Origin of the sequence: Micromonospora sp. NPDC048842 (assembly GCF_040649935.1) — a bacterium.
Taxonomy (GTDB): domain Bacteria; phylum Actinomycetota; class Actinomycetes; order Mycobacteriales; family Micromonosporaceae; genus Micromonospora; species Micromonospora hortensis.
The window spans coordinates 1-57,273 of sequence record NZ_JBEZGK010000027.1 but is presented as its reverse complement, the minus strand read 5'-3'; the positions used below and the strand labels follow the sequence as shown (position 1 = coordinate 57,273).

Below are 57,273 nucleotides of genomic sequence, written 5' to 3'. Positions count from 1 at the left end.
TGCTGCTCGCCGGTGACGTGGTCTTCTCATCCCTCGCCATCGGCTCGATCCTCGTGGTGGCCGTCGCGGTGACCGGTTCACTGACCGTCCTGCCCGCCCTGCTGGCCCGGCTCGGCCGGTGGGTGGACCGGCCCCGGGTGCCGCTGCTCTGGCGACTGACCGCGCCGCGTACCGGCCGGCACGGCGAGCCCCGCACGCCCCGGCTGTGGCCGGCGGTGCTCCGGCCCGCGCTGCGCGCGCCGGTGGCGACGCTTGTCATCTCGGTCGGACTGCTGCTCGCGCTGGCCGCGCCGGCGCTCGGCATGAAGCTGAAGTTCCCCGGCATGGAGGACCTGCCCCGCACGACTCCGGCGATGCAGGCGTACGACCGGCTCACCGCCGCCTTCCCGAGCGCCGGCACCAATCACGTGGTGGCCGTTCAGGCGCCCGCCGACCAGGCCGACCGGGTACGCGCCGCACTCACCGGCCTCTCCACCCGGGCGGCCGGCGATCCGCTGTTCGCCCCGGCCGAGGCGGACGGCCCGAAGATCGAGGTGTCGGCCGACCGGCGGGTCTCGGTGCTGGACGTCCCCACCCCGTACGCCAGTCGGGACGACCGGTCGGTGCAGTCGTTGGAGAAGCTGCGCGGGGACCTGGTCCCGGCCGAACTGCGGGGCATCCCCGGAATCGAGTACGCGGTGGGCGGGAGCGTTGCCGACAGCGAGGACTACGCCCAGCACGTCCGGGACAAGTTGCCGCTGGTCATGGGCTTCGTGCTGGTGCTGACCTTCCTGGTCATGACGTTCACCTTCCGGTCGGTGGTGATCGCGGCCAGCTCGATCGCGCTGAACCTGCTCTCCGCCGGTGCCGCGTACGGCCTGCTGGTGCTGATCTTCCAGGGCGAGTGGGCGCAGGGACTGCTCGGCTTCACGTCGATGGGCGCGATCGTGTCGTGGCTGCCGCTGTTCCTGTTCGTGGTCCTCTTCGGACTCTCGATGGACTACCACGTCTTCGTGGTCAGTCGGATCCGCGAGGGCGTCCGGTCCGGCCTGCCCAACCGCGACGCCGTGTCGTACGGGATCACCTCGTCGGCCGGCGTGGTGACCAGCGCGGCCATCGTGATGGTCGGGGTCTTCTCGATCTTCGCCACGCTGAGCACCATCGACATGAAGCAGCTCGGCATCGGTCTGGCGGCGGCGATCCTGCTGGACGCCACCATCATCAGGGGAGTGGTGCTGCCGGCGTTGATGACCATGCTCGGCGACGCCAACTGGTGGGCCCCCCGCTTCCTGCGCCCACGCCCGGCACCCGCGCCCACCAACCCGCCCGCTCCCGCCCCGGAGCTGGTCCCGGTCCCCTAATCGCCGCTCCCTCACCCCGCCCTGCCTCGCCCTGCCCCGCCTTGCCCTCGCCCCGCCCTCGGCGATCTTGCAGATTCTGTCGCGACAAAGGGGGGCCAACCCGGCAATTCGACGACCGAAAGTGCAAGATCGCAGGGCAGGGCAGGGCAGGGCAGGGCAGGGCAGGGCAGGGCAGGGCAGGGCAGGGCAGGGCAGGGCAGGGCAGGGCAGGGCAGGGCAGGGCAGGGCGAGGGTGGGGAGGGTGTGGTGGGTCAGGGGAGTGGGCAGGGTTCGCGGGACGCGTCCAGCGTGCGGTCCTTGCGGATCGACGCGAAGCCGTAGCCGACGGTGGTGACACAGAAGTCGTCGGTCGAGCCGGTGTACTCGACGTGGAAGACCGGCTTGCCGGCGTCGCTGAACGGCAGCAGTTTGGCGCACTGGGCCAGCCGGACGCACTCCTCGTTGACAGCGAAGTCGAAGTCCGGGGCCAGCGCCGCGAGTTGCGGCACGTCGTTGACCAGCCCCGGGGAGAGGCTCAGCGAGCGGGCCAGTTCGGCCAGCCGGCGGTTGAACAGCAGTTGGTCGTCGAAGTCGAGCGGAAAGCCGGTGCGCGCCGCGTACCCGTCGGCGTCGAAGAGCGCCACCGCGCCGAAGCCCTTGCCCCGGCAGAGCCGGAACCGGTCGGCCAGCACCGGCCGGAGCGCGTCCCAACTCCGGATGTCCAGCCACCGGCTGTCGGGTCGACGCCCGGCCGCCCCTCGGACGACCTCCGGAAACCGGCTGGCGTCCGGGTCGTCGGAGCGGGCCGATCCCACGTTGACCTGGCAGATCAACCGGCGGTCCCGGGAGCGCAGTTCGGCGGTCTGTGCGGCGGTGGTGGCCACCGGGTCGAGCAGGAAGACGTGCGCGTCCACCGCCGGGTCGAGCGGGCCGCTGAGCTGCCACTGCCACTGCCAGTGGCGGGCCTGCGCCGCCGGCCACGCGGTGGGCGCGCCGGGCGGGGTCAGCGCGGGCCGACACCCGTACGCCGGCACCACCAGCACGAGAGCCAGGCTGGCGGACAGGACGCGGCGCACTGGGCGTACGGCGACGTGTCGCCGCGGCCGGATCCGCATCGGCAGCTCCCGGGTCCCGGGCGGCCGGTCGCCGCCCGCACCGGTACGCGGCCCCCACGCTCCGGCCGGACGTACCTCACCGGGTCAACGAGCGCGGGGGCGGGAACGACGCGCGGTCAGCGCGGCGCCGCGAAGACCTGCGTCCAGTACGGTCCGTTGCTGCTGGCGATGCCGACGCCGATCTCGGTGAACGCGCAGTTCAGGATGTTGGCCCGGTGGCCGGAGCTGTTCATCCAGGCGTCCATCACCGCTGCCGGGGTCTTCTGGTTCCAGGCCACGTTCTCGCCGTACGTGCGCCAGGTGTAGCCGACCCGGTCCAGTCGGGTGCCGGCGTTGCTGCCGTCGCTGCCGGTGTGCGACATGTTCTGGTTGTCGGCCTGGTCCTGACTGTGCCGCTGGGCGGCCGTCATCAGCTTGTCGTCGATGCTCAGCGCCTTGCAGCCGGCCTTGGCCCGCTCGGTGTTGACGAGGTCCACCACCTCGCGGGCCTGAGCGCTGACGGAGCCGCTGGAGCCGCTGGATCCGGTGGAGCCGCCGGTCCTGCTGGGCGCGCTGCTGCGCTCGACGCTGCGGCGTGACGCGGCGGTGCTCCGCGACGTCGCCGGCGTGGGCTTGACGACCTTGCTCGGCGACGGGCTCGGAGACGCCGGGCTGGGGATGGTTGACGGGGAGGGCGCGGCGAGGGCGTCCAGCGCCGGCTCGTCGGTCGGCGCGGCCGACGTGGCGAAGGAGTCGTCGACGGCCGTCGGCTGGGCGGCCCCGTCGTCACCGCCGGGCAGGGTGAGCGCGCCGACGCCGAAGCTCACGACGAGGGTGGCGGCCGCGGCGGCGCCCCCGATCATCAGCGGCCGGCGCCAGCGGCGTGGGGAGCGGTGACGTCCCTCGCTGGGCCGGTCGGTCTCGGCGGCGCCGCGCCAGCCGTCGGTGGTCTCCGGGTCGGTGTCGGTGTGCCAGCCGCCGGGCGCCTCGGAACGCCGTCCGCCTGTGGTGTCCTGGGTCGGGCGGCTGTCGCCCCAGTCGCCGGTCTCGCCCTCCGGCTGGTAGGCCCCCCAGGCGGCGGTGTGGGCGTCGGCCGCCTCGGCGGGGATCGCCGGGTCCGGCTGCCGGCCGTCGGTGGGCTGCTCCCGGTGCCATTCGTCGCCCGGCTGACCGGGCTCGTCGCCGAAGAGGTAGGCCGAGCGGGGCTCCGGGCGGTCGTGCAGCCAGGCCGGCTCGTCGGTCGGCCCTCCGGCGCGCCGGGGGGCGCCATTCGGGTCCATCGGATCGGTCCAGCCGTACACGCCTATGCCTCCAGGGGTCGGTTGCGGGCCGGGGTGACGCTACGGCGCGCCTACGACCTGCGGCAACGTGGCTAAGAAAGAGTTAAGGGGAAGTCGGACGCCAGGGTGCGGACTTCCGTGAATCCGGGCGTACAGTAAAGGCGTCCGGACAGAGAGTGTCCGTGCCTTGCGGCAGCCCCCCGACAAGTGGACAGGTCGACGTGGAGATGATCTACGGCCTGCGAGAACTTGACGAAGGAGGGGTTTGCGGCTCAATATATAGGTGTCGCCAGTCGCGCCCGGTCATGCCCAGATACAGCCTGGAATGACAGCCGCGTACAAATGGGCGCGCGTTGGCCGGCCTTTCCGGCAGCGCATATCAAGGAGTCAGCATGGCGAAGGCCCTCTACGGCCACGTAGGTGCAGCGCCCGACCGGCGTCTGCTCGACGAGGTCACCCGACTGCGTGCCAGGGTCCAGGCCCTGGAGTTCGAGATCACGCGTCTGCGTGCCGACAATGATCGGCTCGCGGCGGCTGCGGCGGAGGCGGACGATCTTCTCCGTCTGGCCGAGCCGGCACTGACCTGATCTTCACGCTCAAAGAAAACTGAATCGCACCACCGCAAAAATGCGCGCCGACACCTTCTGTGCCGGCGCGCAACACTGTCCGGCATCTTTCGGCGCCGACGATTCATGATCTTGTAGCGAGGCGTACCCGGTAACCGCGCTCACAGTTTCCGGAAAGGCATGCCGACGAATAAGCGATCATGAAAGGGCCTTGCCTTTCTCGCAGCCCGGCGAACAACAGCGCACCCACTGTCGACGCGACGCGGGGCGGGTCGCGTGCCAGGCCGCTCCCACCGCCGGGTTAGTCTGCGGGTTCACCCAGGTCCCCGCAGCCGGCGACGGTACGGCGGCCACCGGACGAGGATCGAGTAGGTGTATCTCAAGAGCCTGACGGTGAAGGGGTTCAAGTCCTTCGCCTCCGCGACGACGTTGAAGCTGGAGCCCGGGATCACCTGTGTGGTGGGCCCGAACGGCTCGGGCAAGTCCAACGTCGTCGACGCCATCGCCTGGGTCCTCGGCGAGCAGGGCGCCAAGGCCCTCCGTGGCGGCAAGATGGAGGACGTCATCTTCGCCGGCACCGCCGGCCGGGCGCCGCTGGGTCGCGCCGAGGTCACCCTCACCATCGACAACACCGACGGCGCGCTGCCGATCGAGTACACCGAGGTCTCCATCACCCGCCGGATGTTCCGTTCCGGCGAGAGCGAGTACGAGATCAACGGCAACTCGTGCCGGCTGCTCGACATCCAGGAGCTGCTCTCCGACTCCGGCATCGGCCGGGAGATGCACATCATCGTCGGGCAGGGCCGCCTCGACGGCATGTTGCACGCCAAGCCGGAGGACCGCCGGGCGTTCATCGAGGAGGCGGCCGGCGTCCTCAAGCACCGCAAGCGCAAGGAAAAGGCGCTGCGCAAGCTCGACGCGATGCAGGTGAATCTCAATCGCCTGACCGACCTCACTGCCGAGCTGCGTCGTCAGCTCAAGCCGTTGGGCCGGCAGGCCGAGGTGGCCCGGCGCGCCGCCGCCATCCAGGCCAACCTGCGCGACGCCCGGCTGCGGCTGCTCGCCGACGACCTGGCCACCCTGCGGACCACCCTCGATCGGGAGATCGCCGACGAGACCGCGCTGCGCGAGCGGCGTGAGCAGATCGAGGGTGAGCACACCGAGGTGCAGGGCCGGCTCGGCGAGTTGGAGGCCGCCCTCGCGGAGGACGCGCCGCTGCTCGCCGCCGCCCAGGACACCTGGTACAAGCTCTCCGCCCTCCAGGAACGCTTCCGCTCGATCGAGCAGTTGGCCCGGGAGCGGCTGCGGCACCTCAGTGCCACCGGCGACGACGAGCGGCCCGGCCGCGACCCGGACCAGCTGGAGGCTGAGGCGGAACGCGTCCGCGAGCAGGAGGAGGAGCTGCGCGGAGCGCTCACCGACGACCAGATCCGACTGGCCGAGGCGGTCGAGCACCGCCAGGAGTTGGAGCGGCAGTTGGCCGCCGCCGAGCGCGAGCTGGTCGCCGCGGCCAAGGCCATCGCCGACCGGCGCGAGGGGATGGCCCGGCTCACCGGCCAGGTCAACTCCGCCCGGGCCCGGACCACAAGCGCCGGCGAGGAGATCGAACGCCTCGCGATCGCGCACGCCGACGCGCTGGGCCGCGCCGAGCAGGCGCAGGCCGACCTGGACGCGGTCGCCGCCCAGTCCACCGAGGCCGACCGGGACAACGCTGACCTGGACGCCCGGCACGCCGAGGCGGTCACCGTGCAGGAACGGGCCCAGGCCACCGTCCGATCGCTGTCCGACGCCGAGCGGGCCGCGGAGAAGGACGCCGCCACCTGGAAGGCCCGCGAGGAGGCCCTCGCCCTGGGGCTGCGGCGCAAGGACGGCGCGGGGGCGCTGCTCGCCCGCGCCGGGGACGTGCCCGGCCTGCTCGGCAGCCTCGCCGGGTTGCTCACCGTCGCGCCGGGTCACGAGGCCGCGCTGGCCGCCGCGCTCGGCGGCCTCGCCGACGCGGTCGCCGTCAGCGGGGTGGACGAGGCCGTCGAGGCGATGCGGCTGTTGAAGATCTCCGACGCCGGCCGGGCCGGCCTGCTGGTCGGCAGCCCGGCGGGGCCCGGTATGACCGGCTCCGCCGACGCGTTACGCCCGAAGCTGCCGGACGACGCCCGGTGGGCGCCCGACCTGGTGGAGTGCAGCGCCGAGCTGCGTCCGGCGGTGCACAGGGCCCTGCGGGACGTGGCGCTCGTCGACGATCTCGCTGCCGCCGCCGAGCTGGTCGCCAGCAACCCCGAGCTGCGGGCGGTCACGCCCGACGGTGACGTGGTCGGGGCGTACGCGGCGGCGGGCGGGTCGGCCAAGGCCCCCAGCTACATCGAGGTGCAGGCCGCCGTCGAGGAGGCCCGCGCCAACCGGGTCACCGCCGAACGCGCTGGCCTGGAGCTGCGCGATCAGTTGGTCGAGGCGCGCGCCGAGGTGACGGCCGCCAAGGAGGCCGTGCAACACGCAGCCGCCGAGAAGCGCGAGGCGGAGAGCCACCGCAACGCCGCCGCTCGCCGGCTGGCCGAGCTGGGCGCTGCGGCCCGCTCCGCGAAGGCTGAGACCGACCGGCTCGGCGACTCCCGGTCGCGCGCCGAGGCCGCCCGGCAACGGGACCTCACCGCGCTCGCCGAGCTGGAGGAGCGGCTACGGCTGGCCGAGGAGACCCCGGTCGACGCCGAGCCCTCCAGCGAGGACCGGGATCAACTGGCGGCCATGGTGCCGCAGGCCCGGCAGAACGAGATGGAGGTCCGGCTCGCCGTGCGTACCGCCGAGGAGCGGGTCTCTTCGATCGCCGGTCGGGCCGACTCGCTCACGCGGCAGGCCACAGCGGAGCGGGCCGCCCGGGAACGCGCGGCGGCCCGGCGGGCCGCCCGCGCCCGAGGCGCGGGCATCGCCCGGTCCGTCGCCGCTGGCGCCCGAGAGGCGTTGACCCGGCTGACCACCTCGATCGCGACCGCCGAGGAGCACCGCGACGCGGTCGCCCTGGAGCGCGCCGCGCGGGAGGCAGAGCTTCAGGAGGTACGCGGTGCCGCCAAGCGGCTCGGCGCGGAGTTGGAGCGGCTGACCAGCCAGGTGCACCGCGACGAGGTGGCCCGGGCGGAGCAGCGGCTGCGCATCGAGCAGTTGGAGGCGAAGGCCGCCGAGGACTTCGGGCTGGACGTGGAGACGCTGGTCGCCGAATACGGTCCGACTCAGCCCGTTCCGCCGACCCAGGTGGACGTCGCGGCGGCCGAACGTGACGGTCTGCCGGTGCCCGAGCCGGTGCGCTACGAGCGGCCGGTGCAGGAGAAGCGGGCCGCGAAGGCGGAACGCGAACTCGCCCTGCTCGGCAAGGTCAATCCACTCGCGCTGGAGGAGTTCGCCGCGCTGGAGGAGCGTTTCAAGTTCCTCTCCGAGCAGTTGGAGGACCTCAAGGCCACCCGTCGGGACCTGCTCACAGTGGTCAAGGACGTGGACGAGCGGATCCTGGAGGTCTTCGCCAGCGCCTTCGAGGACACCGCCCGGGAGTTCGAGCAGGTGTTCACAGTGCTCTTCCCCGGTGGCGAGGGACGGCTGATCCTCACCGAACCGGATGACCTGCTCACCACCGGCGTCGAGGTCGAGGCCCGACCGCCGGGCAAGAAGATCAAGCGGCTGTCGCTGCTCTCCGGTGGCGAGCGGTCGCTGACCGCGGTGGCCATGTTGGTGGCGATCTTCCGCGCCCGGCCCAGCCCGTTCTACATCATGGACGAGGTGGAAGCGGCCCTGGACGACGTCAACCTGGGCCGGCTGATCCTGTTGCTGGCACAGTTGCGCGAGAAGAGTCAGCTGATCGTCATCACGCACCAGAAGCGGACGATGGAGATCGCCGACGCGCTCTATGGCGTGACCATGCGCAGTGGGGTCACTCAGGTGATCAGCCAACGGCTCAACCGGGCCGACGAGGACGACCAGCGGCACGGCCGCGGCGAGGAGAACGGGTAGTGGCTCGGGAACGCGCGACGGCGCTCCTGCTGGACTTCGACGGCGTACTGCGCCGGTGGGACCCGGCGGTGGCCGCCGTTGTCGAGCGGGAGTACGGCCTCTCCGAGGGGGTGCTCGGTGAGATCGCCATGCAGTGGGGGCGGCTCCAGCCGGTGCTCACCGGCCAGGTCAACCACGCCGACTGGATGAACAGCGTGGCGGACGCCCTTGCCGAATCGGTGGGCAGCCCGGAACGGGCCCGCGCCGCTGTGGAACAGTGGCAGAGCTACCGGGGAGAGGTCGACCAGGAGGTGCTGGCGTTCGTCCGGGAGGTCCGCGCGGCGGGCGTCCGGGTCGGGCTGGGCACCAACGCCACCGATCTGCTCGACGCCGATCTGGCCGCACTCGGCCTGGTCGGCGAGCTGGACGTGGTGGTCAACTCCTCGGTGATCGGCGTGCACAAGCCCGCCCCGGAATACTTCAAGGCCGCCTGCGTGGCCCTGGCCACCCCGCCGGCCCGGGTCCTCTGCGTCGACGACGAGGACTGGGCCGTGCGGGGTGCCCGGTCCGCCGGGCTGTCGGCGCACCGCTGGGGCGGCCACGCCGACCTGCGCTACCTGCGGGCGGCCCTGGACTACTGAGCGCTCATTACTCGCCGGTGACGCCGTCGATGCGTTCCCGGATCAGGTCGGCGTGGCCGTTGTGCCGGGCGTACTCCTCGATCATGTGCACGTACACCCAGCGCAGGTTGAAGGTGCGCTTCTTCGCGCCGACCTCGGTGAACGTCTCGTCGAGGGAGTGGTCGGCGGCGGCCTCGCGGGCCAGCGCCACCTCGCGGTGGAAGATGGCGAAGTCGGCAGCGGCGTCGGCGGCGCTGACGTCGTGGTCGGCGTCCGGGTTCTCCGGGGTGAAGTACGGGTAGTCGACAGGCTCACCGGCGAAGCTCTCCCGGAACCACCAGGCCTCCACCTCGGCCAGGTGCCGGACGAGGCCGAGCAGGGTCAGCCCGGACGGTTCCACGCTCGGCGTCCGCAACTGCTCCTCGGTCAGGCCGGCGCACTTGAGCAGCAGTGTCTGTCGGTGGTAGTCGAGCCAGCCGTCGAGCATGGTGCGCTCGTCGCCGACGTACGGTTCGGGGGTCCGGGTGATCTCCGGCGCGATCCAGGTCATGCCGCGCATCCTGCCCGGCACGTCGGACATGCCGCGACGGGTTATCAGGGCACCACGACGACCGGCCAGCGGCCGGCGCGGACCAGCCGGGTGGCGACCGAGCCGACCAGCCGGTGTCCGGCCTGCTCGGAGGCACCGACCACCACCATGTCGGCCTGGAACTCGTCGGCCGCCGCGCACAGCTCGCCGTACGCGTCGCCGCGCCGAGCCAGGAAGGTCACCGGAATGCCCCACTGCTCGGCCCCACGGCGGCACTCGCGGCGCAGCTCGTCGGCCACCTCGTCCTGGGAGCGCTGGACCGCGCCGGCGTCCATGCCGGGCACCAGGGCGGTGAACCCGCTCGCCGCGCTGACGAATACCACCACCAGGGCGGCGCCCTGCCGGCGGGCCAGGCCGGCCGCGTAGGCACCGGCCCGCTCGGAGGTGCGGGTGCCGTCGACGCCCACCATGATCACCCGAGGCCCGTCCGTGCCGCGCTCGAAGGGCAGCGGTCGGGTGCGGGGGCCGTACTCCTCGCGGTCCGGTGCTCCCACGCCCATGCCTCTACCTCACCTCTGCTCGCCGGTACGGATCACTGGTGCGCCAGCGCCGGCGGCGACTGTCGATTCCCGCTCGACCTCGTCGGAAACCGGGTTGCCGTTGTGCTGGCGCAGCGGCACCTCCTTGATGAAGGCCACCGCGATCAGCGCGATCAGCGCGAACGGGGCGGCGGCCAGGAAGATGTCACCGGCACCGTGGCCGTACGCGCTCTCCACCACCGCCCGCAGCGGGCCGGGCAGGGTGTGCACGTCGGGCAGGGCGCCGCCGCTGCCGGAGCTGGAGGCGGGGATGCCGAGCTGGGCCAGCCCGTCGGCGGTGTAGTCCTTGACCTTGTGGGCGAGTACCGCGCCGAGGGCGGACACGCCGATCGCGCCACCCAGGCTGCGGAAGAACGCCACCACCGAGCTGGCCGCGCCGAGTTCGTGCGGGCCGACGGTGTTCTGCACGGCGAGGACCAGGTTCTGCATCGTCATACCCAGGCCGACGCCGATCAGCAGCATGTAGACGCTGAGCAGTGTGAAGCTGGTGTCGGCGCGAAGGGTGCCCATCAGCGCGAAGCCGATGGTGAGCAGCGCCGAGCCGATCACCAGGTACCGCTTCCAGCGGCCGGTCTTGCTGATGACCCGCCCGATGACAGTGGAGGCGACCAGCAGGCCGAGGATCATCGGCAGGGTCATCAGGCCGGACATGGTCGGGCTCTGACCGCGGCTGATCTGGAAGTACTGGCCCAGGAAGATCGACGCGCCGAACATGCCCACGCCGACCGCGATGCTGGCGACGACGGCGAGGGTGATGGTGCGGTTGCGGAACAGCCGTGGCGGGATCATCGGCTCGGCGGCCCGGGTCTCGACCCGGATGGCCAGCGCGCCGAGGACCAGCGCGCCGACGACCATGACGGCGGTCTGCCAGGAGGCCCAGGCGAACTGGTCGCCGGCGAGCGAGACCCAGATCAGCAGCACCGAGACGGCCGCGGTGATCAGTGTGGCGCCCCACCAGTCGATCTCGGCCTTTCGCTTGACCACCGGCAGGTGCAGGGTCTTCTGGAGCACGATCAGCGCGAGGATGGCGAACGGCACGCCGACGTAGAAGCACCAGCGCCAGCCGAGCCAGGAGGTGTCCACGATCACGCCGCCGATCAGCGGGCCGCCGATGGTGCCGACGGCCATCACGGCGCCGAGGTAGCCGCTGTAGCGGCCGCGCTCGCGGGGCGCGATCATCGTGGCCATGATCACCTGGGCCAGCGCGGTGAGGCCGCCGGCGCCGACGCCCTGGAGCACCCGGCAGGCGATCAGCTCACCGGTGCCCTGGGCGAGGCCGGCCAGCACCGAGCCCAGCACGTAGATCCCCAGGGCGAGCTGGACCAGGGTCTTCTTGCTGGTCAGATCGGCCATCTTGCCCCAGATGGGGGTGGTCGCGGTGGTCGCGAGCAGGGCCGAGGTCACCACCCAGGTGTACGCGGACTGGCCGCCGTGCAGTTCGGTGATGATCCGCGGCAGCGCGTTCGAGATGACCGTGGAGGAGAGGATCGCGACGAACAGACCCAGCAGCAGGCCGGAGAGTGCTTCCAGGATCTGCCGGTGGGTCATGGTCACGGCGGTCGCCTGGGGAGGCGCTGTCGCCTGGCTCATCGTTTGTTGCCTCCGAGCGGAGTCGATGTGGAACGGCGGGGCTGGTACGCACGGGCCGCCTGTGAGTTGCCTGAGGCAACCGTATGCCTTGGTTGCCTGAAGCAACAACTTGTCGGACCGGTGCCCTATTCCCCGGTGCTGGGCGGGCTGCTGCCAGGAGTTTCTGGCACGGGGCGGCTACTGCCAGGAGTCGTTGAACCGGCCGAGCAGCCGGGCGAACTCCTCGACGTCCCGTTCCGGCCAGCCGTCCAGAGCGCGCAGGAACTCACCCAGCCGGGCCGCGCGGGCCACGTCGAACCGACGCTGCCCCTCGTCGGTGAGGCTGATCTGCGCGGCCCGACGGTCACTCGGATCGGGGTCGCGGTGCACCAGGCCGAGGACTTCCAGGGCGTTGATCTGCCGGCTCAGCGTCCCCTTGCCCACGCCCAGCCGGGCCGCCAACTCGGTCAACCGGATCGACCCGCTACGCCGCAACCAGAGCAGCAACCCGTAGGTGTTCGGCTCCAGGTTCGGGTGTACCTCCCGGGCGATCTCCCAGGAGACCGCCCGGCCACGGCGCAGCAGAGCGGTCAACTCGTGCTCAACCGCCCGGATCGGCTCCGGCAGGTGCTCGTCCACGGCGTAGAGACTACGGCGCGGCCGGCTCGCCGTCGCCGGAGAGTCGACGCCGCATCACCGGGCGTAGGTGCCCGTCCTTGGTGGTGCCCTCGATGACCACGTCGGCCCCGCGCCCGCTGTGGGTCAGGGTGGCGACCGCGTTACCGAAGTACGGGCCGGCCAGCTTGCGCCAGCGCACCCCCGGCCGGCGTACGCCCGCCGAACGGGCCAGCGCCCGGGTGGCCCCGGCCGGGCCGGGCGACCAGCCGAGCCGCATCAGCGGACGGATACCCGCCGGCACCTGGTTGTGGATCGGCGAGCAGGTGAGCTGGTGCACCGGAGTGACCACCGCAGGGTCCCCGAACCGGGCCCGCGCCACGTACGAGTGGTGCACGTCACCGGAGAGCACGCTGATCGACGCCGGTGGGGCGTACGCCGGGCCGGCCCCGATGCGCGCGCCGGACTGCCGTGGCGTGCCGGTGCCGATGCGGGCGAACGTCTCGGCGAGCGCTTCGAAGGAGCGCCGGAACGCCGCCCAGTGCTCCAGGTCCAGGGCGCGGCGCAGCTTCTCCGCCCCGCGCGCCACCCACGGTCGGCGTGAGTCCGCCAGTTTCTCGTTCCACGCCTCGATGTGGTGGATGCCCTGCGGCAGCAGCCAGGGCAGCGAGGCGCCCACCACCAGGTGGTCGTAGACCCCGTGCGCCTGGTCGAGGAACCAGGCCCACTCGCCAGGCGGCAGCATCGCCCGGCTGTTGGGCTCGAGCACCCGGCTGCACCTGTTGTCCAGCATGACCAGCCGGGTCCGGCCCAGATCCAGTGCGTAGCTCCACTGGTACTGCACCGCGCGCCAGCGCTCGGTGTCGTGCGCCAGGTCGGACTCCTGGTCGACCCGGTGGCCGAACTCGCGCAGCACGCTTGTGGCGTCCTCGGCGGCGGCGACCTTCGCGAAGACCGGATCGGCGACGATCTCGTCGGGGGAGAGGTTGCCCAGGTGCTGGTAGACCCAGTAGGAGGCGAGCCCACTGCCGATCCGCTCCTGCCACCACGGCTGTTCGCGCACCTCGGCTCGCCACGCCGCCGAGGTGTTCCAGTCGTCGATGATCTCGTGATCGTCGAAGATCATCACGCTGGGCACCGTGGAGAGCAGCCAGCGGATCTCCGGATCACGCCAGGACTCCAGGTAGAGCTTGGTGTACTCGTCGAAGCTCACCACCTGGTCGGCCGGAGCGCCCTTCGGCCGCCGCCGCCGTCGACGCAGCAGCCGGCGCACGGTCGGCGAGGTGACGTCGGCGTAGACCTGGTCACCGAGCAGCACCAGCAGGTCGGGCAGCGGGTTCGACTCCGGGTCGGCCATCAACCGCCGGGCGTACGCGTCCAACGCGTCCGGCGGCAGCTTGCGGGTGGTGGCGTGCTGGGTGGTCTCGCGACACGAGCCGAAGATCAGATTGACCGGCTGGTCCCGGTCGTCGGCGGCCCGGGTGCGGATCACGCTCGGCGGGAACCCGCTGCTCGGTACCGGCCAGACGATCTCGTCGTCGACCAGTACCTCGTAGGTGGTCTCGCTGTCCGGCGCAAGGCCTTCCACCACCACGAGGGCGTAGTGGTGGTCGTACGCCGAGAAGGTGGGCGCGGTGCCGGTGGCGCCGCTGGCGGTGCGGACGGTGACCACGGCGGGCGCCGCCGTCTCCACCCAGATCGTCGCCCGGGTGTCCACCACTCGCCGCAGGAGTGGGCCGATGAGGAGGTGTGCGGCGGGCATGCGGCCGAGCCTACCGCCGGTCTCCGGCACCGGCCGGGTGCGGTGGCTGAGACTCCGGGCACCGCTCGGAGTGCGGTGGCTGAGACTCCGGGCACCGCTCGGAGTGCGGTGGCTGAGACTCCGGGCACGGCTCGGGGTGCGGTGGCTGGGACGCCGCCGCCGGCATCTGACAGGATTCCGGCATGGCCGAATATCTCGTCCTCGCTCTGGTCCTGCTCGGTGTGCTGATCGCCGGCACAGTCGGGCTGGTCGTGCCGCGATTGCGGCGGCGGCCCGAGCCTCCGCTGCCACGCACGGAGGTCGACACCAGGGCTGAGGAGGATCTCGCCGGCCCGCCGGTCGAGGCACCGGAGTCCGATCTGTCCACCGGCGTCCTGGTCGAGCCGCCGCCGGTGCTCGAACCGCAGGTCGAGGTCCCCGAGCCGACCGCCGGTCGGCTGGTCCGGCTCCGGTCGCGGCTATCCCGCTCACAGAACGTGTTCGGCAAGAGCCTGCTTGGTCTGCTCGCCCGTGACCACCTCGACGAGGACGTCTGGGAGGAGATCGAGGACAGCCTGATCACCGCCGACGTCGGGGTCGACGCCACCCGCGACATCGTCGACCGGCTCCGCGAGCGCACCCGGGTGCTCGGCACCCGCTCGGCCTCCGAGCTGCGGGCACTACTCGCCGCCGAGCTGGTCAACGCGCTCGACCCCAGCCTGGACCGCTCGTTGCGGACCGCCCCCAAGGACGGCGTGCCGGCGGTGGTTCTTGTCGTCGGCGTCAACGGCGCCGGCAAGACCACCACCTGCGGCAAGATCGCCCGGGTGCTGGTGGCCGACGGTCGCAGCGTGCTGCTCGGCGCGGCGGACACCTTCCGGGCCGCCGCGGCCGACCAACTGGAGACCTGGGGCTCGCGCGTCGGAGCGGAGACAGTGCGAGGGCCCGAGGCCGCCGACCCGGCCAGCGTCGCGTTCGACGCCGTCAAGCGCGGCATCGACACCGGCGTGGACACAGTGCTCATCGACACCGCCGGCCGCCTGCAGAACAAGGTCGGCCTGATGGACGAGCTGGGCAAGGTCAAGCGCGTGGTGGAGAAGCAGGGCCCGATCGACGAGACACTGCTCATCCTGGACGCCACCACCGGGCAGAACGGCCTGGAGCAGGCGCGGGTCTTCACCGAGGTGGTCAACGTGACCGGGGTGGTGCTGACCAAGCTCGACGGCACCGCCAAGGGCGGCATCGTGATCGCCGTGCAGCGCAAGCTCGGCATCCCCGTGAAGCTGGTCGGCCTCGGCGAAGGCAAGGACGACCTGGCTCCGTTCGACCCGGCGCAGTTCGTCGACGCGTTGCTGGGGACCGAGGCCACCGGCCGGGACGCGTAGTCTCGGGTGACCACTGACGATCGCGCGTACGCGGGCTGGCGTGACCCTGGCCATCCTTCGCAGCGCCTCGGGAGACCGTACGTGACTTCGCAGGAGATCCCGCTGCACGGCGGCAACGTGAGCACAGTTGTCCGCGTGGGTGACACGGTCCGGCGCAACGCTGGGCCGTGGACCCCGTCCGTGCACGCGCTGCTGCGCCACCTGGAGTACGTGGGGTTCACCGGCGCCCCCCGGGCGCTCGGGATGGACGAGCGCAACCGTGAGGTGCTGTCGTACCTGGAGGGGGAGTGCGGAGAATATCCGCTCGCCCCGCACTGGGTGACCGACGAGGCCCTGGTCACCGTCGCCACCATGCTGCGGATGTTCCACGACGCGCAGTACGGCTTCACTCCTCCGCAGGCGGCGGTCTGGCGCTCGTTCGGGCCCCCACCGCCGGACACCGAGGTGATCTGCCACCACGACGCCGCGCCGCACAACGTGATCTGGCGTCCGGACGGCACCCTCGGGCTGATCGACTTCGACCTCGCCTCGCCCGGAGCGCGGATCTACGACGTGGCGTACGCGGCCTGGACCTGGGTGCCGATCTTCGCGGACCGGGACTCGATCACGCTGGGCTGGAAGCACCCGGACCGGCCGCGCCGCCTCCGGCTCTTCGCCGACGCGTACGGGCTGATCCCCCGGGACCGGCACCGGCTGATCCGGACCATCCGTAAACGGATCGTGGACCACGTCGAGGGGATCCGGCGGATGGCCGCCGCCGGCGAGCCGGCGTTCGTCCGGATCGTGCACAAGGGCCACCTGCGTCGGCCGATGCGCGATCTGCGGCTGCTCGACTACGAGCGGCACACCCTGGAGAACGCCCTCCGCTGAGCGCCGGTCGGGCGATGCTCGGCCGGGTCCGTCAAGCGCACCGGTCGATGCCGTTGACCGGTCAGTCATCGACGATCGCCGTCCGGTCGATCCACAATCGTCCATGCCGATGACTGTGCGGAGTTCGTGACACGTCCGAAACAACCCGTCACGAAACGGAAACCCGCACGGGACCCAAAGTGAAACAGCCGGCCGCGAAGCTTCCGCGCAACCGGCCTACGGGCGACGCTGCCCCGGAAAGCCGCGAAGGAGGACTTCACCCTTTAGGAGGCCAGCGTGCCTGAAGCACCGACGATCGACGGCGCCAATACCACGTGGCTGCTGGTTTCGACCGCGCTCGTGCTGCTCATGACCCCCGGACTGGCGCTGTTCTACGGCGGCCTCAACCGGGCCAAGGGCGTACTCAACATGATGATGATGAGCTTCTCGGCTATCGGGCTCATCTCTATTCTGTGGTGGTTCTACGGATTCAGCGTCGCCTTCGGGACCGACGTGAACGGCTTCTGGGGCGACCCGGGCGCGTACCTCGGCACCAAGACGTTCCTCGCCGAAACCGACCTGTGGGGTGCCACGGCGGAGAACCCCAGCGGCATCGGCGTCCCGCTCTACGTGTTCATGGCCTTCCAGATGGTCTTCGCGGTGATCACCGTCGCGCTGATCAGCGGTGCCATCGCCGACCGGGCAAAGTTCGCCGGCTGGCTGCTGTTCGCCTTCGGCTGGGCCACCCTGGTCTATTTCCCGGTCGCCCACTGGGTGTGGGGCGGCGGCATCATCGGCGGTGACATCCACGCACTGGACTTCGCCGGTGGCACCGCAGTGCACATCAACGCCGGTGCGGCGGCCCTGGCCGTGGTCCTGGTCCTCGGTAAGCGGCTCGGTTGGCCACGTGAGGGCATGAAGCCGCACAACATCCCGCTGGTAGCGCTCGGTGCTGGTCTGCTGTGGTTCGGCTGGTTCGGGTTCAACGCCGGCTCGGAGCTGACCGTCGACTCGGTCGCCGGCCTCGCCTTCATCAACACCCAGCTCGCCACGGCGGCGGCGGTGCTCGGCTGGATCGCAGTCGAGTGGGTCAAGACCCGGAAGCCGACGATGGTCGGTGCCTCGTCCGGCGCAGTCGCCGGCCTGGTGGCCATTACCCCGGCCTGTGGTTTCATCGCCCCCTGGGCGGCGGTCCTGCTCGGCATCGTCGCCGGTGCAGTCTGCGCGCTCGCCGTCAGCCTCAAGTACAAGCTCGGCTACGACGACTCGCTCGACGTGGTCGGCGTGCACTTCGTCGGTGGTTGGATCGGGTCGCTCTGGCTCGGCCTCTTCGCCACCAACTCGGTCAACGCCGCGATCACCGACGTGGTGGGCGCCTCCGACGGCCTCTTCTACGGCGGCGGCGCGACCCAGCTCGGGCGGCAGGCCCTCGCCGGCCTGATCGTCACCGTCTGGTCGTTCGGCATCGCCTGGGTGCTCGCCTTCGTCATCGAGAAGACGATCGGCTTCCGCGTCACGGGTGAGGCGGAGGTCGAGGGCATCGACATCGCCGAGCACGCCGAGAGCAGCTACGACCTGTCCCCGGCCGGCGGCGGCACGGGCAGCGCGTTCGCGATGGCCGGCATCGGCACCCCCGGTGGCGGCGCGACGAGTGGTGCCAAGCCGGAGGCGGAGCCCGCCGAGCCGGTCAGCGAAAAGGTCGCCGGTTAACGTTCCTGGGATGGAGGGGTTGGACATGAAGCTGGTGACCGCAGTCATCAAGCCGTACCAACTGGACGCGGTGAAGGAGGCTCTGCACGCCCTCGGGGTGGCCGGGCTGACCGTCAGCGAGGTTCAGGGGTACGGACGGCAGAAGGGGCACACCGAGGTCTACCGGGGTGCCGAGTACACGGTCGAGTTCCTGCCCAAGATCCGGGTCGAGGTGCTCACCGACGAGATCGACGTCGACAAGGTGGTGGACGCGATCGTTGGAGCGGCCCGCACGGGCAAGATCGGTGACGGCAAGGTCTGGGTCACCGGTGTCGAGGAGGTCGTCCGGGTACGTACCGGCGAACGCGGCCTCGACGCACTCTGACGCGGCCACTACTGACATGACCTCGTTGATCAAGAAGAACGCGTCAGGACCCGCCGACGACGGCGACGCGAACCTCTTGATCAACGAGGTCGTCGGCGTTCCCGGGGGGATCGGGGAAGCAGCCCGGCGCGGGCGGGCCGCCGCGTACGACTCGTTCCTGCGGGGGTTGCTGCCGGCGCGGGACGGGGTGGCACTGCTGGCCGTCGGGGGCTTGGGTCGGCGGCAGTGTGCCCCGTACGGCGACCTCGACCTGGTGCTGCTGCACGCCGGGGTGCCCGGCACCGACGAGTTGGCCGCCTCGGTCTGGTACCCGATCTGGGACGCGGGCCTGCGGCTCGACCATTCCGTACGCACCGTCGCCGAGGCGCTCTCGGTCGCCCAGGACGACGTCAAGGTCGCCCTCGGGCTGCTCGACGCCCGGTTGGTCGTGGGGGACCAGGCGTTGGCCGACGCGCTGATCCGCACCGCCGCCGATCACTGGCGGCGTACCGCCGTCCGGCACCTGCCCGGCCTGCGGGAGGTCACCGAAGCCCGTTGGCAGGCCCACGGTGAGCTGGCGTTCCTCCTGGAGGGCGACCTCAAGGAGGCCGCCGGTGGTCTGCGCGATGTGGGGCTGCTGCGGGCGATCTCCGCTGCCGGCATCACCGACGCGCTGCGTCCCGCCGTACGCGCCGCCCACCTGCGATTGTTGGACACCCGCGACGCGCTGCACCAGCAGGTCGGCCGACGGGTCGACCGGCTGGTCGCCCAGGAGCGCGACGGAGTGGCCAACCTGCTCGGCCTGCGACAACTCCAGCCCGGCGCGTCTGACGCCGCGCGGCGGCCTGGAGCCGTCGTGGAAGACGGCGACGCGCTGCTGCGTCGGGTCGCCGGTGACGCCCGCACTGTCAGCCACGCCCTGGACGACGCCTTCCGGGCCGCCGACCGGCTGCGCTCCGGCCGCTCCCGCGGCGGCAACGGCCGCCCGGCCCGCCGCCCGGTCGCCCGCGACGTGGTCGAACACGACGGCGAGTTGGTGCTCGCCCGCACGGCGATCGGGGCACGCCCCGACCCGAGCCTCTCGCTGCGGGTGGCCGCCGCGTCGGCCACGACCCGAATTCCCATCGCGCGGGCCACCTGTGAGTGGCTGGCGGCGTACTGTCCGCCCCTGCCGGCACCCTGGCCGGCCGAGGCCCGGGCCGCGCTGATCACCCTGCTCGGCGCCGGTCCCGGCCTGGTGCCGGCCTGGGAGACCTGCGACAGGTACGGGCTGGTCGACGGCTGGCTGCCCGAGTGGACCCGGCTGCGCAGCCTGCCCCAGCACAACCCGGTGCACCGCTTCACCCTCGACCGGCACCTCGTGCAGACCGCGCACGAGGCCAGCCGGCACGCCCGCGAGGTGGAGCGCCCCGACCTGCTGCTCCTCGGCGCCCTCCTGCACGACATCGGCAAGGGCCTCCCCGGTGACCACAGCACCGTCGGTGTGCCGGTTGCCCAGGCGGTGGCCACCACTGTCGGTCTGCCTCCCGCGGAGGTCGAGCTGATCGGCAAGCTGGTCCGGCTGCACCTGCTGCTGCCCGACGTGGCCACCCGCCGGGACCTGAGCGACCCGGTCACCATCGCCTCGGTGGCCGAGGCGGTCGGCGACACCGGCACCCTCGACGTGCTGCACGCGTTGGTCCGCGCCGACGCGGCGGCGACCGGGCCGGCTGCCTGGTCGGACTGGAAGGGCCGACTCGTCGCCGAGTTGGTCGCCCGGGTTCGCACCGCGCTGGACACCGGTGTACTCCCCGAGCCACCCGCCCCGGACCCGGAGCTGCTGGCCGGGCCACTGCCGGTCGTCCACCTGACCGGTGACCGGGTGTCTGTCGCGGCGGCCGACCGGCGGGGTCTGCTCGCCACCGTGGCCGGCTGCCTGGCGCTGCACCGGCTGGAGGTGATCTCCGCGGACGCCTCCGCCGTCGATGGCCGAGCCCTGGTCGAGTGCCGGGTGCAGCCCCGCTACGGCCTTCCGCCGGACCCGGTTCCACTCCGCGCCGACCTGCGCCGGGCGGTCGCCGGCGACGTGTCGGTCACCCAACGGCTGCGCGGCCGCGCGCTCGCCAGCCGTGGCGGTGGCGCGGCTCCACGAGTGGTCTGGCACCGCGAGGCGGCCACCGACGCCGTACTGCTGGAACTGCGCGCCGCCGACGCCGCCGGGTTGCTCTACCGGGTCGCCTGCGCGCTCGACGAGGCCGGCGCCCTGGTTCGCGCGGCCCGCATCTCCACCCTCGGCGCCGACGTGGTCGACGCCTTCTATCTGGTGGGCGGTTGGCCGGACGACGCCACCCGGGCCCGCCTGGAAGCCGCGGTCCTCGCCGCCGTCTGACCCAGGACGACACCGTCGGCGGTTGCTGTCCGGCTGCGGCACGCTGCACGGCCGCCTGCCTGGCCGCTTGGACGCCGGATGCCTGACTGCCTTGCTGCGTAGCGCGGTCGGGTGCTGCTCGGCCGTTGGCCGCGCGTGCCAGCCGGGTCACTCCTACGAGCGTGATGCCTCACAGTCATCTTGATGCCTCACAGTCATCAGGCTCGTGAGGGTGTCCGCCGCCGTTGCGGGTTGCGGTCGGGAGTGTCATCACGCTCGTGCGGGTGCCCGCCGCCAACGCGGCGCGATCGGAGGCCCGGTGCGCGGGTACGTCCGGGGGCGTAGGGGCGGTGTCGCTCGTGGGCGCACGTCGAGCGGCACCTGCGCGGGCAGAATGACGGCCATGCGACGAGGCGGGCAGTGGCGGTGGCCGGAGGTGGCGGCGGATGCCGCGCTGGCCGTGGCGCTGCTCGCGTTCGGGTTGCTCGCCACCGGTCTGGCTGGGGACAACCAGCCGGGGTCGAGGCCGGTGGACGCCGCCAGTCGGGTGCTGATCGTCGTCGCCGCCCTCGCCCTGCTGGTCCGGCGGCGTGCTCCGGTCGCCGCCCTCGCAGTGGTCACGGTGGCCACCTCGACGTACCTGCTGATCGGTTACCCGTACGGGCCGATTCTGGTCACGTTCCTGGTCGCGGTCTACACAGTGGCCGTGCGGCTGCCGGTGCGACCGGCGGCGCTCGCCACCGGTGGTGCGTTCGTCCTGTTGTTGGCGCACGTCTTCTTCGGGCGGGGGCCCGCGCCGGGTTGGACGGGAGTGCTGCCCGCGTCGGCCTGGGTGGTCGTACCGTTCTCGGTGGGGGTGGTGGTGCGGGTGAGCCGTGAGGCGACAGCGCGTACCCGTGCCGAAGAGGCTCGCAGCCGAGTCGAGCAGGCGCGACGACAGGCCGACGAGGAGCGGCTGCGCATCGCGCAGGAGGTGCACGACGTGGTGGGGCACGGGCTGGCCGCGATCAGCATGCAGGCGGAGATCGCCCTACACCTGCTGCCGAAGCGGCCGGAGCAGGCGGAGGTGGCCTTGACGGCGATCAGCCGGACCAGCCGCGAGGCGCTGGACGAGTTGCGGGTCACCCTGGGCGCGGTGCGGCGGGGTGCCGAGCGCGAACCGGTGCCCGGCCTGGCCCGGCTCCCCGCGCTGCGCGACCGGCTCGCCGGGGCGGGGCTCGCCGTCGAGGTGCGCGTGGTCGGGGACCCCAGGGAGGTACCGGCCGCTGTCGACCTGGCCGCGTACCGGGTGGTGCAGGAGGCGTTGACCAACGTGCTGCGTCACGCGGGGGTGGCGAGCGCGGAGGTGACAGTGGACTACCGCGCCAACGAGGTGACAGTCGAGGTCGCCGACCGGGGGGTGGGTATCGGCCGCGCCGGGACGGCTCCGGCCGACGACGAGGGTGGCCACGGTCTGGCCGGGATGCGCGAGCGGGTCGCGGCGCTGGGCGGGCGGTTGACCACCGGGCCGCGCGCCGGGGGCGGGTTCCGGGTGTACGCGGGGCTGCCCGTGGAGCCGGCGACGTGATCCGGGTGCTGATCGCCGACGACCAGGACCTGGTCCGGCTCGGGCTGCGCGCGCTGGTGGAGAGCGAGGACGACCTGGCGCTGGCCGGCGAGGCGTCCGACGGTCTGCGGGCTGTCGAGTTGGCCCGTCGGGAACGGCCGGACGTGGTGCTGATGGACATCCGGATGCCCGGCATCGACGGCATCGAGGCGACCCGCCGTATCGTCGCCGACCCCGATCTGACCGGTACCCGCGTGGTGGTGCTCACCACCTTCGAGCTGGACGAGTACGTCTTCGACGCGCTGCGCCACGGTGCGAGCGGGTTCCTCACCAAGGACACCAGGCCGGCCGAGCTGCTGCGCGCGATCCGGCTCGTCGCCGAGGGGGAGGCGCTGCTGTCGCCGTCGGTGACCCGGCGGGTGGTGCGGGAGTTCGCCACCCGGCCGTCCCGGGTGCTACGTCCGCACCCCCGGCTGGACGCGCTCACCGATCGGGAGCGTCAGGTGGTCGGCCTGGTCGGTGAGGGCCTCAACAACGAGGAGATCGCCGCACAGTTGGTGGTCAGCCCGGCAACCGCGCGGACCCACGTCAGCCGGGCGATGGGCAAGCTGGGAGCCCGGGATCGGGCCCAGCTCGTCGTGTTCGCGTACCAGTCGGGGTTGGTGTCGGGGTGAGGCCCGGGCCGGGCGACAGCGGCCCTACGGCCGGGCGGTTACCCTAGCGGTGGCCGGACTCCGCAGTGCCGGCCGCGTTGTGCCCGCCGGAACACTGACAAACGGGATGTTCGCGTGTTTGACACCTTGAGTGACCGCCTGTCCGGGATCTTCACCAAGCTCCGCGGCAAGGGGCGGCTCACCGACGCCGACATCGACGCCACCGCGCGCGAGATCCGCCTCGCGCTGCTGGAGGCGGACGTCGCGCTGCCGGTGGTCAAGGGCTTCATCGCGGCCGTCAAGGAGCGGGCCCGCAGCTCCGAGGTCTCCCAGGCGCTGAACCCGGCCCAGCAGATCATCAAGATCGTCAACGAAGAGCTGATCAAGGTGCTCGGCGGCGAGGGGCGGCGGCTCCAGTTCGCCAAGCAGCCGCCGACGGTGATCATGCTGGCCGGCCTCCAGGGTTCCGGTAAGACGACCCTCGCCGGCAAGCTGGCCCGCTGGCTCAAGGGTCAGGGGCACCAGCCGCTGCTCGTCGCCGCCGACCTCCAGCGCCCCAACGCCGTCGGGCAGCTCCAGGTGCTCGGTGGCCGGGCCGGTGTCGAGGTGTACGCCCCGGAGCCCGGCAACGGCACCGGTGACCCGGTGCAGGTGGCCCGCGCGTCGATCGAGCACGCGAAGCGCGCCGCCCGCGACATCGTCATCGTCGACACCGCCGGCCGGCTCGGCATCGACGCCGAGATGATGCAGCAGGCCGCCGACATCCGCGACGCCGTCTCGCCGGACGAGGTCATCTTCGTCATCGACGCGATGGTCGGTCAGGACGCCGTCCGCACGGCCGAGGCGTTCCGCGACGGCGTCGGCATCACCGGTGTGGTGCTCTCCAAGCTCGACGGCGACGCCCGTGGTGGTGCAGCGCTGTCGGTCCGCGAGGTCACCGGGCAGCCGATCCTGTTCGCCTCCACCGGTGAGAAGCTGGAGGACTTCGACGTCTTCCACCCCGACCGGATGGCCAGCCGGATCCTCGGCATGGGCGACGTCCTCACTCTGATCGAGCAGGCCGAGCAGGCCTTCGACTCCGATCAGAAGGAGAAGATGACCGCCAAGCTGATGGGCGGTGAGCAGTTCACCCTTGACGACTTCCTCGACCAGCTCATCGCGGTGCGGCGGATGGGCCCGATCGCCAACGTGCTGGCCATGATGCCCGGCATGGGGCAGATGAAGGACCAGCTCGCCGAGCTGGACGACAGCCACTTCGACCGGGTCACCGCGATCATCCGGTCGATGACCCCGGGCGAGCGGACCAACCCGAAGATCATCAACGGTTCCCGCCGGGCGCGCATCGCCAACGGCTCCGGGGTCACCGTGATGGACGTCAACCAGCTGCTCAACCGCTTCGCCGACGCGCAGAAGATGATGAAGCAGATGGGCGGCATGATGGGCCTGCCCGGCGGTGGCCGCCGCAAGGCGACCAAGTCGCCGAAGAACAAGCGCAAGGGCACCAAGGGCGGCGGTCGTCCGCGTACCGGCGCCGGCGCCGGGATGCCCGCCGGCTTCCCGGGTGGCATGCCGCAGCTCCCGCCGGGGATGGACCCGAACGACCTCGCTGGCGGCCAGGGCCTGCCGCCCGGCTTCAAGCTCCCGAAGATCGACTTCAACAAGCTCGGCAAGGGTGGCGACAACCGTCCCCGCTGACCTCTGTGCGGGTCGAGGACGACCTGCTCGCCCCCGACGGGGAGTGATCGGGTAGGACTGTGCCCATGGCTCTTCATGTGCGCGGCGTGCTGCTTCCCGACGACGAGGTACGGGATCTCTGGCTGGTCGGCGACCGGGTGACCTTCACCCCGGTGCCCGGTGCGGAGACCGTCGTCGACGGCGGTTTCGTGCTGCCCGGGCTGGTCGACGCGCACTGCCACATCGGCATCGCCCGAGGTGGCGCCCCGATCACCTCGCTCGACCAGGCCCGCGCACTGGCCCACGTCGACCGGGACGCCGGAGTGCTGGCGATCCGGGACGCCGGCTCGCCGTACCCCTACCCCGAACTGGACGACGAGCCGGGCCTGCCGCGACTGGCCCGCGCGGGCCAACATGTCGCCCCGCCGAAGCGCTACCTGCGCGACATCGGCGTGGAGGTCGACGCGACCGAGGTCGCCGCCACTGTGGCCGCGCAGGCGCGGGCCGGCAACGGCTGGGTCAAGCTGGTCGGCGACTGGATCGACCGGGGCGTCGGTGACCTGGCGCCGGCCTGGGACGCGGACACCCTCACCGCCGCCGTGCGGGCGGCGCACGACGCCGGGGTACGCGCCGCGGTGCACACGTTCTCCGAATCGGCCGTCGAGATCATGGTGCGGGCCGGGGTGGACTCGGTGGAGCACGGCACCGGGCTCAGCCTCGACCTGATCGACGAGATGGCCCGCCAGGGCACCGCACTGGTTCCCACGATGATCAACATCGCCACCTTCGAGGGCATCGCCGAGCAGGCGCGGGGCAAGTTCCCCGGGTACGCCGACCACATGCTCGCGCTGCGCGACGGCTTTCCCGAGGTGGTGCGTGCCGCGTACGAGGCTGGGGTGCCGATCTACGTGGGTACCGACGCCGGCGGCGGCATCGATCACGGGCTGGCGGCCGAGGAGATGCTGCTGCTGCACGAACGGGCCGGCATGGCACCCATCGACGTACTCGCCGCCGCCTCCTGGGGCGCCCGCGCGTGGCTCGGCTTCGCCGGCCTGGTCGAAGGCGGCCTTGCCGACCTGACCGTCTACCCCGAAGACCCCCGTAGTGACCTGCGCGTCGTCCGCGCCCCGTCCCGCACGATCCTCCGCGGCCGCGTTATCCGCTAATCCCCGCAGGCACCCCGCCGCCCCGTGTGGCGCCGGCCGAGCCGGATCGTGCGGACCGTGCGCGTCGGGCCCCTGTCGTGCCGATCCGTGCCCGCGCGCGGATCGGCGCAAGATCGTGCTCGATCCAGGTTGTGGTGGCATCCGCCGAACGCCGAGGCCCCTACATCCAGGATCGAGCGTGATCTTGGTGCTCGGCGGGGTAAGAACCCGCGCGACATCGGGGATGTTGCTGCCTCCCGCGCGCCTGAGGCAGCAACATCAGGGAAGTTGCTCGGATCTTGGTGCGGGGTGCGGGGTGCGGGGTGCGGGGTGCGGGGTGCGGGGTGCGGGGTGCGGGGGGTCAGGGGGCTGGTTCAGGGGGCTGGGCGGGCGGCGGCGGTGAAGAGGTGTACGGCAAGGTCGGCGAGGGCCGTGGCGGTCTGCTCGATCGGTTCGCCGGGGAGCACGATGTGGCTGACCACCAGGCGGACGATGGTGTCGGCGGCGAAGGCCAGCGCGGCTCTGTCCGCTCCGGGCAGGTGGTCGCCGGCCCAGTCGATCAGAGCGCCGGAGGCCTCGGTGAGCACCACCTCGGCCCGGGTGGTGAGGTACGGCAGTAGCTCGTCCGAGCCGCCCCGGGCGCTGGTCAGGATCGCCTTGATCAGCGGGTTTTCCGCCGCCGTGGTGAGGGTGTGCGCGATAGCCGCGTACGCGCCGGCCCGTACGTCGGTGCCGTGGGCGAGCAGAGCGGCCCGGACGGCGCCGACGAACCGGTCCACCTCGGCACGGGCGAGCGCCTCGGCCAGCCCTGCCTTGCTGCCGAACTCGTTGTAGACGGTCTGTCGGCTCACCCCGGCGGCGTTCGCGACGGCACCCATCCGGACGCCGTCCCACCCGGTCGCGACTGTCAGCGCGCGGGCGGCGTCGACGATGCCGGTCCGTACCGGGGTGGGGTCCCTCTGCTCGATCATGGTGGTCGAAGTGTAGGCCGGTGTGTCGGCCCGAACCGGTCGGCGATCGGGCTGGTCGACTGCCGGTGTCGGGCCACCCAGCGCGCCCGGCTTGCGGCCAGGTGTGCCACATCGGGGGCCTCGGGCTCGGGGGCGGGAGCCGCTCCGGCGTGCCGATCGAGGAAGGTCTTGACGGCGGATGCCGACGATGCCGCGCCCGAGCGCACCGCCCTGACGAGCGGCGCATAGGATGTGCGGTCATGGCACGCGTGCTCACTCCCCGTGCGGAGGATTTCCCCCGCTGGTACCAGGACCTGATCGCCAAGGCGAAGCTGGCCGACAACGGCCCGGTTCGCGGCACCATGGTCATCCGACCGGCCGCCTACGCGATCTGGGAGCGTATGCAGGCTGAGATGGACGCTCGGATCAAGGCGGCGGGTGCGGAGAACGCGTACTTCCCGTTGTTCATCCCCGAGAGCTACCTCAAGCGCGAGGCGCAGCACGTCGAGGGCTTCTCGCCGGAGCTGGCAGTCGTCACCCACGGTGGTGGCAAGCCCCTGGCCGAGCCGGTGGTGGTGCGTCCGACCAGCGAGACGGTCATCGGCGAGTTCATGGCCAAGTGGATCGACTCGTACCGGGACCTGCCGCTGCTGCTCAACCAGTGGGCGAACGTGGTCCGGTGGGAGCTTCGTCCGCGGATCTTCCTGCGTACCAGCGAGTTCCTCTGGCAGGAGGGGCACACCGCGCACGCCACCCGTGAGGACGCCCGGGTGTACGCGCGGCGGATCCTGCACGAGGCGTACGAGGACCTGATGGTCAACGTGATCGGCATTCCGGTGGTGGTCGGCCTCAAGACGACGCGCGAGCGCTTCGCCGGGGCGACGGCCACGTACACCTGCGAAGGCATGATGGGCGACGGCAAGGCGTTGCAGCTGGGCACCAGCCACGAGCTGGGCCAGAACTTCGCCAAGGCGTTCGACATCAGCTACTCCTCCAAGGAGGGCGGCCGGGAGCACGCCTGGACGACCTCCTGGGGCACGTCCACGCGGATGCTCGGTGGCCTGATCATGGCGCACGGCGACGACAACGGTCTGCGCGTGCCGCCGCGGCTCGCGCCGATCCAGGCGTACGTCATGATCGTCAAGGACGGCGACGGCGTCGGCGAGGCGGCGGCCAAGCTGCGCGACGGCCTGCGCGACGCCGGTGTCCGGGTCGCGCTCGACGACCGGACCGACACCCCGTTCGGCCGTCGGGCCGTCGACGCCGAGCTGCGCGGCTATCCGGTACGCGTCGAGGTCGGCCCCCGTGACCTGGCCGTGGGCAACGCGACGGTGGTGCGTCGGACCGACGGCTCGAAGACCCCGACGCCGGTGGCGGACGTGGTCACCGCGGTGCTGGCCGCACTGGAGACCGACCAGCAGGTGCTGCACGACCAGGCGCTGGCCAACCGCGAGTCCCGCACGGTGGAGGTGGCCACCCTGGCCGAGGCGATCGAGGCCGCCGCGACCGGCTGGGCGCGGGTGCCGTGGTCGGCGATCGGCGTCGCCGGTGAGGCGGAGGCGAACGGCCAGGGCGTCACTGTGCGCTGCCTGTTGCGCGCCGACGGTTCGGTACCGGACTCGGAGGACGAGCCGGATCTCGTCGCCATCCTCGCCCGCGCCTACTGAGGTGCGGCCGGGCAACCCCGTCGACCGGTTCGCGCCGGGTCGGCTGATCATGCATCGGAACGTGCGGCACGGCCGGATCGGGTGGGTCCGGCCGGCCCGCGTGGTCAGCGACGACGATCGAGGGTTGCTGGTCTGGATCGCGCGGGACTCGCCGGTGGCCCACGAGGTGACCGAGGCCGGGTTGGGGATGCGGGCGATGCCGTTCGCCGAGTGGATCTCGTCGACGTACCGGTTGGCGGAGGGACGTTGGAACGGCCCGCCGCTGTTGAAGTTCCTGCCCACGGGGGCGGCACACTCCGTCTGGTGGTTCCGGGACGCCCAGGGCCGCTTCGCCCACTGGTACGTGAACCTCGAGGAGCCCGGTGTCCGCTGGGACGACGGCTCGGTGGCCGGCGTCGACGTGGTGGACCAGGACCTGGACGTGGTGGTGTGGCCGGACCGCAGCTGGGAGTGGAAGGACGAGGGCGAGTTCGTCGAGCGGCTCGCCTTCGGGGCCGACTACTGGGTGACCGACGAGAAGGCGGTCCGCGCCGAGGGGGAGCGGGTGATCGCGCTCGCCGAGGCCGGCGAGTTCCCGTTCGACGGCACCTGGTGTGACTTCACACCCCCACCAGAGTGGGGCGTACCGGACAAGCTTCCGCCGGGATGGGACCGTCCGCCGGTGCGTTGAGCGGTGTTCCAGGTCACCGACAATGCGGTGTACGGGTCCGATGCGTGCGATCGGCAGCGGATCTGGCAGAATGGGTCGCTGGTATCCGGCGCGCGTCCGGCGCCCTCTAACCCGGGCACGTCGCCAGTCCACCGAGTAGTCTCCGGCCCAACCCCACGGGTCCGGTCGGCGCTCACCCATGCACACCGCCCGCCTGGGCCGGTGAGATCGCAACAGGAGCGAAACAACTGTGGCCGTAAAGATCCGGCTCCTGCGGATGGGCAAGATCCGCAACCCGCAGTACCGCATCGTCATCGCCGACTCCCGCACCAAGCGTGACGGTCGGGCGATCGAGTTCGTCGGGATTTACCAGCCCAAGGAAGACCCCTCGATCATCGAGGTCAAGTCGGAGCGGGTCCAGTACTGGCTGTCCGTCGGCGCTCAGCCGAGCGAGGCGGTGCAGCGGCTGCTCGAGCTGACCGGTGACTGGCAGAAGTACAAGGGCCTGCCGGCCCCGCCGCCGCTCCTGGTCGCCCCCGAGCGGGCCGACCGCAAGGCGACGTACGAGGCTGAGGCGAAGGCCGCCGCCGGGCTCGCCCCGGAGACCCCGGCCAAGCCGGCCAAGAAGGCCGCCAAGGCTGCCGAGGCTCCGAAGACCGAGGCTCCCGCTGAGGCTCCGGCTGCCGAGGCTCCGAAGACCGAGGCTCCGGCCGAGGCGCCGGCCGCTGCCGACGCCGGTGAGCAGGCCTGACATGCCACTGCGTCCGGCGTTGGAGCACCTGGTCAAGGGCATCGTCGACCACCCGGACGACGTCCGGGTGCGGCTTGTCGATTCCCGTCGGGGCAAGCGGCTCGAAGTCCGCGTGCACCCCGAGGACCTCGGCACTGTGATCGGGCGGTCCGGCCGGACCGCCAAGGCGCTGCGCCAGGTGATCGGCTCCATCGGCGGGCGCGGGGTTCGCGTCGACATCGTCGACTCGTACTGATGCAGCTCGTCGTCGGCAGGATCGGCAAGCCGCACGGTGTCCGCGGTGAGGTCACCGTGGAAGTGCGGACCGACGAGCCCGAGGCACGGTTCGCCCCCGGCACAGTGCTGCGCACTGAGCCGGGGGCGACACCCCCTCCAGCCAGCGATGAGCCCGGGGTGCCGTTCCGGGTTCCCGCGGAGCTGACCATCGAGGAAGCCCGCTTCCACCAGGGCCGGGTGCTGATCGCGTTCGAGGGCATCCCGGACCGCAACACCGCCGAGGCTCTGCGCGGGACGCTGCTCGTGGTGGACAGCGCCGACGTGACCCCACCGGACGACCCGGAGGAGTTCCACGACCACCAGTTGGTCGGGTTGGCCGTGGTGACCCCGGCCGGCGAACGCCTGGGCGAGGTCGCCCGCATCGACCACGCGCCCTCGTCCGACCTGCTGGTGCTGCGGCGCCCCGAGGGGCGTACCGCGTTGATCCCGTTCGTCCGGGCGATCGTTCCGGAGGTCGACCTGGCCGGCGGACGTGTGATCGTCGACCCGCCAGCCGGACTGCTCGACCTTTAGGACCAGCCCGCATGCGCGTCGACGTCGTGTCGATCTTTCCGGAGTACTTCGCCCCGCTGGACCTGTCGCTGATCGGGCGGGCGCGGGCCAACGGCGTACTCCAGCTCGCCGTGCACGACCTGCGGACCTGGACCCACGACGTGCACCGCACCGTCGACGACACCCCCTACGGTGGCGGGCCGGGAATGGTGATGCGCCCCGAGCCGTGGGGTGAGGCACTGGACGCCCTCGCGCCTGTCGACGCCCCGCCGCCAAGGCTGCTGGTGCCGTCGCCTGCCGGTGCCCCCTTCACCCAGGCCATGGCGTACGAGTTGGCGGCCGAGTCGCATCTCCTCTTCGCCTGCGGCCGCTACGAGGGGATCGACCAGCGGGTCCTGGCGCACGCCGCCACCCGGATGCCGGTCACCGAGGTGTCGCTCGGTGACTACGTGCTCTTCGGCGGCGAGGTCGCGGTCCTGGTGATGCTGGAGGCGGTCACCCGGCTGCTGCCGGGGGTGCTGGGCAACGCGGGCTCGTTGGACGAGGAGTCGCACGCGCACGGGCTGCTGGAGGCGCCGATCTACACCAAGCCGCCGAGTTGGCGCGGGCACGACGTGCCGGAGGTGCTCCGCTCCGGTGACCACGGCAAGATCGCCCGCTGGCGGCGCGAGGAGGGTCTGCTGCGGACAGCGGCCCGCCGTCCGGACCTGCTGGCCGCGCTGCCGGCCGATCGGCTCGACAAACGGGACATCGCGGCCCTCGACCAGGCCGGATTTCAACCTCCACCGGGGGATGTGGCAAAGTAGGGGGGTTGCCGCATCCGTCCGCGCCCGCGGTCGGCTGCGAGGATCCCCGACCGGGGATCGGTTCGCCGATCACCACCCGGGAATCAGAATCACCCACCCGCGCACCGAGTGACGGTGCGCCGTGAGCCTTACGAGGACGCAGCGATGAACATCCTGGACGCCCTTGACGCCCAGTCGAAGCGGACCGACCTTCCCGACTTCCGGGCCGGTGACACCGTCAAGGTGCACGCCCGCGTCGTCGAGGGCAACCGGTCCCGTGTCCAGATCTTCCAGGGCGTCGTGATCCGCCGCCAGGGTGACGGTCTGCGCGAGACCTTCTCGGTCCGCAAGGTCAGCTTCGGTGTCGGCGTCGAGCGGACCTACCCGCTCAACGGCCCGGGCATCGACCGGATCGAGGTCGTGACCCGCGGTGACGTGCGTCGCGCCAAGCTCTACTACCTGCGCGAGCTGCGCGGCAAGAAGGCCAAGATCAAGGAGAAGCGGGAGAAGCAGCCCAGCTGACTTCCCGCTCGCCACGCCGCCCGACCTGCGCGTATGCCGTACCGACCAGAGCGCACTACCCTGGTCGGTACGGGCGCAGCGAGGCGGCGATCCCGCCCAGGTGGCGGGTAGTTGTCCACTACCGCCCGTGGAGCCTCGACGAGGCTCCCGGGCGGTGGTGTTTTCTGCGGACCGGGGAGTGGCGTGGTGCAGACGCTTGACGAGGACGGCACCGTCGATCCGTGGCGCCGACGGGCTCGCCGCACCCGCCGGCAGATGCCTCTCTGGCAGGAGTTGCCGCTGCTGCTGGTGGTCGCGTTCTGCCTCGCGGTGCTGATTCGCACCTTCCTGCTCCAGGCGTTCTTCATTCCGTCCGGCTCGATGGAGGACACTCTCCTCGTCGATGACCGGGTGCTGGTCAACAAGGTCGTCTACGACGTTCGTGACCCGCTGCGCGGCGAGGTGGTGGTCTTCCGGGGCACTGACCGCTGGGCGCCGCAGGTCGACGAGCAGCCGAAGCCCGGCGTCGCCGGGCGGCTCGCGCGCACCATCGGCGACCTGGTCGGGGTGAGCCGCCCCGGTGAGAAGGACTTCATCAAGCGGGTGATCGGTCTCCCCGGTGACCGGGTCAAGTGCTGCGACAGTCAGGGCCGGGTGACAGTCAACGGCATCCCGCTCAACGAGCCGTACGTCCTGCGGGACTCACCCCTGGACCTGCCACCCAACCCGGCGGAGTGTCGCTCCCGGCGCTTCGACGAGGTCGTCGTGCCGCCCGGTCAGATCTTCGTGATGGGTGACCACCGTGAGATCTCCCAGGACGCGCGCTGCCAGGGGCCGGTGCCGATCGACAACGTCGTCGGCCGGGCCTTCATGGTGGTCTGGCCGTCGTCGCGGTGGAGCGCGCTGTCGGTGCCGTCCACGTTCGAGGACGTCTCCGGGCCGGCCACGGCGTCCCCCGGTGCGACTCCGGCGCGACCGACTCCGCAGGGCGGTGTGCTGCTGATGCTTCCGTTGGCAGCCGCGCTACGTGGTTCCCGCGCGTTCCGGACGGTGCCGTCCAGCCGGGCAACGTAGGCTCCTTTGCGTGATTGACGAGCAGACCGACAAGCCGCGCAGCTCCTTCTGGAAGGAGCTGCCGATCCTGCTGGGTGTGGCGATCCTGGTCGCGGTGCTGGTCCGCGCCTTCGTGCTGCAGACCTTCTTCATCCCCTCCCCGTCCATGGAAAACACTCTCAAGATCGATGACCGGGTGCTGGTCAACAAGCTGGTCTACGACTTCCGGTCACCGCACCGCGGTGAGGTGATCGTGTTCAAGGCTCCGACCGCGTGGAGCGGCAACCCCGACGGTGAGGACTTCATCAAGCGGGTGATCGGCATCCCCGGCGACCACGTGGTCTGCTGCGACCCCGAGGAACGGCTGATGATCAACGGCAAGTCGCTGGACGAGCCGTACATCTTCTCGATGGACGGGATTCGCGACAAGGCCGCCGACCAGGAGTTCGACATCACAGTGCCGGAGGGCCGGCTGTGGGTGATGGGCGACCACCGGTCGGCCTCCGGCGACTCACTGGAGCACTGGCAGCAGTCCGGGCAGAACATCACCGAGGCCACCATCCCCGAGGACGACGTGGTCGGGCGGGCGTTCACAGTCTTCTGGCCGGTCAACCGGGCCACCTGGCTGACGGTGCCCGACGGGTTCGACGGCATTCCCAAGCCGTAGGCCGACGGGGCGTGGGCGATCCGCCGTCGGTCTGGCAGGCTGGTGCGGTGACCGTCTACACCCCTCGACGCGCGGCCCGCGTGCTGCTCGTCGACGCGGCCGGCCGGGTCCTGCTGTTCGAGGGCTTCGACCCGGCCCGACCCGGGCACCGATACTGGTTCACTCCTGGCGGCGGGCTCGATCCGTCGGAGTCCCCGGCGGCGGGCGCGGCTCGGGAGCTGGCCGAGGAGACCGGCCTGCGGCTCGACCCGGCCCAGCTGGGCGAGCCGGTCTGGTCCGACGCGACCGATTTCTCCTTCGACGGCATCTGGTACCGCCAGGAGCAGGATTTCTTCCTCTTCCGGGTGGACTCCTGGCGGGTGGACACCACGGGCTTCAACGACATCGAGCGACGCAGCATCGCCGACCACCGCTGGTGGGTTCCGGACGAGCTGGCGGCCAGCGGTGACCGGTTCTACCCGCCCGAACTGCCCGCCCTGCTGACCCGGCTGGGGCAGTCGACCACCGCCGGCCAGGACGAGGCATCGTGCTGACCCCGCCGCGCACAGTGGTGCGCCGCGAGGCCGGCCTGTACGCCCTGGAGCGGGCGTTGCAGCGGCGCGGCTTCCGGCACGTCGCCGGCGCCGACGAGGCGGGCCGGGGGGCGTGCGCCGGTCCGCTGGTCGCCGCCGCGGCGGTGCTGCCCGAGGGGCGGCGCGGCGAGATCGACGGGCTGGCCGACTCGAAGCTGCTCACCCCGGCCAGCCGGGAACGGGTGTACGCGGAGGTCGTGGACCGCGCGCTCGCGTACGCCGTGGTGGTCATTCCGGCCGAGGAGGTCGACGCCCGGGGTCTGCACGTGTGCAACCTGGCCGCGATGCGCCGGGCGCTCGCCTCGCTCACCACCCGCCCGGAGTACGTGCTGACCGACGGGTTCGGCGTGGACGGCCTGGGTGTGCCCGGGTTGGCGGTGTGGAAGGGCGACCGGGTGGCCGCGTGTGTGGCGGCGGCCAGTGTGCTGGCCAAGGTCACCCGGGACCGGCTCATGGTGGAGTTGGACGCGGTGTTCCCGGCGTACGGCTTCGCCGAGCACAAGGGCTACATCACCCCGGAGCACTCGGCGACGCTGCGGGAGCACGGGCCGTGCCGGGAGCACCGGTTCTCGTACGTCAATGTCGCCGCGGTCTCCGGCCGCGACGGCCGGCCGCCGCGCGCCCGACGGCCCGGCAGCCACGGCCCGGTTGAGCCGATGGAGCGCTCGTGGGCGTCAGGGGGTACCGTCGGCGTGGCGTTGGGCGAGCAGCCTCGGCCTCCGACGCCGGTGGGGGAAGATGTGGCCATGGAAGGCGGAGTGCGATGAGCGCGGAAGATCTCGAGAAGTACGAGACCGAGATGGAGCTGCAGCTCTACCGGGAGTACCGCGACATTGTCCGCCAATTCTCCTACGTGGTGGAGACGGAGCGTCGGTTCTACCTGGCCAACCAGGTCGACCTGCACGTGCGTAACTCCGACGGCGAGGTCTACTTCGAGGTCGAGATGCACGACGCCTGGGTGTGGGACATGTACCGTCCTGCCCGCTTCGTGAAGAACGTCCGGGTGATGACCTTCAAGGACGTCAACGTCGAGGAGCTGGAGAAGCCCGACATCTCACTGCCCGCCGACTCCGGCTTCGGCGGCTGAGCGCACCCGAGCCGCCGGGCCGTGCCACGGGCCCCCCACCCGTGGCGTGACACCACCGCCGATCACTCGGCCGGCACCACGACCTCGACCCGCTGCACCATGTTGTTGGCGAAGCCGCCACGATTCCACTGTTGCTCGACCGGCTGGGTCCGCCCGGACGCGTCGGTCGCCCGCGCGCCGAGCACGTACCGGCCGGGGGTGGCGACCCACTCGTGCCGCCAGCGCCGCCAGGCGAAGTCCCCCGCGTCCGTCGGGTCCAGCTCGGCTGGCGCCCAGCTCTGCCCGCCGTCGGTGGTCACCTCCACGGCGACCACCGGGGCGTGCCCCGACCAGGCCCGACCATCCAGCGTGCACGGGCCCTGTCGCAGCACCCGGCGACGGGACATGAAGTCCGGGAAGCCGGGCGGACGGACCAGCGCCCGCGGCTCGATCCGGGTCACCGGCACGCCCCTGTCGTCCGCGTCGCGGCGTACCCGGTAGGCCACCGCGTTCTGGTACCCCTCGAACGGCTCGGTCCGCAGCTCTATCGAGTGGACCCACTTCACGTGCGCCATGCCGTACCAGCCCGGCACGATCAGCCGCAGCGGCGCGCCGTGCTGCGGCAGCAGGGGAGCGCCGTTCATCTCGTACGCCAGCAGCACCTCCTCGCGCAGCGCGTCGGCGACCGGAAGCGCCCGCTGGTAGTCCTGCTCGATCCCACGCTCCACACCGTGATCGGCGCCCGTGAAGACCACGTCCACCGCGTCCGGGTCGACGCCCGCCTCGCGCAGCAGCGGAGCGAGGGGGGTGCCGGTCCACTCGGCGTTACCGACCGCCTCGACGAGCCAGGGCTGGCTGACCGGCCGGGGGTGCAGCAGGGCCCGCCCGTTGCCGGCGCACTCCAGTGTCACCTGCCGGGTGACGCGGGGCCGCTCCCGCAGTTCGGCGAGGGTGAGCGTCAACGCACGGTCCACCGCACCGCCGATGGTCAGCGTGTGCGCCGCCGGGTCGAGCTCCGGGATGTCGTAGTGGATCAGCAGGTAGTGCAACCCGGCCGGGGTGACGTCGTAGCGCAGCGCCTCCAACGGGATGCCGTGATTGCGGGCCGCTAGCTGCAACTCCTCGGCGCCGATCGTCTCGTCCGGCTCCGCGAGCCGGGACGGGCCGCTCACGTCGGCCACGGTGGGCCCGGTGGGGGACGACGTCCGGTCATCGAGAGTGGTCATGCGGCCTCCCCGGTACAGACGGCGGCACCCGCCGTACGCGGCCCAGCCTAGGCCTTCCGTGGCGGCCCGAAAACGGCACCAGAGGTACGGCGGCGTGGGGTCAGCGGCCGGTACTGGTTCGTCCGAGCGATCATCAAGGGTTGTGATGATTGCGGATGAGGAATTCTGGCGGCTCGTCGCGGTGCTGGGCGGTCGGCCCGAGGCGCAGGACGACGGGCCGTACGAGCGGTTGACCGCCGTGCTGGCGGACGAGCCGGTGGAGCGGATCGTCGGCTTCGCCGAGACGCTCGCGTTCACGCTCCACCAACTGGACCGTCGGGTGCTCGCTCAGGCTGTCCTACCCGGCGCCGACCGACTGTCCGATGACGGTTTCCTGTACGCCCGTTGCGCGGTGGTGGTGGCCGGACCGGCGGCGTTCGATGCCGTGCTGGCCGATCCGGCGGCGTTCGCGCGTTTCACCACCGACGAGGCCGCCCACGCGGAATCGATCCTCGACGTCCCGTCCAACGCCTATGAGAAGGCGACCGGGAAGGAATGGGAGCACGTCGAGGAGTACGACTACGAGACCGGTTCCAACGAGCAGTGGTGGTGACCTGGTCAATCAGGCGTCGGCCCCGCGTCCGGGCATAGCAGATCATCGAGGGCGTCGGGTGGTCGTCCACAGCACCTCCGGTTGTCCACAGCCCCGTCGGCCGGGCCGGCGGACGACACCGCGTCGGCCGGAGGCTGCCGTCATGCGACAGCCATCCGTCCGTTCGATCCGCCGCACGCTGCTGCTCTGCGCCGCGCTCCCGCTCGCACTGACCATTCAGCTCTGCGGGCTGGCGGTGCTGGTAGCGGCGGTGCCCGGCCAACCACCGACCCCGACCGTGCCGGTCGCAACCGTGGCGGAGCCAGCCGCTGCCCTGGCCGTGCCGGTCGCCGCCCCGACGCCCGCCGGACGGTTCCGCTGGCCGGTCGACGGGCCACCCCGTCCGGTGCGCCGGTTCGACAGGCCGCCGCGACCGTGGCTACCCGGGCATCGCGGCGTCGACTTGGCCGCCCCCGCCGGGGCGGTGGTCCGCAGCGCCGGGCCGGGCACCGTGCTCTTCGCCGGCCTGGTGGCCGGTCGACCGGTGGTCACAGTGGGGCACGCCGACGGGCTGCGGACCACCCACGAGCCGGTCCAACCCGCCGTACGCCCCGGCCAGCCGGTCACCGCCGGCGCGCCGCTGGGCGAGCTGTTGCCCGGGCATCCGGGGTGCCCGGCCGAGGCGTGCCTGCACTGGGGCCTACGCCGGGGCGAGGAATATCTCGACCCGCTGGCCCTGCTCGGCCTCGGCCCGGTGCGCCTGCTCCCGGTCGGTCCGGTCCCGGTGTCCGCTCCCGGCCGCCCGGTCAGCGCTGGGCGAGCAGTGCCGGCAGCCGTACGGCCAGCCGTTCGTACTCGTCGGCGGCGTTGTAGACCTGGCCGGTGAGCCGCAGCCACCCCCGGCCGCTCCAACTCATCACCGCCACCTCCGCGGCGATCCGTTCACCGATGCGCGCCTGTAACGCCCGCGCGGCGTCGATCGTGGTGCCCGTGCCGGCCGGCAGGGGGATGAGGCGCAGCGCCACCCCCGGTCCGCCGGGGTCGGGCAGATCGGCGGGCGCCACCCCGAGAGCGTCCCCCACCACCCGCTGGCCGTACGCGGCGAGCGCGGCGTTGTGCGCCCGCACCCGGTCGACGCCGAGACTGCGCATCGTGAACAGGCCCGCCGGGGCGGCCAGCCAGGGCGTGTAGTCGAGAGTCGCCTGCCACTCGAGCCGGGCCGGGAAACCCGACTCCTGCTCCCAGGACACCACCAGCGGTTCGATCCGGTCCCGCCACTGCGGTGCCACAGCCAGCAGGGCGGTCCCGCGCGGGGCGTACGCCCACTTGTGCAGGTTGCCCACCCAGAAGTCAGCGCCGATGCTGTCTACCGGGGTGGGCAGCATGCCCGGGGCGTGCGCGGCGTCCACCAGGACCGGCACGCCGTGTTCGCGGGCCACCGCGACGATGGCGGCGGTGGGGAAGAGCTTGGCGGTGGCCGAGGTGAGCTGGTCGACGACGAGCAGCCGGGTCCGCCCGGGGCGCAGACCAGCGCGGATGCTCTGCACGATCTGCTCGTCGGTGGCGGCCAGGGGGATCGGCAGGACCCGGCCGACCGCGCCGGTGCGGCGGCACTCGCGCTGGATGGCCAGGCTCACCGCCCCGTACCCGTGGTCGGTGCTCAGCACCTCGTCGCCGGCAGTGAGGCCCACCGACTGGAGCACCACGGCGACGCCGGTGGTGGTGTTGCCCACCAGGGCGCTGCCGTCCGGGTCGGCGCCCAGGAACCCGGCGAGGTGCCGGCGGGTGTGCGCGATCCGGTCGACGAGCCCCTGGGTGAAGAAGCGCAGCGGGTTCGCCTCCATCTCGTCGCGCAGCCGCTGCTGGGCGCGCTGCACGCCGATCGGCACCGCGCCGAACGAGCCATGGTTGAGGTGGCTGACCGCCGGGTCCAGGGAGAAGAGCAGGCGGGCGCCCGGGATCGGCTCAGGAGGATTCGGGACGCTCACTTGATGATCGTAACCGCCACGTGTGCGTGCCCTCCGGCCCTCGATCAGGCGTGGGTGCGCCTCGCGGCCGTCGGTCAGGCGCGTGGGTGCGCCTCGCGGGCCTTGCTCACGCGCGCGGGTGCGCCTGCCGGTACGCGGCACGCAGCCGCTCGACCGAGACGTGGGTGTAGATCTGCGTGCTCGCCAGCGACGAGTGACCGAGCAGCTCCTGCACGGCGCGCAGGTCGGCGCCGCCCTCCAGGAGGTGGGTGGCCGCGGTGTGGCGGAGATCGTGCGGGCTGGTCCGGGGCAGCCCGGCGGTCTCGGCGTACGCACCGACGATCTGACGTGCTGTCGTCGGGTTGAGCCGACCACCCCGGGCACCCAGCAACAGCGCGTCGCCGGAGCGGGCGCCCACCATCGCCGGGCGGCCCCGGCGCAGCCACTCGTCCAACGCTCGCTGGGCGGGCACCCCGTACGGCACCGAGCGCTCCCGCCCGCCCTTGCCGAACACCCTGATCACCCGCCGGCCGTGGTCGACGTCGCCGACGTCCAAGCCGCACACCTCGCTGACCCGTACGCCGGTGGCGTAGAGCAGCTCCAGCAGCACCCGGTCCCGTAGCGGCACCGCCTCGGCCGCTTCCGCTGCGCCCTGCGCTGATCCGGCTGCTGCGTCCGCGGGCTCGGCGTCCGTGCGAGCTGGGTTCGTGGGTGGCGCGTTCGGGGACGGTGCCTGCCGGGACGGTGCCTCGACCAGAGCGGCGGCCTGGTCGGCGCGCAGCACGCTGGGCAGTTCCCGGTGCGCGCGAGGGCTGGCCAGCGTGGCGCCCACGTCGGCGGGGAGCAGCCCGGCCCGGTGTGCCCAGGCGCTGAACGCCCGCGCCGACGCGGCCCGCCGGGCCAACGACGTGCGGGCCGCACCAGTGGTGCGCTGCTTCGCCAGCCAACTGCGCAGCACCGACAGATCCAGCTCGGCGAGGTCGACGCAGCCCATCCGGACGGCGTGGTCGAGCAGTGAGACCAGGTCGGTGACGTACGCGCGGACGGTGTGCGCCGAGCGGTTGCGGACCCGGGACAGGTGCTCGGCGAAGTCGTCGACAGCGTCGCGCAACGCCGGCGGAAGTGCCTGGTGCATGGCCCGGGTGCCCCGGTCCGGTCGGCTCATCGTGGCCGCGCCGACGTGCCGGCCGGTACCTCGGCCCCGGCACCCTCACTGATGGCTGACACGGCACCAGCCTACGGCCGGCCCGCCTCCGCCACCGGACACGACGGTGCCGGTGGCGACCCCCGACTACCGGCTGTTGTTCCTTTTGATCAGGAACACGACCACTCCGACAACGAGCACGGCGGTCACGACGAGACAGCAGAGCACGCTGATGTGCCACGGCTTGATTGCACCCATGACCGGGCACGGTACCGGCAGCATCGGCTGGCCGGGATCCCGACCGCGAGAGGCTGGCCGGGATCCCGGCCGCGAGAGGGTGCGGGCATCCGGACGACACCCGGCCGGGCGGCGGTGACGCATCCGCTCAGGTAACAGGTCGACGGGACGTCTCCGCCGTCGCACGCTTGAGCTTGGCGGGCGGGGCGAGGGCATAGCCGTCGTCGCGACGGACCACCATGGACAGCTCCTCCAGCAGCGACAGCTTGCGCAACGCGGTCCGTACGTCGACGCCGGCGCGGGCGGAGAGCCGGTCCACGCCCATCGCGCCTCGGCGGGGCAGCGCCTCCAGCAGCGACCGCGTGTCGTCGTCCAGCGCGTCGGTGGCCCGCTGCGGTCCACGGGCCAGCGGGGCCAGGTCCGCGCCTATCCGGCCCACCTCCTCCAGCACGTGTGCCACCCCGGTGACCAGCCGTGCCTTGGGGTGCTCCCGCAGGAACTCGTGCGCGCCGACGGACATCGCCGAGGTCACCGGCCCCGGCACCACCATGGCCACCCGATCGGAGTGGATGGCTCGCCGCGCTGTCTGCGTCGCGCCACTGCGCGCCGACGCCTCCACCACGACGGTGCCCCGGGTGCCCGCGGCGATCACCCGGTTGCGGATCAGGAACCGGGGCCGCAGCGGCTCGGCACCGGGCGGCCACTCGCTGACCAGCAGCCCCGTCTCGGCGATCCGGTCGAAGAGCGCGGCGTTGCCCATCGGGTACGGACGGTCCAGCCCGCAGGCGAGCACCGCGACGGTCAGACCGCCCGCGGTGAGTGCGCCGCGGTGGGCGGCGGCGTCGATGCCGAACGCGCCACCGGACACGACAGTCCAGTCCCGCTCCGCCAAGCCATACCCCAGCTCGGTCGCGACATGCTGCCCATAGCCGCTGGCCGCCCGCGCCCCGACCACTGCCACCGAGCGATCCAGCGCCTCGCCGAGCGGCCAGCCCCCGCGTACCCAGAAGCAGAGCGGCGGGGCGGTCTCACCGTCCACCCGGCGGCTGACGTCCGGCAGCCGCAACGCGGTCAGGCTGGCGACCGGGGCCGGCCACTCCTCGTCGTCCGGCGTGACCAGCCGGGCACCCAGGCGGTCCGCCCGCTCCAGGGCCTCCGCGGCCACCGCCCGCGCGTCGCCGGCCGCCGAGCGTGCGGCGACGGTGGTGTGCAGCCAGCCGTCCGGACTGCCGCCGTTGAGCAGCAGGTCCAGGGTCTCCACCGGGCCGTGTCGTTCGACCAGGTGATGCACCGCGCGTGTGCCCGGCTCCGCCAACCAGGTCAGGGCGACCCGGGCCAACCGTCGTTCCTCGTCGGCGCTCACGCCGCCTCTCCCGTCCGTAGTTGAAGCGCTTCCCGGACGTCGTCCTGGTCAGGTCGGTCGCGACCGTCCAGATCAGCGATGGTCCAGGCCATCCGGATCACCCGGTCGAAGCCGCGCGCCGAGAGTGAGCCGGAGTCGAGTCGGCCCCGCAGCTCCGCTGTGACCCGGGCCGGCAGCCGCCACGGCGGTCGGCGCAGGTGCGGGCCCTCCACCTCGGCGTTGAGCCGTCGGCCGAGGTCGGCCCAGCGGCTGGCCGCCGCCTGCCGGGCCGCCGCCACCCTTGCGGCGACCGTCGCCGAGGGCTCGACATCTCCGTCGGTCGCCATCAGCTCGGCCGCCCGCACCGGCATCAGCCGCACCTGGACGTCGATCCGGTCGAGCAGCGGCCCGGAGAGTCTTCCCAGGTAGCGGCGGCGGGCCAGCGGCGAACACTCGCAGTGCGCGTCACCGGCCGGCTTCGCGCACGGACAGGGGTTGGCGGCCAGCACCAACTGGGTGCGGGCCGGGTACACGGTGCCGCCCCCGCTGCGGCTCAGCTGGATGCGGCCGTGCTCCAGCGGCTGGCGCAGCGCCTCCAGCGCACCCTTGCTGAACTCTGGAGCCTCATCAAGGAAGAGCACCCCGCGGTGTGCCAGTGACACCGCGCCGGGTCGGGCCAGCCCCGAGCCGCCCCCGACCAGAGACGGCACCGTCGCGGTGTGATGCGGCGCCTGGAACGGTGGGCGACGCAGCAACCGACCGCCCGGCGGCAGCAGCCCGGCGACCGAGTGCAGCGCGGTGACCTCCAGCGCCGCGTCGTCGTCCAGCTCGGGCAGGATCGACGGTAGTCGTTCGGCGAGCATCGTCTTGCCAGCGCCCGGCGGGCCGAGCAGTGCCACGTGATGCCCACCGGCGGCGGCGACCTCCAGGGCGCGCCGACCCAACTGCTGCCCGGCGACGTCGGCGAGGTCCGGCCCACCGGCCGACGGCTCCGGGATGTCCGCCGGTGGTTCGATCAGCGGCGTCCCGTCCCGAACGAAGGTGACGAGCCGGTGCAGGTTGTCCACCGCTCGCACCCGTACCCCGGGGATGACGGCGGCCTCGGCGGCGTTGCCGACCGGGACGATCACCCGCGCGATGCCGGCCTGGGCCGCGGCGGCGACCATCGGGAGTACGCCGCGCACCGGTCGGACCGTGCCGTCGAGCCCCAGCTCGCCGAGGACCACCACCCCCTCCAAGGGGAGCAGCGGCAACTCACCCGAGCCACCCAACAGCGCCGCCGCGATGGCCAGATCGAAGGCCGACCCGAACTTCGGCAGCGTGGCGGGCAGCAGGTTGAGAGTGATCCGCCGATTCGGCCAGCGCTGACCGGAGTTGACAACGGCGGCGCGGACCCGGTCGCGGGCCTCGTGCAGGGCGGTGTCCGGCAGACCGGAGATCACCACCGCCGGCAGGCCGGCGGCCAGGTCGGCCTCCACCTCGACGAGGTGGCCGGTCACCCCGACCAGCCCCACGCAGAGCACCTTCGCGTAGCTCACGACGCGTCACCGATCCTCCGGGTACGCATGTCAGAACGCGCCCTTGAGGTGGTCGACCTGCGCCGGGCCGGCGTCGGGCAGCCGTACCGACAGCACGTCGAACCGCACTTCCTCGGCTGTCGTACCGGTCTCGGTCAGCCACCGCGCGGCGAGCCCTCGCAGCCGGCGGGCCTTGGCCGGCACTACCGCCTCGGCCGGCGTGCCGAAGCCCTCACCCCGGCGGGTCTTCACCTCGCAGAAGGCGAGCACGGGCCCGTCCCACGCGATGATGTCGATCTCCCCGGCGGGGCAGCGCCAGTTTCGGGCGATCGGGCGCAGCCCCGCCTCGGTCAGGTGCCGGGCCGCACATTGCTCGCCGTACGCGCCAACCGCCTGGTTCCGCTTCGTCATGGCCGGCACGGTGCCCGCCGGAGGGTGATCGCCGCGACCCGGCAGCCGCCCACCTGTGGACAACGGGGGTGCTGTGGACAGTCGGATGATCATGCCCGCGCTGTGCTACGGCGCGACTCGTGGCCGCGCTGCCCCGGACGATCGGCGGCGCGGTCGGCCGGGCTGAAATGGCGCGGGCGTGGCCGGTCGCATACGGTGCCTGACGTGGACGGACGACGGAGTTTTCCGGAAGATCAGGAGTCGCGCTGGTACCCCGACGAGCGGGGTCGCGGTTACGGCGAGTCGGAGTGGCGCGGCGCGGGCGAACCGCGGTACCGGGACAGCGAGATCCCCGAGCAGCGTGGTGCGGAGGACGGCCGCTCCGTCGAGGACACCGGCGTCGGCCGCCGCCGGGAGCCGGACTCGGGACGCTTCGGCGCCGTCGACGCGAGCCGCTTCGGTACGCCGGAGTCGGATTCGGGTCGCCTGAGCGCGGTGGACGTGGGCCGCTTCGGTACGCCCGAGTCGGACTCGGGTCGCTTCGGCGCCCTGGACGATCAGACCGGTCGGTTCGGGGCGAGCGAGGCTGATTCGGGGCGTTTCGGCGCGGTCGACCCGTTGGGCGTCGCGCGGCCGGAGGCGGACGGTTACCGGGCCACCCGATCGCGTCGGGCGGACCGGGACCCCTCGGAGACCTCCGGTGAGCTGCCCGGACGCCGCGCCGCCCGCGAGACGGCCGCGGCGGGATCTCCGGTGACCAGCGCGGCGCCGGAGACGTCCCGCGACAGCACGTCGACAGCGCCGGCCGGCGTGCTCGCCGACCAGGCTCGTCCCGCTCCGTTCGCTGGGTACCCGATCATCGAGCCGACCCGGGGTGGCGGCGACACTCCGCACCCGCTGGAGATGCCGACCGGTCCGATGCCCGGGATCGGCCCGCGACCCGACCTGCCCGCAGGTGAGCCGCCGGTGTATCCGCCGGCCGCCGACGGCGTCTATCGGACCCGTCGACCGGTGCTGGCCGTACTCTTCGCCCTGCTGGTGTTGGTCTTCGAGGTTCCGGCGTTGCGGGTGCTGCTGGCGGGCGTGACCGGCGACCCGGTGGACGCCGGGAACGTGGTGGCGGGTATCGCCCTGGTCGCCGGTCTGCCGATCTTCGCGACCGGGCTGTACGGGCTACGAACCGGAGGTCTGGCGCTCGCCGACAACGGTCGGGGCTGGTTGCGCCCACCGACGGCCTACCTGACCGTCGGCCTGGTGCTCTTCGTGGCCGCCGCGCTCGCCGCCGGCTGACCCGGCCCGGCCCGCCGCCGGCCTGTCGCGCGTCCCGACGGTTCGGACAACAACCAGGAAATAGTGGCCTCCGGCGACGCGGAGGCCACTATTTCCACGAACCAGTGCGATCTTCCCGGCAACGCGCGCTGATACGAGCAGCATCGGGCGAGCGGGCGGCGGAGCGGCGGAGCAGCACGCCACGCGCACCCCGGGGCGGCTGAACGGGTGAGGGGCGTACACTGGCCAACTGGCGACCGCCTCGTGCGGTCGACCTCGCGCGCCCTCTTCACGAATCGTCGTGGAGCGACGGCCTCCCTGGTCCCGATCTTGATCGGGTCCACCATGGGTCGGCGACCAGGCGCCAGGACGCCCGGCCACCGGCCGGGCGTGACAACCAGGGACCTTGAGGAGTACCCCAACCATGGCCGTCGTGACCATGCGTCAGCTGCTGGAGAGCGGTGTCCACTTCGGGCACCAGACCCGGCGCTGGAACCCGAAGATGAAGCGCTTCATCATGACCGAGCGCAACGGCATCTACATCATCGACCTGCGCCAGACCCTCGAGTACATCGAGAAGGCGTACGAGTTCGTGCGTGGGACCGTCGCCGAGGGTGGCAGCATCCTGTTCGTCGGCACCAAGAAGCAGGCCCAGGAGGCGATTGCCGACCAGGCGACCCGGGTCGGCCAGCCGTACGTCAACCACCGCTGGCTCGGTGGCATGCTGACCAACTTCCAGACCGTTTACAAGCGGCTCCAGCGGATGAAGGAGCTGGAGGGCCTGGGTGACCTCAGCGGCACCGCCGCCGGTTACACCAAGAAGGAGACCCTGCAGCTCTCCCGCGAGAAGATCAAGCTGACCCGCACCCTCGGTGGCCTGCGGGACATGCAGAAGCTTCCCGCCGCGGTGTGGATCGTCGACACCAAGAAGGAGCACATCGCCGTCGACGAGGCCCGCAAGCTGGGCATCCCGGTGATCGCGGTGCTGGACACCAACTGTGACCCGGACGAGGTCGACTTCCCGATCCCGGGTAACGACGACGCGATCCGCTCGGCGGAGCTGCTGACCAAGGTCGTCGCCGCCGCCGTCGCGGATGGTCTGATCGCGCGTTCCGGCCGTCGCCGGGGCAACGACGAGAAGCCCGAGGGTGTCGCGAGCGACGAGCCGCTGACCGAGTGGGAGCGCGAGCTGCTCGAGCCGAAGAAGGCCGACGAGTCGGCCGCTCCGGCCGCCCCGGCCGCCCCGGCCGCTCCGGCCGCGGCAGCCGCCCCGGCCGAGCAGCCCGCCGCTGCCGCCGCCGAGCAGCCCGCCACCCCGGAGCAGCCGGCGCAGGCCGCCACCGAGCAGCCGGCGGCCGCCACCGCGGAGTGATCGCACCGTCGCTGCCCCGCCGTCCGTTTTCGCGAACGGCGGGCAGCGACGGTACGCCGGGCACGATCCGCCCGGATCCGGGTAACCGGCACCTCTGACCATCCACACGCCGTCTCAACACCGAAGAGAGAGCCATGTCCCAAATCACCGCCGCGGACGTCAAGAAGCTCCGCGACCTCACCGGCGCCGGCATGATGGACAGCAAGAAGGCGCTGACCGAGGCCGAGGGCGACTTCGACAAGGCCGTCGAGATCCTGCGCGTCAAGGGCGCCAAGGACGTCGGCAAGCGGGCCGGCCGTACGGCCGCGAACGGCCTGGTCGCCCACTCCGGCAAGGCGCTGCTCGAGCTCAACTGCGAGACCGACTTCGTCGCCAAGACCGAGTCGTTCATCGCGCTGGGCCAGCAGCTGGTCGAGCACGGTGAGCGCGCCGGCGTGAACTCCGCCGAGGAGCTGCTCGCCAGCGAGCTCGACGGCAAGGTCATCGCGGACCTGATCCAGGAGCAGTCCGCCAAGATCGGCGAGAAGCTGGTCCTCAACCGGTTCGCCCGGGTCGAGGGCACCACCGCCGTCTACCTGCACCGCAAGGCCCAGGACCTGCCGCCGGCCGTTGGCGTGCTGGTGTCGTACACCGGCAAGACCGACGAGGCTGGCGATGCCGACGCCCGTGGTGTGGCCATGCAGATCGCCGCGATGCGGCCGAAGTACCTCACCCGGGACGAGGTTCCGGCTGAGGTCGTCGAGTCCGAGCGGCGCATCGCCGAGCAGACCGCCCGCGAGGAGAACAAGCCCGAGGCGGCCCTGCCGAAGATCATCGAGGGTCGGGTGAACTCCTTCTTCAAGGACTTCGTCCTGATCGAGCAGTCGTCCGTCTCTGACAACAAGAAGTCGGTGAAGCAGCTGCTGGCCGAGGCCGGCATCGAGGTCACCCGCTTCGTGCGGTTCGAGGTCGGCCAGGCCTGAGCCGCCACCGGGCGCCGCTGGCGCCCGTGGGCAGGAGACATCAACGAGGAGGCCGCCGGTGTACGTGACAGGCACCGCGGCCTCCTCGTCACATAGGGTCGGCAGCGGCAGGTTCGCGGTACGCGCCGCACGGGGCGTGCGCGTGGGGAAGGGCGGGGCGGATGACGCAGGTTGTGAGTGACCGGACGCTGGAGTTGGACGATCCGACGGCACCGCCGCCGGGGCGCGCCCGCCGGGTGGTGCTGAAGCTCTCCGGTGAGGTCTTCGGTGGCGGCGCGATCGGCGTCGACCCGGACGTCGTCCAGGCCATCGCCCGGCAGATCGCCACAGTGGTCCGCCGCGGCGTGCAGGTCTCCGTGGTGGTCGGCGGGGGCAACTTCTTCCGCGGCGCGGAGCTGCAGAAGCGTGGGATGGACCGGGCCCGCGCCGACTACATGGGCATGCTCGGCACCGTGATGAACTGCCTCGCACTCCAGGACTTCCTGGAGAAGGAGGGCATCGAGACCCGGGTGCAGAGCGCCATCACGATGGCCCAGGTCGCCGAGCCGTACATCCCGCTGCGGGCCATCCGGCACCTGGAGAAGGGCCGCGTGGTCATTTTCGGCGCCGGCGCCGGAATGCCGTACTTCTCCACGGACACGGTGGCCGCCCAGCGGGCGCTGGAGATCCGGGCCGACGTGGTGCTGATGAGCAAGAACGGCGTGGACGGCGTCTACACCGCCGACCCGCGGATCGACCCCACCGCCAGCAAGCTCGACTCGATCACCTTCTCCGAGGCGCTGCGCCGCAACCTGCGGGTGGCCGACGCGGCGGCGTTCAGCCTCTGCATGGAGAACGGCCTGCCGATGCTGGTCTTTGGCGCGCAGGGTGACGACACCATCATCCGCGCGGTGGGTGGCGACAAGATCGGCACCCTGATCACCGCCTGAGTCCCGCCGACCGGCGACGACGACAGCGGGTCTGACGACTTTCAGCAGAGCCCACCACGAGCACAGAAGGAGGCGAGGAGACCGGTGATCGACGACACCCTCCTCGAGGCCGAGGAGAAGATGGAGCGTGCGGTCGAGCACGCCAAGGAGGAGTTCGGCGCCATCCGTACCGGTCGCGCCAACGCCGCCATGTTCTCCAAGGTCATCATCGACTACTACGGCACGCCCACGCCGCTGACGCAGATGGCGTCCATCGCGGTCCCCGAGCCGCGGATGGCCATCATCAAGCCGTACGACAACTCGCAGATCAACGCCATGGAGAAGGCGATCCGCGACTCGGACCTCGGGGTGAACCCGAACAACGAGGGCAACCAGCTGCGCATCCTGCTCCCGCAGATGACCGAGGAACGCCGCCGCGACATGATCAAGGTGGCTCGGCACAAGGGCGAGGAGGCCAAGGTGGCGATCCGCAACGTCCGCCGCCGTGGCAAGGAAGAGCTGGACCGGATCGTCAAGGACGGCGAGGCCGGCGAGGACGACGGTCGCCGCGCCGAGAAGGAACTCGACGACCTGACCCAGCGGTACGTGGCCAGCGTCGACGACCTGGTGAAGCACAAGGAAACCGAGCTGCTCGAGGTGTGACCCATGCTGCGAGGCCCGTTCCCGACGTCGGGAACGGGCCTCGTTCCATAGGTCAGCAGGGGATCCAGACGGTCCTGGTGCTCTCGGCGACCTGCTCGCCGGTGTCCCAGTTCCGCAGCGAGAAGTGGGCCGTGGCCCGGCCGGGGTGCAGCGCGGGAGCGATCCGGGCGAACCCCATCCCGAGTTCGACGGTGCCGCCGTCGCAGAGGATCTCGCCGGCGCCGTGTCCTCCGGTGGCCCAGAGGGTCGGCAGGCCGTCCTGCACCAGCGAGGCCGACATGAGGACGATGCCGGCCGGGCAGTTCCGGGCGGTGGCGGTGACCCCTGCTGCCGGGTACGTCACCCCCGGTTCGCCGACGGGCGGCTCGAACGGGTACAGCTCGCTGGTGTGGCGGTCGATGGTGATCCTGGTCCGTGCCGTGGTGGCGGCGGCCGGTGACCCTGCTCCCAGGACCATGGCGGCCACCGTCAGCACCGCGAGACCGAACTTGTACATGTGAGTGCCCTTCCCCCGTTGCGGAGCGCAGGCTGGCGCCGACGCGGCACCAGCGGACCACGCCGAGCGGGGTTCGCTCAGTACTCGATCGCGCACCGGACGAGTCGGATCGACGGCTGCGGATTGCCTGCGGTCTGCCGTACCGGATGGGTGTGTGTCGCTGGCCGGCGGGCCGGTGGCGCCGGGTGGCGTCCGTGGGCGTGCCTCGTCCGCCGTGCCGATCCGGCGTGTGCAGTAGGCTCGGCAGGATTCCCGGCCACCGGGTGGTGAACACCGGGGATCGACCGACCGTCGGGGCGGTCAATCGGAGGAACATCGCACGTGTAGGGGATGCTTGTGGTCTTGCGTCATGTGGTGGTTCTCGTGCCGCTTCGCGGTGCGTGATGTCCCACCCCGACCCCTACGGCAGCGAGCCTCGCGGCTGGGACCGGCCGGAGCGCCCGGTGGCGCTGCCCTGGCCGGACCAGGAGCTGGAGGCAGGCCAGTGGAGCCGCCGTCCGGCCGCCGGCCCTGAGCTGTACGCCGACCCGCACGCCCGGCCGTACACCGACCCGCACCCCGCGGACCCGTACGACGAGCGTGGCCGCCCGGCCCGCCCGGACGACCGCTTCGACGACCGCGACCGGCACGATCGCTTCGACGATCGGGACCGGCACGTCGACGACCGCAACCAGCCCGACCGGTACGACGACCGGGGTCGCGGTGACCGCTACCCGGACCGACCTCCCACGGGGGAGGGGCCGCCCCGGTACGACGGCCCGGACCGCGGGCACTTCGACGAGCCGAGCCGTCTCGACGGCCCTCCCGCCCGCTTCGACGACCCGGGGTACCCGACCGAGCAGCTCGCGCCCGTCCGGGCCGACGTGGTGCCGGACGAGGTTCCGACGACAGGTCGACGGTCGAAGGGGCGACGTCGGGCCAGCCTCGACCGACCGGCCACCCAGCAGGTGGGCACCGGGCGGGCCGGGCGCAACCTTCCCGCGGCGATCGGGGTCGGCCTCGGCCTCGGCGCGTTGATCGTGGTGCCGCTGCTGGTCTATCCGTTGGCCTTCCTGCCGGTGATCGCCGCCGCGGTCGCCATCGGCATGTGGGAGATGGCCCGCGCGGTCCGACGCAGCGGTGCGCACCCGCCGCTGGTGCCACTGATCGCCGGTGGCGTGTTGACAGTGGGTCTGGCCTGGTACGCCGGCCCGGACGCGCTCAGCCTGGGGCTGCTGGTCACCGTGCTGGGCACCATGATCTGGCGGTTGGGTGACGGGCCGGCCGGCTTCCAGCGGGATCTCACAGCGGCCACCCTGATCGCCGTCTACGTGCCGTTCCTCGCCGGTTTCGCGGCGCTGCTGGCGGCGGCCCCCGGCGATGGTCACCTGCGCATCCTGGCCACGCTGATCGGGGTGGTCCTCTCCGACACCGGGGGGTACGCGGCCGGGGTCTCCTTCGGCCGTCACCCGATGGCCCCGTCGATCAGCCCGAAGAAGTCCTGGGAGGGCTTCGCCGGCTCGGTCACCGCGGCGGCCCTGGGCGGGGCGTTGCTGCTGTGGCTGATGTTCGAGGTGGCTCCCTGGTGGGGCGCGCTGTTCGGGGTGGCCGTCTCGTGCGCTGCGGTCCTCGGTGACCTGGCCGAGTCGATGATCAAGCGGGATCTCGGCGTGAAGGACATGAGCAACCTGCTGCCCGGCCACGGCGGTCTGATGGACCGACTGGACTCGATCCTGTTCGCGGTGCCGACGGCCTACCTGCTGTTGGCGGTGTTCGTGCCGGTGGTGAGCTGAGGTATGAATCACGGCGACCTGGTCATCCGGCCCCGGCGGTCGCGGCCCGTTCGACACCTCCGGACCGGCAGCCGCCGCCGACGGCGTGACACACTGGACCAGCCATGACGAGCCTGCCCTTGATCCCCGCCATCTCGGTCGCCCCCGCCGCGCGCCGGGCCTCCATGCCCCCTCAGCACCTCGCTGACCTGGACCTGGCCGGCCGCCAGGCGTTGGTCACCGGGTTGGGTGAGCCGGCCTTCCGCGCCAAGCAGGTCTCCAACCACTACTTCGGGCGGTTGGTCCGCGACCCGCAGGCGATGACCGATCTGCCCGCCGCGACCCGGGAGCGGCTGGCCGACCAGTTGCTGCCGACGTTGCTCAACCCGGTGCGCGAGCTGGCCTGCGACGACGGCGCGACCCGCAAGGCGCTCTGGCGGCTGCACGACGGCGCGCTGGTCGAGAGCGTGCTGATGGGTTACCCGGACCGGGTGACCGTCTGCATTTCCAGCCAGGCGGGCTGCGGCATGGCCTGTCCGTTCTGCGCTACCGGCCAGGCCGGGCTGACCCGCAACCTGTCGACGGCGGAGATCGTCGACCAGGCGGTGTACATGGCCGGGGTGGCGGCCTCCGGCGTGGTGGCGGGTTCCCCGCCGAGACTGTCGCGCGTCGTCTTCATGGGCATGGGCGAGCCGCTGGCCAACTACAACCGGGTGATCGCGGCGATCCGTCGGCTGGTCAGCCCGGCTCCGGAGGGGCTCGGCCTGTCCCAGCGGCACATCACCGTTTCCACGGTCGGCCTGGTTCCGGCCATCCACCGACTGGCCAGCGAAGACCTCTCAGTGACCCTTGCGTTGTCGTTGCACGCGCCCGATGATGATCTGCGCGACGAACTCGTGCCGGTAAACCAGCGCTGGAAGGTAGCCGAGGTGCTGGACGCAGCGTGGGACTACGCCGCCCGGACGGGCCGCCGCGTGTCGATCGAGTACGCGATGATCAAGGACGTGAACGACCAGCCGTGGCGAGCCGACCTGCTCGGGCGGCTGCTGGCCGGCAAATTGGCCCACGTGAACCTCATTCCGCTCAATCCGACGCCGGGCAGCCGCTGGGACGCGAGCCCTAAGCCGGTCGAGCGGGAGTTCGTCCGGCGGTTGCGCGACGCCGGGGTGTCCACCACAGTTCGGGACACCCGAGGTCGCGAGATCGACGGCGCGTGTGGCCAGCTTGCCGCCGCCGAAGACAACGACACCAACACCGACCGCGCCGGAGAGGCACCGGCGTGACCGGGCGTGGCGAACGAGACCAGGAGACATAGTGGCGAGTCAGGGTCAGCGTTTCCGGCGCAAGGCGCTCCGCCGGGGATACAAGGTCGACGAGGTGGATGCCTTCCTCGACCGGGTCGAGGCGACGCTCGACGGCCGACAGGTCGGTGCCCCGGTGGCCTCCCAGGAGGTTCATGACGTCGTCTTCCGGGTCCGCTTCAACGGCTACGACGAGTGGCAGGTCGACCTGCACCTGGACCGGGTCGAGCGGCAGCTGGCCGAGCTGGAGGAGCGCAACAGCGCCGGGCGCGGTGGCGACCCCCGGATGGGTGACCGGATGGGCCCACCGGACCGGATGGGTCCGCCGATGCGTGACGAGCGGGGCATGGTCCCGCAGCCGATGCCGCCGCGGCCGATGCCCGCGCAGGCCGGCCCGCCCTACGGCCGCTACGACGAGCCGACCGGTGCCTTCGCCGGTGGGTACGACGCCCCCCGCGGCGGTGGTTACGACGCGCCACGTGGCCCGGCCGGCCCGCCGATGGGTCCCGGTGGCCCGATGGGCCCTGGCCCGATGGGTGGCCACGGCATGCCGCAGCGCGGCCTGCCCGCCGGTCCCAGCGGGTACGGCCCCCCGGACGACCAGCGCTCACCCGCTGGCTACGGCCAGGATGACCAACGCGGTGGGTACGGCCCCGACGACCAACGCGCGCCCGGCGGTTATCCGCCGCCTCCGGAGGAGCCGCGCTTCGACGGCTTCGAGGCCGGGCGGCACGGTCGCGCCGACATGACGGCCGAGATCCGGATGCCGGAGCGGGATCTGCGCGACATGCGCCGTGGTCCGGCCGGTCCGCCTCCGCTGCCGCAGCAGGGCATGGGTGGCCCGCCGATGGCCGGTCCGCCAGCGGTGGCCGGCCCGCCGATGGGTGGTCCGCCGATGGGTGGTCCGCCGATGGCCGGTCCGCCCGGCAGCGACCTGTACCGGGTCGACCAGATCCGCCGCAGCTTCCAGGTGCGCCGGTTCGGCAGCGGGTACGACCCCGATCAGGTGGACCGGTTCTTCGACACCCTGCTCGGTGGCATGCAGCGCCGCAACCCGATGCCTGTCGACCCGAAGGACCTGGACACGCTCCGGTTCGGCCTGGTTCCGGGTGGCTACTTCGAGGCTGAGGTCGACGCCGCGCTCAAGGACGTGCAGGACATCCTCTTCGGGCGCTGACCCCGACGCGACACGGACGAAGGCCCGTCCCCGGGTGGGGGCGGGCCCTCGGCGTACGTCGGCCGGTCGTCCGGCGGTGGGTCGGTCAGGAGCGCAGACCGCTGCGCCGCAACACGACGTCGCCGATCACGATGATCAGCAGCAGCGCGGCCAGGCCGATCAGCCAGATGTCCTCGACCCTGCCCTCGTGGTTGCCGCAGATCATCGCCAGCAGCGCCAGTGCGGACAGCACGGCGCCGATCTGCCCGGCCTTGCGGTGCCCGGGCTTGTGCTGGTCTGGCGACGTTACCGGCTCGCTTCCTGCCACTGTCGGTCCTTCCCTCGCGATCGGATCTTTGGTTAGTCTGGCACGCCTCGTACCCGGTGCGGTGGGGTGGGGGTTTCCTGGCCATCGGCCCTGCCCCACCTGGGCTGGACGGCACTACCGGCGTCGCGGGGCGGCGGTCAGACTCGCTCCGGTAGCGTTTGGCGTACACCTGATTGTCTGTTTGAGGGGGACTGTGCGGTGCGAGTGACCGGAACCGGGCACGCCAGCATGCGGATCGACACGGCCGCGGGCAGCATCCTGTGCGACCCGTGGGTGAATCCGGCCTACTTCGCGTCGTGGTTTCCGTTCCCGGACAATTCACTGCTGGACTGGGAGAGCCTGGGTCAGGTCGACTACCTGTACGTCTCCCACCTGCACCGGGACCACTTCGACGCGAAGCACCTGCGCGACTTCGTCTCCAAGGACGCCACGGTCCTGCTCCCCGAGTTCCCCACCTCGGAGATGGAGGACGAGTTCCGGGCGCTGGGCTTCACGAAGTTCCTGAAGGCGCCCAACGAGCAGGTGGTGGAGCTGCCCGGCGGCCTGAAGATCATGATTCAGGCGTTGACCAGCCCGACCGACGGGCCGATCGGCGACTCCTCGCTCTGGGTCGAGTACGAGGGTGTGCGGCTGCTCAACCAGAACGACGCCCGCCCCACCGACCTGAGCGTCTTCGCCGAGCTGGGGCACGTGCACGCGCACCTGCTCCAGTTCTCCGGTGCGATCTGGTACCCGATGGTCTACGAGCTGCCGCAGGCGGCGAAGACCGCGTTCGGCAAGCAGAAGCGTGACCGGCAGTTCGACCGGACCTGGCGGTACATCGACGACCTGAAGGCGTCGCATGTCTTCCCGATCGCCGGCCCGCCGTGCTTCCTCGACGACGCCCTGTGGCAGTTCAACGACATCCACGGCGACGAGGGCAACATCTTCCCCGACCAGTCCGTCTTCATGTCGGAGTACGCCAAGGTCGGCGGCACCAACGGGATCGTGCTGCTGCCGGGCAGCGTCGCCGAGGTCACCACCGAGGGCGCGAGCACCACCCATCCGGTGCCGGTGCAGGAGTTCTTCGCGAACAAGGTCGCGCACCTGGAGGAGATGCGGGAGCGCAAGCGCCCGATCATCGAGGCGGAGAAGGCGTCCTGGCGGCACCCCGAGGTGGACGTTCTCGGCGAGATGAAGCGTCGGATCGAGCCGCTGCTCGACGAGTCGATCTACCTGGCCAAGGGGGTCGGTGGCCCGGTCCGTTTCGACCTGGTGGGGTATGACGGCGAGAGCGTCGAGTCGATCGTGGTGGACTTCCCCGGCAAGGAGGTTCGGCCGTACGCGGACGAGAAGGTGCGCTACCGGTTCCGGACCGAGCGGTCGCTGATCGAGCACCTTCTCTTCATCGACGAGGTGGACTGGGTCAACTCGCTCTTCCTGTCCTGCCGGTTCTCGGCGGCCCGGATCGGCCAGTACAACGAGTTCGTCTACGCGTTCTTCAAGTGCCTCTCCGAGGAGCGGCTCCAGTACGCCGAGGGCTGGTACGACGAGCACGAGCGCAGCACCGACGCCGAGGACATCACGCTTGGCGACTGGGTGGTGCAGCGGCGGTGCCCGCACCTGAAGGCGGATCTGACCCGCTTCGGCATCGTCGACGGTGACCAGCTCACCTGCCAGTTGCACGGCTGGCGCTTCGACCTCCCCAGCGGCCGCTGCCTAACGAGCGTCGGCCACAAGGTGCGAGCCCACCGGGTGGACGCGGAAACCCCGGCCCCCGCCGGCGAGGCGGTGATCTGACCCGCCTGCGTTGATCATGAAGTTATTGCCGCGACACGCCGCTGCGGCAGGCAATAACTTCATGATCAACGGGGGCCGGGCCGGGCCGGGCCGGGCCGGGCCGGGCCGGGGCCGGGGGCGGGTTAGGGGTCAGGCCGACAGGTCGGTGAGGATGCGGCGGGCGGCGTTGTGGCCGGCCGCGCCGATGACGCTGCCGGCCGGGTGGCAGCCAGCGCTGCCGGCGTACACACCATCGACGCCGGTGGCGTAGGGCATCCGGTCAGTGAACGAGACGGTGTTGTCGACGTGGTGGATGTGCCCGCCGGTGATGCCGAAGTGCTCCTCGATACCGGGCGGCGGCAGCGGCACCGCGTCAGCGATCAGGTCGGCGGTGCCGGGGGCGTACCGCTCGACGATCCCGAGCAGCCGGTCGACGTAGCCGGGCAGCTCCGCGTCCCAGGTCGTGCCGGCCAACTCGTAGGGGACGGACTGGACGAAGAGCGCCGACGAGTGGTGCCCGGCGGCGTCGGAGAGCGACGGGTCGACTGTGGTGTGCAGGTACCACTCGATGGTGGGCTCCGCCGGCAGCAGCCCGGCCTGCACGTCCGCCCACATGGCGCGCAGCGCGGTCATCGGCGACGCCTCCGCCCCGCCGACCAGCGACGCCGACCCGGGCAGCAGGTGGATGGTCGAGCCGAACGGGCTCGGCGTGCCGTCGGGCAGGCAGGAGAACCGCGGCAGCCCGGTGAGCGCCAGGTTGAGCTTGAGGGTGGTGCCGGGCCGGCGGACCGCCGCCATCCGTTCACCGAGCCGCGCCGGGAGCGCGCCGTCGGGCAACAGGTCCATCAGCCGGTACGGGTCACACGCGCCGAGCACCACACGGGCGGCGACCTCTCGACCGTCGGTCAGCACCACTCCGCTAGCCGCGCCGCCGTCCAGTGTCACAGCGTGCACCGGCGTACCGGTCAGGATTGTCGCTCCGGCGGCGCGTGCGGCCTCGGCGAAGATCCGGGAGACGGTGCCCATCCCACCCTCGGCGATCATCCAGGTGCCGCCGGAGCCGGGCAGTCGGCACATGTTGTGCACGAGGAAGTTGTGGCCGGTGCCGGGGTCGTCCGGGCCGGCGTTGAGCCCGGAGAGGCCGTCGGTGACCGCGTACATGCTGACCAGCAGTTCGGAGCGGAACTCGAACCGGGCCAGGTAGTCGGCGACGGAACCCTGCACGAGGTCGACGAAGACCTGGCGCAGCGCTGGGCGGACGTGCCGTTCGGCGGTCTCCTGGACGCTCAGCGGCTCGGCCAGCCAGGCCGGGGCGAGGTCTTCCCGCAGCGCGGCCAGCTCGGCCTGCATGGCGTCGTCGGCGGCCACGTCGGCGGGGGAGAAGAACTCGGCGAGCTGCGCCCGGGTGGCGGCGGTGTCACTGCCGAAGAGCAGGTACGGCGAGCCGAGGCCGCCCGGGGTGGGGAGGAAGTAGTGCGGGTCGCGGCGCAGCACCGGGATCCGGACGTCGAGCGTGGCGAGCAGTTCCGGGGGCATCAGCCCGAGCAGGTACGAACCGGTGGAGTGGCGCAGCCCCGGCACCGTCGGGAACGGGTTCTCGGTGCGGGTCGCGCCGCCGATCACGTCGGCGGCCTCCAGCACGAGAACGTCCAGGCCGGCGCGGGCCAGCAGGACCGCGGAGACCAGGCCGTTGTGCCCGGCACCGACGATGACGACGTCGGCGCGGGCCGGAATCTCACTGCTCATGCCGCGGCAGCCTAGTCCGCCCCACCAGCCCAGGTCACCCCTTCCACTCCCACCCACCAACCCCACCCCCACCCCCACCCACCCCCACCCCCACCCCCACCCCCGGTGGTTTACTTTATTAGATGGGCAGACCGCCCGGGGAAGAGACAAAACACGGAATAAAACAAAATGGGGGGGGGGGGGGGCCCCG

General features: G+C 71.9%; 52 protein-coding genes and 1 pseudogene (1 of these 53 only partly in view). 36 read left to right on the top strand and 17 right to left on the bottom strand.

What is annotated here, in order from left to right; translation table 11 throughout:
• Positions 1-1,340, top strand: the 3' portion of a protein-coding gene (locus AB0C19_RS28160) for an MMPL family transporter (RefSeq protein ID WP_357190146.1). The gene continues 880 nt to the left of window position 1, outside the view; the window shows 1,340 of its 2,220 coding nt (coding positions 881-2,220); its start codon lies off the left edge, out of view; the stop codon is at positions 1,338-1,340.
• Positions 1,341-1,591: 251 nt separating this feature from the next.
• Here the strand turns inward: AB0C19_RS28160 and AB0C19_RS28155 are convergent, their stop codons facing one another.
• On the bottom strand, positions 1,592-2,434 hold the full coding sequence (locus AB0C19_RS28155; protein ID WP_357190144.1) for an endo alpha-1,4 polygalactosaminidase: 843 nt from the start codon (positions 2,432-2,434) through the stop codon (positions 1,592-1,594).
• Between the two features lie 116 nt (positions 2,435-2,550).
• Positions 2,551-3,693 carry a CAP domain-containing protein gene (locus tag AB0C19_RS28150; RefSeq protein WP_357190142.1) on the bottom strand — a complete coding sequence of 381 codons (1,143 nt, stop codon included), beginning with the start codon at positions 3,691-3,693 and terminating at the stop codon, positions 2,551-2,553.
• Positions 3,694-4,085: 392 nt separating this feature from the next.
• On the opposite strand from AB0C19_RS28150, the gene AB0C19_RS28145 reads away from it, so the two are divergent.
• From AB0C19_RS28145 to AB0C19_RS28135, 3 genes are all read left to right on the top strand, one after another.
• Positions 4,086-4,280, top strand: coding sequence for a hypothetical protein (locus AB0C19_RS28145; RefSeq protein WP_007456482.1), 195 nt, complete (start codon positions 4,086-4,088; stop codon positions 4,278-4,280).
• 351 nt (positions 4,281-4,631) lie between these two features.
• The gene (smc, locus tag AB0C19_RS28140; RefSeq protein ID WP_357190140.1) at positions 4,632-8,246 is read left to right on the top strand and encodes a chromosome segregation protein SMC; all 3,615 of its coding nucleotides are present in this window, start codon (positions 4,632-4,634) and stop codon (positions 8,244-8,246) included.
• Entirely contained in the window at positions 8,246-8,866 is a 621-nt protein-coding gene (locus AB0C19_RS28135; protein WP_357190138.1) for an HAD-IA family hydrolase, read from the top strand. Before smc ends, AB0C19_RS28135 begins: the two co-directional genes overlap by 1 nt.
• Positions 8,867-8,873: 7 nt before the next feature.
• Here the strand turns inward: AB0C19_RS28135 and AB0C19_RS28130 are convergent, their stop codons facing one another.
• The 5 genes from AB0C19_RS28130 to AB0C19_RS28110 all read right to left on the bottom strand — a co-directional run bounded on the left by AB0C19_RS28130 (position 8,874) and on the right by AB0C19_RS28110 (position 13,919).
• Positions 8,874-9,395: a DinB family protein gene (locus AB0C19_RS28130; RefSeq protein WP_357190136.1), complete on the bottom strand. Its 522-nt coding sequence runs from the start codon at positions 9,393-9,395 to the stop codon at positions 8,874-8,876.
• A 44-nt stretch (positions 9,396-9,439) separates the two neighbouring features.
• A complete protein-coding gene (locus AB0C19_RS28125) occupies positions 9,440-9,934 on the bottom strand; it encodes a universal stress protein (protein WP_357190134.1) in 495 nt (164 codons plus the stop codon).
• Between the two features lie 9 nt (positions 9,935-9,943).
• Positions 9,944-11,563 (bottom strand): MDR family MFS transporter, encoded by a 1,620-nt coding sequence (locus tag AB0C19_RS28120; RefSeq protein ID WP_357190132.1) that lies wholly within the window; start codon positions 11,561-11,563, stop codon positions 9,944-9,946.
• A gap of 177 nt (positions 11,564-11,740) precedes the next feature.
• Positions 11,741-12,181: a MarR family transcriptional regulator gene (locus AB0C19_RS28115; RefSeq protein WP_238681244.1), complete on the bottom strand. Its 441-nt coding sequence runs from the start codon at positions 12,179-12,181 to the stop codon at positions 11,741-11,743.
• A 10-nt stretch (positions 12,182-12,191) separates the two neighbouring features.
• Positions 12,192-13,919, bottom strand: coding sequence for an alkaline phosphatase D family protein (locus AB0C19_RS28110; RefSeq protein ID WP_357190129.1), 1,728 nt, complete (start codon positions 13,917-13,919; stop codon positions 12,192-12,194).
• A gap of 182 nt (positions 13,920-14,101) precedes the next feature.
• Between AB0C19_RS28110 and ftsY the strand changes: the two genes are divergently transcribed.
• The 9 genes from ftsY to AB0C19_RS28065 all read left to right on the top strand — a co-directional run bounded on the left by ftsY (position 14,102) and on the right by AB0C19_RS28065 (position 25,571).
• Positions 14,102-15,283: a signal recognition particle-docking protein FtsY gene (gene ftsY, locus AB0C19_RS28105; protein WP_112603473.1), complete on the top strand. Its 1,182-nt coding sequence runs from the start codon at positions 14,102-14,104 to the stop codon at positions 15,281-15,283.
• Between the two features lie 6 nt (positions 15,284-15,289).
• Positions 15,290-16,153 (top strand): aminoglycoside phosphotransferase family protein, encoded by an 864-nt coding sequence (locus AB0C19_RS28100; RefSeq protein WP_181518597.1) that lies wholly within the window; start codon positions 15,290-15,292, stop codon positions 16,151-16,153.
• 276 nt (positions 16,154-16,429) lie between these two features.
• Positions 16,430-17,842: an ammonium transporter gene (locus AB0C19_RS28095; RefSeq protein ID WP_357190126.1), complete on the top strand. Its 1,413-nt coding sequence runs from the start codon at positions 16,430-16,432 to the stop codon at positions 17,840-17,842.
• Between the two features lie 25 nt (positions 17,843-17,867).
• The gene (locus tag AB0C19_RS28090; RefSeq protein ID WP_172862163.1) at positions 17,868-18,206 is read left to right on the top strand and encodes a P-II family nitrogen regulator; all 339 of its coding nucleotides are present in this window, start codon (positions 17,868-17,870) and stop codon (positions 18,204-18,206) included.
• A 16-nt stretch (positions 18,207-18,222) separates the two neighbouring features.
• The gene (locus tag AB0C19_RS28085; protein WP_357190124.1) at positions 18,223-20,553 is read left to right on the top strand and encodes a [protein-PII] uridylyltransferase; all 2,331 of its coding nucleotides are present in this window, start codon (positions 18,223-18,225) and stop codon (positions 20,551-20,553) included.
• Positions 20,554-20,935: 382 nt separating this feature from the next.
• On the top strand, positions 20,936-22,099 hold the full coding sequence (locus AB0C19_RS28080) for a sensor histidine kinase (RefSeq protein WP_357190122.1): 1,164 nt from the start codon (positions 20,936-20,938) through the stop codon (positions 22,097-22,099).
• Positions 22,096-22,752 (top strand): response regulator transcription factor, encoded by a 657-nt coding sequence (locus AB0C19_RS28075; protein ID WP_357190120.1) that lies wholly within the window; start codon positions 22,096-22,098, stop codon positions 22,750-22,752. Before AB0C19_RS28080 ends, AB0C19_RS28075 begins: the two co-directional genes overlap by 4 nt.
• 114 nt (positions 22,753-22,866) lie before the next feature.
• Positions 22,867-24,426 carry a signal recognition particle protein gene (gene ffh, locus AB0C19_RS28070; RefSeq protein ID WP_238681251.1) on the top strand — a complete coding sequence of 520 codons (1,560 nt, stop codon included), beginning with the start codon at positions 22,867-22,869 and terminating at the stop codon, positions 24,424-24,426.
• Between the two features lie 65 nt (positions 24,427-24,491).
• Entirely contained in the window at positions 24,492-25,571 is a 1,080-nt protein-coding gene (locus AB0C19_RS28065) for an amidohydrolase family protein (protein WP_357190117.1), read from the top strand.
• A gap of 353 nt (positions 25,572-25,924) precedes the next feature.
• Here the strand turns inward: AB0C19_RS28065 and AB0C19_RS28060 are convergent, their stop codons facing one another.
• Entirely contained in the window at positions 25,925-26,521 is a 597-nt protein-coding gene (locus tag AB0C19_RS28060; protein ID WP_357190115.1) for a TetR family transcriptional regulator, read from the bottom strand.
• Positions 26,522-26,760: 239 nt separating this feature from the next.
• On the opposite strand from AB0C19_RS28060, the gene proS reads away from it, so the two are divergent.
• From proS to AB0C19_RS28000, 12 genes are all read left to right on the top strand, one after another.
• The gene (gene proS, locus AB0C19_RS28055; RefSeq protein ID WP_238686891.1) at positions 26,761-28,167 is read left to right on the top strand and encodes a proline--tRNA ligase; all 1,407 of its coding nucleotides are present in this window, start codon (positions 26,761-26,763) and stop codon (positions 28,165-28,167) included.
• 49 nt (positions 28,168-28,216) lie between these two features.
• A complete protein-coding gene (locus tag AB0C19_RS28050; protein WP_266303420.1) occupies positions 28,217-28,837 on the top strand; it encodes a DUF402 domain-containing protein in 621 nt (206 codons plus the stop codon).
• Positions 28,838-29,066: 229 nt separating this feature from the next.
• A complete protein-coding gene (rpsP, locus tag AB0C19_RS28045; RefSeq protein WP_091400275.1) occupies positions 29,067-29,567 on the top strand; it encodes a 30S ribosomal protein S16 in 501 nt (166 codons plus the stop codon).
• Complete coding sequence (locus tag AB0C19_RS28040; RefSeq protein ID WP_186718042.1) at positions 29,542-29,802, top strand: RNA-binding protein; 261 nt, start codon at positions 29,542-29,544, stop codon at positions 29,800-29,802. The genes rpsP and AB0C19_RS28040 overlap by 26 nt, the downstream gene beginning before the upstream one ends.
• The gene (gene rimM, locus AB0C19_RS28035) at positions 29,802-30,356 is read left to right on the top strand and encodes a ribosome maturation factor RimM (RefSeq protein WP_357190112.1); all 555 of its coding nucleotides are present in this window, start codon (positions 29,802-29,804) and stop codon (positions 30,354-30,356) included. The genes AB0C19_RS28040 and rimM overlap by 1 nt, the downstream gene beginning before the upstream one ends.
• Before the next feature lie 11 nt (positions 30,357-30,367).
• Positions 30,368-31,141, top strand: a complete 774-nt coding sequence (gene trmD, locus AB0C19_RS28030; RefSeq protein WP_124817732.1) for a tRNA (guanosine(37)-N1)-methyltransferase TrmD — start codon at positions 30,368-30,370, stop codon at positions 31,139-31,141.
• A 144-nt stretch (positions 31,142-31,285) separates the two neighbouring features.
• On the top strand, positions 31,286-31,642 hold the full coding sequence (rplS, locus tag AB0C19_RS28025) for a 50S ribosomal protein L19 (RefSeq protein ID WP_030335223.1): 357 nt from the start codon (positions 31,286-31,288) through the stop codon (positions 31,640-31,642).
• A 183-nt stretch (positions 31,643-31,825) separates the two neighbouring features.
• On the top strand, positions 31,826-32,695 hold the full coding sequence (lepB, locus tag AB0C19_RS28020) for a signal peptidase I (RefSeq protein ID WP_357190110.1): 870 nt from the start codon (positions 31,826-31,828) through the stop codon (positions 32,693-32,695).
• Between the two features lie 10 nt (positions 32,696-32,705).
• Positions 32,706-33,341: a signal peptidase I gene (gene lepB / locus AB0C19_RS28015; RefSeq protein ID WP_238686885.1), complete on the top strand. Its 636-nt coding sequence runs from the start codon at positions 32,706-32,708 to the stop codon at positions 33,339-33,341.
• Positions 33,342-33,388: 47 nt separating this feature from the next.
• Positions 33,389-33,874: an NUDIX domain-containing protein gene (locus AB0C19_RS28010; RefSeq protein WP_357190108.1), complete on the top strand. Its 486-nt coding sequence runs from the start codon at positions 33,389-33,391 to the stop codon at positions 33,872-33,874.
• Positions 33,868-34,680, top strand: coding sequence for a ribonuclease HII (locus tag AB0C19_RS28005; RefSeq protein ID WP_357190106.1), 813 nt, complete (start codon positions 33,868-33,870; stop codon positions 34,678-34,680). Before AB0C19_RS28010 ends, AB0C19_RS28005 begins: the two co-directional genes overlap by 7 nt.
• Entirely contained in the window at positions 34,677-35,000 is a 324-nt protein-coding gene (locus AB0C19_RS28000; protein ID WP_007075222.1) for a DUF2469 domain-containing protein, read from the top strand. Before AB0C19_RS28005 ends, AB0C19_RS28000 begins: the two co-directional genes overlap by 4 nt.
• 62 nt (positions 35,001-35,062) lie before the next feature.
• Here the strand turns inward: AB0C19_RS28000 and AB0C19_RS27995 are convergent, their stop codons facing one another.
• Complete coding sequence (locus AB0C19_RS27995) at positions 35,063-36,205, bottom strand: sulfite oxidase (protein WP_357190104.1); 1,143 nt, start codon at positions 36,203-36,205, stop codon at positions 35,063-35,065.
• Between the two features lie 145 nt (positions 36,206-36,350).
• Here AB0C19_RS27995 and AB0C19_RS27990 point away from each other — a divergent pair, with 145 nt between their 5' ends.
• Entirely contained in the window at positions 36,351-36,797 is a 447-nt protein-coding gene (locus AB0C19_RS27990) for a DUF4240 domain-containing protein (protein ID WP_357190191.1), read from the top strand.
• A 142-nt stretch (positions 36,798-36,939) separates the two neighbouring features.
• The gene (locus tag AB0C19_RS27985) at positions 36,940-37,662 is read left to right on the top strand and encodes a M23 family metallopeptidase (RefSeq protein WP_357190102.1); all 723 of its coding nucleotides are present in this window, start codon (positions 36,940-36,942) and stop codon (positions 37,660-37,662) included.
• On the opposite strand, the gene AB0C19_RS27980 is transcribed toward AB0C19_RS27985, so the two are convergent.
• The 5 genes from AB0C19_RS27980 to AB0C19_RS27960 all read right to left on the bottom strand — a co-directional run bounded on the left by AB0C19_RS27980 (position 37,583) and on the right by AB0C19_RS27960 (position 43,394).
• Positions 37,583-38,764 carry an aminotransferase class V-fold PLP-dependent enzyme gene (locus AB0C19_RS27980; RefSeq protein ID WP_357190100.1) on the bottom strand — a complete coding sequence of 394 codons (1,182 nt, stop codon included), beginning with the start codon at positions 38,762-38,764 and terminating at the stop codon, positions 37,583-37,585. The genes AB0C19_RS27985 and AB0C19_RS27980 overlap by 80 nt on opposite strands.
• A 106-nt stretch (positions 38,765-38,870) precedes the next feature.
• Positions 38,871-39,908, bottom strand: a complete 1,038-nt coding sequence (locus AB0C19_RS27975; RefSeq protein WP_357190098.1) for a tyrosine recombinase XerC — start codon at positions 39,906-39,908, stop codon at positions 38,871-38,873.
• Positions 39,909-40,272: 364 nt separating this feature from the next.
• Positions 40,273-41,487, bottom strand: a complete 1,215-nt coding sequence (locus AB0C19_RS27970; protein WP_357190096.1) for a DNA-processing protein DprA — start codon at positions 41,485-41,487, stop codon at positions 40,273-40,275.
• Positions 41,484-43,004 (bottom strand): YifB family Mg chelatase-like AAA ATPase, encoded by a 1,521-nt coding sequence (locus AB0C19_RS27965; RefSeq protein WP_357190093.1) that lies wholly within the window; start codon positions 43,002-43,004, stop codon positions 41,484-41,486. The genes AB0C19_RS27970 and AB0C19_RS27965 overlap by 4 nt, the downstream gene beginning before the upstream one ends.
• Positions 43,005-43,034: 30 nt before the next feature.
• Entirely contained in the window at positions 43,035-43,394 is a 360-nt protein-coding gene (locus AB0C19_RS27960; RefSeq protein WP_355005226.1) for a YraN family protein, read from the bottom strand.
• Between the two features lie 167 nt (positions 43,395-43,561).
• Here AB0C19_RS27960 and AB0C19_RS27955 point away from each other — a divergent pair.
• From AB0C19_RS27955 to frr, 5 genes and pseudogenes are all read left to right on the top strand, one after another.
• Positions 43,562-44,663, top strand: a pseudogene (locus AB0C19_RS27955) (hypothetical protein).
• Positions 44,664-45,066: 403 nt separating this feature from the next.
• Positions 45,067-46,014 (top strand): 30S ribosomal protein S2, encoded by a 948-nt coding sequence (rpsB, locus tag AB0C19_RS27950; protein WP_357190091.1) that lies wholly within the window; start codon positions 45,067-45,069, stop codon positions 46,012-46,014.
• Positions 46,015-46,148: 134 nt separating this feature from the next.
• Positions 46,149-46,976 carry a translation elongation factor Ts gene (tsf, locus tag AB0C19_RS27945; RefSeq protein ID WP_091400300.1) on the top strand — a complete coding sequence of 276 codons (828 nt, stop codon included), beginning with the start codon at positions 46,149-46,151 and terminating at the stop codon, positions 46,974-46,976.
• Positions 46,977-47,137: 161 nt separating this feature from the next.
• Positions 47,138-47,905, top strand: coding sequence for a UMP kinase (gene pyrH, locus AB0C19_RS27940; protein ID WP_030487501.1), 768 nt, complete (start codon positions 47,138-47,140; stop codon positions 47,903-47,905).
• 84 nt (positions 47,906-47,989) lie between these two features.
• Complete coding sequence (gene frr / locus AB0C19_RS27935; protein ID WP_203149044.1) at positions 47,990-48,547, top strand: ribosome recycling factor; 558 nt, start codon at positions 47,990-47,992, stop codon at positions 48,545-48,547.
• 52 nt (positions 48,548-48,599) lie between these two features.
• Here frr and AB0C19_RS27930 read toward each other — a convergent pair whose 3' ends face one another.
• Positions 48,600-49,043 carry a hypothetical protein gene (locus AB0C19_RS27930; protein WP_357190088.1) on the bottom strand — a complete coding sequence of 148 codons (444 nt, stop codon included), beginning with the start codon at positions 49,041-49,043 and terminating at the stop codon, positions 48,600-48,602.
• A gap of 383 nt (positions 49,044-49,426) precedes the next feature.
• Here AB0C19_RS27930 and AB0C19_RS27925 point away from each other — a divergent pair, with 383 nt between their 5' ends.
• The 3 genes from AB0C19_RS27925 to AB0C19_RS27915 all read left to right on the top strand — a co-directional run bounded on the left by AB0C19_RS27925 (position 49,427) and on the right by AB0C19_RS27915 (position 53,272).
• Complete coding sequence (locus AB0C19_RS27925) at positions 49,427-50,815, top strand: phosphatidate cytidylyltransferase (protein WP_357190086.1); 1,389 nt, start codon at positions 49,427-49,429, stop codon at positions 50,813-50,815.
• Between the two features lie 104 nt (positions 50,816-50,919).
• A complete protein-coding gene (gene rlmN, locus AB0C19_RS27920) occupies positions 50,920-52,077 on the top strand; it encodes a 23S rRNA (adenine(2503)-C(2))-methyltransferase RlmN (protein WP_091400305.1) in 1,158 nt (385 codons plus the stop codon).
• A 31-nt stretch (positions 52,078-52,108) separates the two neighbouring features.
• On the top strand, positions 52,109-53,272 hold the full coding sequence (locus AB0C19_RS27915; protein WP_357190083.1) for a DivIVA domain-containing protein: 1,164 nt from the start codon (positions 52,109-52,111) through the stop codon (positions 53,270-53,272).
• Between the two features lie 85 nt (positions 53,273-53,357).
• Here the strand turns inward: AB0C19_RS27915 and AB0C19_RS27910 are convergent, their stop codons facing one another.
• Complete coding sequence (locus tag AB0C19_RS27910; RefSeq protein ID WP_091400308.1) at positions 53,358-53,579, bottom strand: DUF2631 domain-containing protein; 222 nt, start codon at positions 53,577-53,579, stop codon at positions 53,358-53,360.
• A gap of 198 nt (positions 53,580-53,777) precedes the next feature.
• On the opposite strand from AB0C19_RS27910, the gene AB0C19_RS27905 reads away from it, so the two are divergent.
• The gene (locus tag AB0C19_RS27905) at positions 53,778-55,358 is read left to right on the top strand and encodes a Rieske 2Fe-2S domain-containing protein (protein ID WP_357190081.1); all 1,581 of its coding nucleotides are present in this window, start codon (positions 53,778-53,780) and stop codon (positions 55,356-55,358) included.
• A gap of 129 nt (positions 55,359-55,487) precedes the next feature.
• Here AB0C19_RS27905 and AB0C19_RS27900 read toward each other — a convergent pair whose 3' ends face one another.
• On the bottom strand, positions 55,488-57,083 hold the full coding sequence (locus AB0C19_RS27900; protein ID WP_357190079.1) for an NAD(P)/FAD-dependent oxidoreductase: 1,596 nt from the start codon (positions 57,081-57,083) through the stop codon (positions 55,488-55,490).
• Positions 57,084-57,273: the final 190 nt, after the last annotated feature.

Coding starts and splice junctions, on each gene's coding strand:
- tsf (WP_091400300.1), top strand. CDS start 46,149: ATGTCCCAAATCACCGCCGCGGACGTCAAGAAGCTCCGCGACCTCACC.
- AB0C19_RS28145 (WP_007456482.1), top strand. CDS start 4,086: ATGGCGAAGGCCCTCTACGGCCACGTAGGTGCAGCGCCCGACCGGCGT.
- pyrH (WP_030487501.1), top strand. CDS start 47,138: ATGACGCAGGTTGTGAGTGACCGGACGCTGGAGTTGGACGATCCGACG.
- AB0C19_RS27960 (WP_355005226.1), bottom strand. CDS start 43,394: ATGACGAAGCGGAACCAGGCGGTTGGCGCGTACGGCGAGCAATGTGCG.
- AB0C19_RS27990 (WP_357190191.1), top strand. CDS start 36,351: ATGATTGCGGATGAGGAATTCTGGCGGCTCGTCGCGGTGCTGGGCGGT.
- AB0C19_RS27985 (WP_357190102.1), top strand. CDS start 36,940: ATGCGACAGCCATCCGTCCGTTCGATCCGCCGCACGCTGCTGCTCTGC.
- rimM (WP_357190112.1), top strand. CDS start 29,802: ATGCAGCTCGTCGTCGGCAGGATCGGCAAGCCGCACGGTGTCCGCGGT.
- AB0C19_RS28060 (WP_357190115.1), bottom strand. CDS start 26,521: ATGATCGAGCAGAGGGACCCCACCCCGGTACGGACCGGCATCGTCGAC.
- AB0C19_RS28150 (WP_357190142.1), bottom strand. CDS start 3,693: ATGGACCCGAATGGCGCCCCCCGGCGCGCCGGAGGGCCGACCGACGAG.
- AB0C19_RS28090 (WP_172862163.1), top strand. CDS start 17,868: ATGAAGCTGGTGACCGCAGTCATCAAGCCGTACCAACTGGACGCGGTG.
- AB0C19_RS28120 (WP_357190132.1), bottom strand. CDS start 11,563: ATGAGCCAGGCGACAGCGCCTCCCCAGGCGACCGCCGTGACCATGACC.
- AB0C19_RS27925 (WP_357190086.1), top strand. CDS start 49,427: ATGTCCCACCCCGACCCCTACGGCAGCGAGCCTCGCGGCTGGGACCGG.
- AB0C19_RS28065 (WP_357190117.1), top strand. CDS start 24,492: ATGGCTCTTCATGTGCGCGGCGTGCTGCTTCCCGACGACGAGGTACGG.
- ftsY (WP_112603473.1), top strand. CDS start 14,102: ATGGCCGAATATCTCGTCCTCGCTCTGGTCCTGCTCGGTGTGCTGATC.
- AB0C19_RS28050 (WP_266303420.1), top strand. CDS start 28,217: ATGCATCGGAACGTGCGGCACGGCCGGATCGGGTGGGTCCGGCCGGCC.
- AB0C19_RS28085 (WP_357190124.1), top strand. CDS start 18,223: ATGACCTCGTTGATCAAGAAGAACGCGTCAGGACCCGCCGACGACGGC.
- rplS (WP_030335223.1), top strand. CDS start 31,286: ATGAACATCCTGGACGCCCTTGACGCCCAGTCGAAGCGGACCGACCTT.
- AB0C19_RS28130 (WP_357190136.1), bottom strand. CDS start 9,395: ATGACCTGGATCGCGCCGGAGATCACCCGGACCCCCGAACCGTACGTC.
- AB0C19_RS27930 (WP_357190088.1), bottom strand. CDS start 49,043: ATGTACAAGTTCGGTCTCGCGGTGCTGACGGTGGCCGCCATGGTCCTG.
- AB0C19_RS28110 (WP_357190129.1), bottom strand. CDS start 13,919: ATGCCCGCCGCACACCTCCTCATCGGCCCACTCCTGCGGCGAGTGGTG.
- rpsB (WP_357190091.1), top strand. CDS start 45,067: ATGGCCGTCGTGACCATGCGTCAGCTGCTGGAGAGCGGTGTCCACTTC.
- AB0C19_RS28080 (WP_357190122.1), top strand. CDS start 20,936: ATGCGACGAGGCGGGCAGTGGCGGTGGCCGGAGGTGGCGGCGGATGCC.
- AB0C19_RS28155 (WP_357190144.1), bottom strand. CDS start 2,434: ATGCGGATCCGGCCGCGGCGACACGTCGCCGTACGCCCAGTGCGCCGC.
- AB0C19_RS27900 (WP_357190079.1), bottom strand. CDS start 57,083: ATGAGCAGTGAGATTCCGGCCCGCGCCGACGTCGTCATCGTCGGTGCC.
- AB0C19_RS28125 (WP_357190134.1), bottom strand. CDS start 9,934: ATGGGCGTGGGAGCACCGGACCGCGAGGAGTACGGCCCCCGCACCCGA.
- rlmN (WP_091400305.1), top strand. CDS start 50,920: ATGACGAGCCTGCCCTTGATCCCCGCCATCTCGGTCGCCCCCGCCGCG.
- trmD (WP_124817732.1), top strand. CDS start 30,368: ATGCGCGTCGACGTCGTGTCGATCTTTCCGGAGTACTTCGCCCCGCTG.
- AB0C19_RS27995 (WP_357190104.1), bottom strand. CDS start 36,205: ATGACCACTCTCGATGACCGGACGTCGTCCCCCACCGGGCCCACCGTG.
- AB0C19_RS27975 (WP_357190098.1), bottom strand. CDS start 39,908: ATGAGCCGACCGGACCGGGGCACCCGGGCCATGCACCAGGCACTTCCG.
- AB0C19_RS28000 (WP_007075222.1), top strand. CDS start 34,677: ATGAGCGCGGAAGATCTCGAGAAGTACGAGACCGAGATGGAGCTGCAG.
- proS (WP_238686891.1), top strand. CDS start 26,761: ATGGCACGCGTGCTCACTCCCCGTGCGGAGGATTTCCCCCGCTGGTAC.